43 protein-coding genes and 2 pseudogenes are annotated in these 52,556 nt (G+C 72.0%); 24 read left to right on the forward strand and 21 right to left on the reverse strand.

What is annotated here, in order from left to right:
• Positions 1 to 146: 146 nt before the first annotated feature.
• Positions 147 to 412 (forward strand): annotated as a pseudogene (locus QMK28_RS19855) (transposase); the annotation flags it as partial.
• Here the strand turns inward: QMK28_RS19855 and QMK28_RS19860 are convergent.
• Both QMK28_RS19860 and QMK28_RS19865 read right to left on the reverse strand, forming a co-directional pair.
• Positions 387 to 821 (reverse strand): copper chaperone, encoded by a 435-nt coding sequence (locus tag QMK28_RS19860; RefSeq protein WP_326439811.1) that lies wholly within the window; start codon positions 819 to 821, stop codon positions 387 to 389. The pseudogene QMK28_RS19855 and the gene QMK28_RS19860 sit on opposite strands and share 26 nt — an antisense overlap.
• A gap of 110 nt (positions 822 to 931) precedes the next feature.
• Positions 932 to 1,345, reverse strand: a complete 414-nt coding sequence (locus QMK28_RS19865) for a heavy metal-responsive transcriptional regulator (RefSeq protein WP_326439813.1) — start codon at positions 1,343 to 1,345, stop codon at positions 932 to 934.
• An 82-nt stretch (positions 1,346 to 1,427) separates the two neighbouring features.
• On the opposite strand from QMK28_RS19865, the gene QMK28_RS19870 reads away from it, so the two are divergent.
• The gene (locus QMK28_RS19870) at positions 1,428 to 3,752 is read left to right on the forward strand and encodes a heavy metal translocating P-type ATPase (RefSeq protein ID WP_326439815.1); all 2,325 of its coding nucleotides are present in this window, start codon (positions 1,428 to 1,430) and stop codon (positions 3,750 to 3,752) included.
• A gap of 60 nt (positions 3,753 to 3,812) precedes the next feature.
• Here QMK28_RS19870 and QMK28_RS19875 read toward each other — a convergent pair whose 3' ends face one another.
• Together QMK28_RS19875 and QMK28_RS19880 are read right to left on the reverse strand one after the other, a co-directional pair.
• Positions 3,813 to 4,091, reverse strand: a complete 279-nt coding sequence (locus QMK28_RS19875; protein ID WP_326439817.1) for a heavy metal-associated domain-containing protein — start codon at positions 4,089 to 4,091, stop codon at positions 3,813 to 3,815.
• Positions 4,092 to 4,105: 14 nt separating this feature from the next.
• Complete coding sequence (locus tag QMK28_RS19880; protein ID WP_326439819.1) at positions 4,106 to 5,272, reverse strand: urease accessory protein UreH domain-containing protein; 1,167 nt, start codon at positions 5,270 to 5,272, stop codon at positions 4,106 to 4,108.
• A 739-nt stretch (positions 5,273 to 6,011) separates the two neighbouring features.
• On the opposite strand from QMK28_RS19880, the gene QMK28_RS19885 reads away from it, so the two are divergent.
• The 3 genes from QMK28_RS19885 to QMK28_RS19895 all read left to right on the forward strand — a co-directional run bounded on the left by QMK28_RS19885 (position 6,012) and on the right by QMK28_RS19895 (position 8,194).
• Positions 6,012 to 6,236, forward strand: coding sequence for a hypothetical protein (locus QMK28_RS19885; RefSeq protein ID WP_326439821.1), 225 nt, complete (start codon positions 6,012 to 6,014; stop codon positions 6,234 to 6,236).
• Entirely contained in the window at positions 6,233 to 6,460 is a 228-nt protein-coding gene (locus QMK28_RS19890) for a hypothetical protein (protein WP_326439823.1), read from the forward strand. Before QMK28_RS19885 ends, QMK28_RS19890 begins: the two co-directional genes overlap by 4 nt.
• Positions 6,461 to 6,949: 489 nt before the next feature.
• Entirely contained in the window at positions 6,950 to 8,194 is a 1,245-nt protein-coding gene (locus tag QMK28_RS19895) for an MFS transporter (protein WP_326439825.1), read from the forward strand.
• Positions 8,195 to 8,480: 286 nt separating this feature from the next.
• Here the strand turns inward: QMK28_RS19895 and QMK28_RS34340 are convergent, their stop codons facing one another.
• From QMK28_RS34340 to QMK28_RS19930, 8 genes and pseudogenes are all read right to left on the reverse strand, one after another.
• A complete protein-coding gene (locus QMK28_RS34340; protein WP_443050773.1) occupies positions 8,481 to 8,669 on the reverse strand; it encodes a hypothetical protein in 189 nt (62 codons plus the stop codon).
• A 51-nt stretch (positions 8,670 to 8,720) separates the two neighbouring features.
• On the reverse strand, positions 8,721 to 9,680 hold the full coding sequence (locus tag QMK28_RS19900; protein WP_443050774.1) for an MFS transporter: 960 nt from the start codon (positions 9,678 to 9,680) through the stop codon (positions 8,721 to 8,723).
• A gap of 63 nt (positions 9,681 to 9,743) precedes the next feature.
• On the reverse strand, positions 9,744 to 10,364 hold the full coding sequence (locus QMK28_RS19905) for a M56 family metallopeptidase (protein ID WP_326439826.1): 621 nt from the start codon (positions 10,362 to 10,364) through the stop codon (positions 9,744 to 9,746).
• A 215-nt stretch (positions 10,365 to 10,579) separates the two neighbouring features.
• Positions 10,580 to 10,738: a hypothetical protein gene (locus tag QMK28_RS19910; protein ID WP_326439828.1), complete on the reverse strand. Its 159-nt coding sequence runs from the start codon at positions 10,736 to 10,738 to the stop codon at positions 10,580 to 10,582.
• Between the two features lie 477 nt (positions 10,739 to 11,215).
• Positions 11,216 to 11,392, reverse strand: coding sequence for a hypothetical protein (locus QMK28_RS19915; protein WP_326439830.1), 177 nt, complete (start codon positions 11,390 to 11,392; stop codon positions 11,216 to 11,218).
• 89 nt (positions 11,393 to 11,481) lie between these two features.
• Positions 11,482 to 13,047, reverse strand: a pseudogene (locus QMK28_RS19920) (penicillin acylase family protein); the annotation flags it as partial.
• A 118-nt stretch (positions 13,048 to 13,165) separates the two neighbouring features.
• Entirely contained in the window at positions 13,166 to 14,359 is a 1,194-nt protein-coding gene (locus QMK28_RS19925) for a tetratricopeptide repeat protein (protein WP_326439832.1), read from the reverse strand.
• A 361-nt stretch (positions 14,360 to 14,720) separates the two neighbouring features.
• Complete coding sequence (locus QMK28_RS19930; protein WP_326439834.1) at positions 14,721 to 16,373, reverse strand: acyl-CoA synthetase; 1,653 nt, start codon at positions 16,371 to 16,373, stop codon at positions 14,721 to 14,723.
• A gap of 257 nt (positions 16,374 to 16,630) precedes the next feature.
• On the opposite strand from QMK28_RS19930, the gene QMK28_RS19935 reads away from it, so the two are divergent.
• The 5 genes from QMK28_RS19935 (at position 16,631) to QMK28_RS19955 (ending at position 21,334) form a co-directional block, all read left to right on the forward strand.
• Complete coding sequence (locus QMK28_RS19935) at positions 16,631 to 17,434, forward strand: crotonase/enoyl-CoA hydratase family protein (protein WP_326439836.1); 804 nt, start codon at positions 16,631 to 16,633, stop codon at positions 17,432 to 17,434.
• A gap of 186 nt (positions 17,435 to 17,620) precedes the next feature.
• Positions 17,621 to 18,649 (forward strand): Zn-ribbon domain-containing OB-fold protein, encoded by a 1,029-nt coding sequence (locus tag QMK28_RS19940; RefSeq protein WP_326439838.1) that lies wholly within the window; start codon positions 17,621 to 17,623, stop codon positions 18,647 to 18,649.
• On the forward strand, positions 18,649 to 19,770 hold the full coding sequence (locus QMK28_RS19945) for a thiolase domain-containing protein (RefSeq protein ID WP_326439839.1): 1,122 nt from the start codon (positions 18,649 to 18,651) through the stop codon (positions 19,768 to 19,770). Before QMK28_RS19940 ends, QMK28_RS19945 begins: the two co-directional genes overlap by 1 nt.
• Complete coding sequence (locus QMK28_RS19950; protein WP_326439841.1) at positions 19,763 to 20,929, forward strand: thiolase domain-containing protein; 1,167 nt, start codon at positions 19,763 to 19,765, stop codon at positions 20,927 to 20,929. The genes QMK28_RS19945 and QMK28_RS19950 overlap by 8 nt, the downstream gene beginning before the upstream one ends.
• Positions 20,930 to 21,094: 165 nt before the next feature.
• Positions 21,095 to 21,334 (forward strand): DUF397 domain-containing protein, encoded by a 240-nt coding sequence (locus tag QMK28_RS19955; RefSeq protein WP_326439843.1) that lies wholly within the window; start codon positions 21,095 to 21,097, stop codon positions 21,332 to 21,334.
• 121 nt (positions 21,335 to 21,455) lie between these two features.
• Here QMK28_RS19955 and QMK28_RS19960 read toward each other — a convergent pair whose 3' ends face one another.
• A complete protein-coding gene (locus tag QMK28_RS19960) occupies positions 21,456 to 21,635 on the reverse strand; it encodes a pyridoxine 5'-phosphate oxidase C-terminal domain-containing protein (RefSeq protein WP_326439845.1) in 180 nt (59 codons plus the stop codon).
• A 194-nt stretch (positions 21,636 to 21,829) separates the two neighbouring features.
• Between QMK28_RS19960 and QMK28_RS19965 the strand changes: the two genes are divergently transcribed.
• Positions 21,830 to 22,468, forward strand: coding sequence for a CGNR zinc finger domain-containing protein (locus QMK28_RS19965; RefSeq protein ID WP_326439847.1), 639 nt, complete (start codon positions 21,830 to 21,832; stop codon positions 22,466 to 22,468).
• Positions 22,469 to 22,628: 160 nt separating this feature from the next.
• Here the strand turns inward: QMK28_RS19965 and QMK28_RS19970 are convergent, their stop codons facing one another.
• Complete coding sequence (locus QMK28_RS19970; protein ID WP_326439849.1) at positions 22,629 to 23,720, reverse strand: isoafricanol synthase; 1,092 nt, start codon at positions 23,718 to 23,720, stop codon at positions 22,629 to 22,631.
• Between the two features lie 337 nt (positions 23,721 to 24,057).
• Between QMK28_RS19970 and QMK28_RS19975 the strand changes: the two genes are divergently transcribed.
• The 3 genes from QMK28_RS19975 to QMK28_RS19985 all read left to right on the forward strand — a co-directional run bounded on the left by QMK28_RS19975 (position 24,058) and on the right by QMK28_RS19985 (position 30,201).
• A complete protein-coding gene (locus tag QMK28_RS19975) occupies positions 24,058 to 26,961 on the forward strand; it encodes a helix-turn-helix transcriptional regulator (protein ID WP_326439885.1) in 2,904 nt (967 codons plus the stop codon).
• A gap of 140 nt (positions 26,962 to 27,101) precedes the next feature.
• Positions 27,102 to 27,602: a hypothetical protein gene (locus tag QMK28_RS19980; RefSeq protein ID WP_326439851.1), complete on the forward strand. Its 501-nt coding sequence runs from the start codon at positions 27,102 to 27,104 to the stop codon at positions 27,600 to 27,602.
• A gap of 172 nt (positions 27,603 to 27,774) precedes the next feature.
• Entirely contained in the window at positions 27,775 to 30,201 is a 2,427-nt protein-coding gene (locus QMK28_RS19985; protein WP_443050775.1) for a glycoside hydrolase family 95 protein, read from the forward strand.
• Positions 30,202 to 30,326: 125 nt separating this feature from the next.
• Here the strand turns inward: QMK28_RS19985 and QMK28_RS19990 are convergent, their stop codons facing one another.
• A complete protein-coding gene (locus QMK28_RS19990) occupies positions 30,327 to 32,309 on the reverse strand; it encodes an N-acetylmuramoyl-L-alanine amidase (protein ID WP_443050776.1) in 1,983 nt (660 codons plus the stop codon).
• 420 nt (positions 32,310 to 32,729) lie between these two features.
• The gene (locus QMK28_RS19995; RefSeq protein WP_326439856.1) at positions 32,730 to 33,908 is read right to left on the reverse strand and encodes an aminoglycoside phosphotransferase family protein; all 1,179 of its coding nucleotides are present in this window, start codon (positions 33,906 to 33,908) and stop codon (positions 32,730 to 32,732) included.
• Between the two features lie 234 nt (positions 33,909 to 34,142).
• On the opposite strand from QMK28_RS19995, the gene QMK28_RS20000 reads away from it, so the two are divergent.
• Positions 34,143 to 35,654: a DNA-binding protein NsdB gene (locus QMK28_RS20000; protein WP_326439858.1), complete on the forward strand. Its 1,512-nt coding sequence runs from the start codon at positions 34,143 to 34,145 to the stop codon at positions 35,652 to 35,654.
• Between the two features lie 117 nt (positions 35,655 to 35,771).
• Here QMK28_RS20000 and QMK28_RS20005 read toward each other — a convergent pair whose 3' ends face one another.
• Entirely contained in the window at positions 35,772 to 37,259 is a 1,488-nt protein-coding gene (locus QMK28_RS20005; protein ID WP_326439860.1) for a PP2C family protein-serine/threonine phosphatase, read from the reverse strand.
• A gap of 353 nt (positions 37,260 to 37,612) precedes the next feature.
• On the opposite strand from QMK28_RS20005, the gene QMK28_RS20010 reads away from it, so the two are divergent.
• The gene (locus tag QMK28_RS20010; RefSeq protein WP_326439863.1) at positions 37,613 to 39,046 is read left to right on the forward strand and encodes a HEAT repeat domain-containing protein; all 1,434 of its coding nucleotides are present in this window, start codon (positions 37,613 to 37,615) and stop codon (positions 39,044 to 39,046) included.
• A gap of 177 nt (positions 39,047 to 39,223) precedes the next feature.
• Positions 39,224 to 42,850 carry a hydantoinase B/oxoprolinase family protein gene (locus QMK28_RS20015; RefSeq protein ID WP_326439865.1) on the forward strand — a complete coding sequence of 1,209 codons (3,627 nt, stop codon included), beginning with the start codon at positions 39,224 to 39,226 and terminating at the stop codon, positions 42,848 to 42,850.
• 98 nt (positions 42,851 to 42,948) lie between these two features.
• On the opposite strand, the gene QMK28_RS20020 is transcribed toward QMK28_RS20015, so the two are convergent.
• On the reverse strand, positions 42,949 to 43,431 hold the full coding sequence (locus QMK28_RS20020) for a MarR family winged helix-turn-helix transcriptional regulator (RefSeq protein WP_326439867.1): 483 nt from the start codon (positions 43,429 to 43,431) through the stop codon (positions 42,949 to 42,951).
• A gap of 372 nt (positions 43,432 to 43,803) precedes the next feature.
• On the opposite strand from QMK28_RS20020, the gene QMK28_RS20025 reads away from it, so the two are divergent.
• Positions 43,804 to 44,031 (forward strand): DUF397 domain-containing protein, encoded by a 228-nt coding sequence (locus tag QMK28_RS20025; protein WP_326439869.1) that lies wholly within the window; start codon positions 43,804 to 43,806, stop codon positions 44,029 to 44,031.
• Between the two features lie 9 nt (positions 44,032 to 44,040).
• Here QMK28_RS20025 and QMK28_RS20030 read toward each other — a convergent pair whose 3' ends face one another.
• From QMK28_RS20030 to QMK28_RS20040, 3 genes are read right to left on the reverse strand one after another with little or no spacing between them, the layout of a single operon-like run.
• Positions 44,041 to 44,970 (reverse strand): biotin-dependent carboxyltransferase family protein, encoded by a 930-nt coding sequence (locus QMK28_RS20030; protein ID WP_326439871.1) that lies wholly within the window; start codon positions 44,968 to 44,970, stop codon positions 44,041 to 44,043.
• On the reverse strand, positions 44,967 to 45,611 hold the full coding sequence (locus tag QMK28_RS20035) for a 5-oxoprolinase subunit B family protein (protein ID WP_326439889.1): 645 nt from the start codon (positions 45,609 to 45,611) through the stop codon (positions 44,967 to 44,969). Before QMK28_RS20035 ends, QMK28_RS20030 begins: the two co-directional genes overlap by 4 nt.
• A gap of 23 nt (positions 45,612 to 45,634) precedes the next feature.
• On the reverse strand, positions 45,635 to 46,399 hold the full coding sequence (locus tag QMK28_RS20040; RefSeq protein WP_326439873.1) for a LamB/YcsF family protein: 765 nt from the start codon (positions 46,397 to 46,399) through the stop codon (positions 45,635 to 45,637).
• A gap of 363 nt (positions 46,400 to 46,762) precedes the next feature.
• Here QMK28_RS20040 and QMK28_RS20045 point away from each other — a divergent pair, with 363 nt between their 5' ends.
• The 6 genes from QMK28_RS20045 to QMK28_RS20070 form a co-directional block, all read left to right on the forward strand.
• Entirely contained in the window at positions 46,763 to 47,476 is a 714-nt protein-coding gene (locus QMK28_RS20045; RefSeq protein WP_326439875.1) for a GntR family transcriptional regulator, read from the forward strand.
• Between the two features lie 114 nt (positions 47,477 to 47,590).
• Positions 47,591 to 48,307: a DUF969 domain-containing protein gene (locus tag QMK28_RS20050; protein ID WP_326439877.1), complete on the forward strand. Its 717-nt coding sequence runs from the start codon at positions 47,591 to 47,593 to the stop codon at positions 48,305 to 48,307.
• Positions 48,304 to 49,272 carry a DUF979 domain-containing protein gene (locus QMK28_RS20055; RefSeq protein ID WP_326439879.1) on the forward strand — a complete coding sequence of 323 codons (969 nt, stop codon included), beginning with the start codon at positions 48,304 to 48,306 and terminating at the stop codon, positions 49,270 to 49,272. The genes QMK28_RS20050 and QMK28_RS20055 overlap by 4 nt, the downstream gene beginning before the upstream one ends.
• A 110-nt stretch (positions 49,273 to 49,382) precedes the next feature.
• Positions 49,383 to 50,054: a pyroglutamyl-peptidase I gene (gene pcp, locus QMK28_RS20060; RefSeq protein ID WP_326439881.1), complete on the forward strand. Its 672-nt coding sequence runs from the start codon at positions 49,383 to 49,385 to the stop codon at positions 50,052 to 50,054.
• A gap of 56 nt (positions 50,055 to 50,110) precedes the next feature.
• Positions 50,111 to 51,649: a hypothetical protein gene (locus QMK28_RS20065; RefSeq protein ID WP_326439883.1), complete on the forward strand. Its 1,539-nt coding sequence runs from the start codon at positions 50,111 to 50,113 to the stop codon at positions 51,647 to 51,649.
• Between the two features lie 230 nt (positions 51,650 to 51,879).
• Positions 51,880 to 52,556, forward strand: a 677-nt coding sequence (locus QMK28_RS20070) for a hypothetical protein (RefSeq protein ID WP_326439891.1), incomplete at its 3' end; no start/stop codon positions are given.

Below are 52,556 nucleotides of genomic sequence, written 5' to 3' on the forward strand. Positions count from 1 at the left end.
AAACTCCTCAAACGGCAGACCTACGGACGAGCGGGCTTCGCCCTCCTCCGCCAGCGCATCCTGCTCAACTGACCCACGGACCAGCAGCTTCGCCCCGATCACCGGCTACGAAAATCTTGTCAGACCCGTTCGCTGTACAGACCCGGTACTCCCGCGACGGCCGCCCCGGACTCTCGCCCGCACAGCTGGCCACCGTCTGCCGTGCTGCAGTACGTGATGAACCTGTCCGACCGGCAGGCCGCCGAGGCGGTGCGCTGCCGCATCGACTTCAAGTACGCCCTCGTGCCTGGAACTGGAAGACCCCGGCTTCCATTACAGCGTCCTGTCCGACTTTCGCGACCGGCTCGCCGAGGGCGACCGCGCCGACCGGCTGCTGGGCCTCGCGCTCACGCGGGTCCGGCGGGCCGGCCTGCCCGCAGGTTGCCGTCCACCAGCTGACCGGTTACTGACAGTGCTCCGTACGCGAACAGTCCGAACGCGGTCCAGGCGAGCAGGTAACCGCCGGCGAATTGGGCCGTCCGGGCGACACGCACCGCGCCGGCCGACTGGCGGCCTATCGCTCGGGCCCAGGTGATGGCCACCGGCACCACCGACGGAAACATCATCGCCACCATCATGATCACCCATAGCGGCAGGAAGACCGGCAGCGCCAGGCCCATCGTTCCGGGCTCCATCGCCATGTCGCGGGACTGGGCGATGGTGAGGACCCATGCCAAGGCGGCCAGTAGAACCATCAGGATCCACGCGATAGCCAGATCGCGCCTTGGCAGGAGAACTACGGGCTCTTTCGGCGCCGCGGGGACGGAGCGGAAATGCGGCATGGCGCTCTCCAGGGGCTTGCTCTGCCCTGATCATGACTCTTCGAGCAGATCACCAGAACCGCGGGGTACAAAAACGCGCGGACCGGTCTCGGCGACCCATGTCAGTGTCGTCAGGCCGTGTCGGTGGGGGTGGCCTCGATGATGTGGCAGATGACGCCGGGTTCGCCGCGGTCGGCGGCCTGGTCGGCGCGGTCGCGGGCGCTCTTCAGTGTTTCCCGGAGGGTCTGGAGGTCCTCGATGCGGCGGTCGATCTCCGCGAGGTGTTCGTCGAGGAGGCTGGTGACCAGGTCGCAGGGCTGCGCGCCCTGGCGCTGGAGGTCCAGAATGCGCTTGATTTCCTTCAGACTCAGGCCGAGGGCTTGGGCCTGGCGGATGAAGTGCAGTTCGGGCAGCGCCTTCTCGGGATAGCTGCGGTATCCCGCCGCGGTGCGCTCCGCCGGGTCGATGAGGCCGTTCGCCTCGTAGAGGCGTACGGCTTTGGGGCTCAGTCCGGCTTGTTTGGCCACTCGGCCGACGGTCAGCATGGGCTCGGTCTCCTGTGGTTGCGGGGATGCTGTCAGTGTGCGCTTGACCTTGCCCTAGGGGCAAGGTTTTAGCGTCAGGGTCATGACCACCACTGACATACCTGGAGCCGCCGCGGCGCCGGTGCGGGCCGAGCCGACGCGCACGGTTGATCTGTCGATCACGGGCATGACCTGTGCCTCGTGTGCGGCACGGATCGAGCGGAAGCTGAACAAGCTGCCGGGGGTGAGCGCGTCGGTGAACTTCGCCACCGCGGGCGCTCACGTCGGCCACGGTGACGACGTGACGGCGCGGGACCTGATCGACGTGATCAAGGACATGGGGTACGGGGCCGCCCCGCCCGCTCCGCCTGCCGCGGCCGGTGCGGAAAGCCAGGCAACCGACGCTGAGGGGTCCACCGGCGCGGAGGAGCGGCACGTACGGGCCCTGCGGGACCGGCTGATCGCTTCTGCGGTGCTGACGGTGCCGGTCGTGGTGATGTCGATGGTTCCGGCGACGCAGTTCCGGTTCTGGCAGTGGCTGGCGTTCGCGCTGGCCTCGCCGGTGGCGCTGTGGGGCGCCTGGCCCTTCCACCGGGCCGCCGCACTGAATCTGCGGCACCGGGCCGTCACCATGGACACGCTCGTTTCGCTGGGTGTGCTGGCGGCCTGGGTGTGGAGTGTGTACGCGCTCTTCGTCGGCGGAGCCGGTGAGCCGGGGATGCGCATGGCGGTCTCGCTGCTGCCCCGCTCGGCCGCAGGCGGGCACGGCGGTCCGGCCGAGGTGTATCTGGAGGTGGCCGCGGCGCTGACCGCGTTCATCCTGGCCGGGCGGTTCTTCGAGGCTCGCGCCCGCAGGCGCGCGGGCGACGCGATCCGGGCGCTGATCGACCTGGGCGCCAAGGACGTCGCCGTCCTGCGCGACGGGCGTGAGGTGCGGGTGCCGATCGAGCAGCTGGAGGTGGGCGAGGAGTTCGTCGTACGGCCCGGCGAGAAGATTGCCACCGATGGTGTGGTGGCCGAGGGCGCTTCGGCGGTGGACGAGTCGCTGCTGACCGGCGAATCGCTGCCGGTGGAGGTCGGCCCGGGTGACGCGGTCACCGGCGCGACCGTCAACGCCGGCGGCCGGCTCGTCGTACGGGCCTCGCGGGTGGGTACGGACACCAAGCTGGCGCAGATCGCCCGCCTGGTGGAGGAGGCGCAGACCGGAAAGGCGGCCGTGCAGCGCCTCGCCGACCGGATATCGGCGATCTTCGTGCCGATCGTGATCCTAATAGCAGCCGGAACGCTGGCCGGCTGGCTGCTGCTCGGCCACCCGGTGGCACTCGCGCTGACCGCGGCGGTGGCCGTGCTGATCATCGCCTGCCCGTGCGCGCTCGGACTGGCCACGCCGACCGCGCTGATGGTCGGCACCGGACGCGGGGCCCAGCTCGGGCTGTTGGTCCGGGGACCTGAGGTGCTGGAGTCCACCCGGCGCATCGACACGATCGTGCTGGACAAGACCGGCACCGTCACAGAGGGCCGGATGCGGCTCACCGAGATCGTTACCGCCGACGGTGAGGACCGTACGGAGATCCTGCGCTTGGCCGGTGCGGTCGAGCACGCCAGCGAGCACCCGATCGCCAAGGCGATCGCGGACGCCACCACCGAGGAGACCGGCGACCTCGCCCCCGTCACCGGGTTCGCCAATCACGCAGGGCGGGGCGTCACCGGCACCATCGAGGGCCGTCAGGTCATCGCGGGCCGGGCGAGCTGGCTCGGCGCCGAGTGGGCTCTGGAGGTGCCGCCCGCGCTGGTCCGGGCCCAGCAGCAGGCCGAAGCGGCCGGGCGTACCGTCGTGTTCGCCGCTTGGGACGGCAAGGTACGGGCCGCCCTGGTGGTCGCCGATACCGTCAAGCCGACCAGCGCCGAAGCCGTCGCCCAGTTCAAGGCATTGGGCCTGACGCCGGTGCTGCTCACCGGGGACAACGAGGCCGCGGCCCGGCACGTCGCCGCCGAAGTCGGAATCGACACGGTCATCGCCGAGGTCCACCCCGAGGACAAGGTCGCCGAGATCAAGCGCCTCCAGGGGCAGGGCAAGGTAGTCGCGATGGTGGGCGACGGCGTCAACGACGCGGCCGCCCTGGCCCAGGCGGACCTGGGGCTGGCCATGGGTACGGGCACCGACGCGGCGATCGCAGCCGCCGACCTCACCCTGGTCAAGGGAGACCTGCGCGGCGCCGCCGACGCGATCCGCCTCGCCCGCAAGACCCTCGCCACCATCAAGGGCAACCTGTTCTGGGCCTTCGCCTACAACATCGCCGCCCTGCCGCTGGCCGCGCTCGGCCTCCTCAACCCGATCATCGCCGGGGCCGCCATGGCCTCCTCGTCGGTGTTCGTCGTCACCAACAGCCTGCGGCTGCGCCGCTTCCAGCCCGCCGACCGCGCCTGAGCCGGAACACAGACCGCCCCGGCGACTTCGGTCGCCGGGGCGGTCCTGCGTGCATGGGCGTCAGGCGGCGGGCCGAGCCTTGTACTCCCCGGCCTCCTCGACCGCAGCGACGAGCGCGGCGGTTTCCACGGCGGCGCCCTCTTCCAGGCGGACGACGGTCCGCCCGGCACGGGTATCGGTGCTCGACGAGCGAACGCCGGGGAGTTCCTCCAGCTCGTCGTCGATCAGCAGGCCGCAGCTGGTGCAGTGCATGCCCTCGACGAGGAGGACCACCTCTGTACCGGCTCCTGCTCCGGCCGAGGCGTCGGACTTCGTCTTCTTACGGCTGAACAGGCTCACTTCGAGGGGTCTTTCTACTGGAAGTCGATGCTGCCGGTCTGCATGCCCATGGCGCAGGTGAAGCGCAGGGTGCCCGCCTTGCGGATACCCAGGTCCACTGTGGTGTCGCCGTTGCGCTTGACGATCTCCTGGACGCCGAGTTCCGGGATGGTGAAGGCGCGGGCACAGCCGCCGGAGTCCTTCCCATGCAGCACCAGCTTGGTGGGCACGCCCGCCTTGGCGGCGAACTGCTTGGTCTCGTAGAAGTCGGTCACCGTCAGCGTGAGGATCTGCTGCCCGGAGGTGTCGATACGGACCGGAGCCTCGGCCCCGGCCGTCTTCCCGCTCCCCGTGCCTTCCTCAGGACTGTTCTGGTCTCCGCCCTCGACGATGAACGGGCCACTCGCCGCAGGCCGCTTGGCCGGGGAGTCGAAGGAGACCCAGCCGCCGGCCTGCAGCCCGGACATGACCGTCCAGGCGGCGACCGCCAGTACCACCACACCCGTGAGGGCGGCGAGCTTGCCCGAGAGCGCCTTGCTGCTCCGCCGGAAGGCATAGCCGAGCACCGCGAACAGCGGTGCGGTGCCGAGGACGAATCCGAACATGACGGCGGCTCCCGCCAACGGCGACCCCGCGGTGATGGCGAGCAGCTCCAGGGACAGCGTCACACCGCACGGCACGAGAACCGTGGCGAAGCCGATCAGAGCCGGAGCGGCGGCCGACTCGGTCTTCGCGCTGCGCCGCAGCAGCCGGCCGAACGAGGCGGGAGGCCGCGGCGTCAGCCGTCCCACCGCCTTGACCCCGAACAGGTCAAGGGCGAACACAACCATCAGCAGCCCAGCGGCCACCACCATCGATGCCTGGACACGCGGGCTGGGCTGCAACGCCGAGCCGAAGACTCCCAGCAGCGCTCCGAGGATCGTGTGCGAGAGCAGTTTCCCGGAGAGGAAGGCACCCACCGGAGCCAGCTGCCCGGCCAACGACTCGGGCGCCGCAGGCGCCGCGACCCGCTCAGCGGTGGCCGTACGGCCTGCGGACTTCGGCCGCTTCGCGGGCGAAGCGGATACGCCAGGGACCCGGGCGGGGGTGCGGCGGGTGACCGCGCCGGCGAGTAGACCCCCTTGTACGGTGGCGCAGGAAGCGCCACCGGCGAGCAAACCGGTGCTGAGACCGGTGATGAGCAATGCGATGGACGACGGCATGCGTCGTAACTCCTGTTCTGCGACAACGGCACGCGCAGAGGGAACCCACAGGGAAATCGGGCGTGCCGAGGCGGACATGGGGACAGCGCGGCGTCCCGCGAGGCAGAGCCTCACGAGAGGGGAGCTGTCACGTCCGTGACACACACAACCGATGCAGATCAGGAGGGGGAAGTACGCGTGGCGGCGCGTTCGGCTGCGACACCAGGGCAGCCGCCGAGCAAGTGACCGTGTCCGGCGCAGCGTCGAGCACCGCCGCCGTCGGACCGTCGTTGACGACGGTCCCCTTCGGCGCCTCGCACACCTGCCGAGAGGTCGGACACTCCGGTCCGCTGTCGCTGGACTGGCTCGCCATCACCACACGCCCCGCAGGGGCATCCGAACCGACCGTCGCGGATACAACACCCATCGGGCCGGCCATCGCCATCGGCATCGCCATGGCGGAACGCCCCAACCCGGTCACGCAGAACATCAGCGCGCACGCCAGCAGCGCCCCGGACCAGGTCCGGAGCGCCGGGGGCAGGCGTCGCTTCATGCGCGCCATCGTAGGCCACTGCTTGCAGCCGCCCGGCCGCGACCACGGGGACGAACCATTACTTCCACCGATCCGGGCGACGAGACGACCTGTCGCACTTGACCTTGCCCCTGGGGGAAGGTTTTAGCGTCGTAGTGTCAGGCATGTGGAGGTCTGCTCTCCTCCGTGGACCTGCCGACGCCGCCAGAACGGATCGGAGGATGTGAGATGGACAAGCTGCTGTACCTGCTGCCGCTGCTCGCCTGCCCCATCGGCATGGGGCTGATGATGTGGTTCATGATGCGTTCCAAGCATTCGGACACCACACAGCCGCCACAGATCGCCCCCACCACCGAACAGGAGCAGGAGCTCATCCGGCTCCGCAAGGAGGTGGAGGCCCTGCGCGCAGAGATCACCCCGCAGAACCCGTCCGACAGGAACCGCACGCCGTGACCGCCATCTGGTACCCGCTGGCCGCGACTCTCCTCGCCGTCGCCTTCATGTACGTGTGCTGCATCCGCCCGATGCGGCGCAAGTCCGGCTGCTGTACGACTCCGCCCCCACGCACCCGGCAGAGCGTCGACGAGGAGATCAGACACACCCGTGAGGAACTGCGCGTGCTGCGTGAGCAGGCCGCCACGCGGGAGGCCCGCGCTCCCCGGGCCTCCGGCCGGTGACTGGGGACGAGGCCATGGAGCTGACCGTGCTGGCTGTGCCCGACTGCCCGAACGTTGCCCTACTGCTCCAGCGCCTGGAGCAGGCACTACCCGAGGCACGAGCGCCTGTCCGGGTCCACGTGATTACGACCGACGCGGAGGCGGCCCACTTCGGAATGCACGGCTCACCGACGCTGCTCGTGAACGGAATGGACCCCTTCGTCGCAGCGGGCGTCAGCACGAGTGTCTCCTGCAGGATCTACGGCGGCGCTGATGGACGCAGAGACGGCGCCCCGAGTGTCGAGCAGCTGCGGCAAGTCCTTCAACGAGGCTGAGCATTTGTTACGGGTCTACCCGGCTGCTGCCGTTGGCGCGCACCTGCGATGCCGTGGAGCTCGCCTCCTGCGATCTGCCAGGTGATGGTGTCAGATGGATCGCAGTTTCGAGTCGGCATGCCTCATGCGATCGTCCACTGTGATCCGCGGCGGGACGTTGTGCAGACTGCCAAGCATGACCGACACCGCACCACCTGCCGATACCGCTGCCGACCACGCCTGGCTCACCCCCGGGGTCAAGGGCATCGGCGCGGCCAGCTTCCTGGCCGATGTCGGTCACGAGATCCCGACCGCCCTGCTTCCTTCGCTGCTGACCTCCACCCGGGGGGTGCCGGCCGCCGCACTCGGCGCGATCGAGGGCATCTCGGACGCGCTCGCGGGAGCGGCCCGCTTCGGCGGCGGCGTCCTGGCGGACGACCCGGCCCGTCGCCGGAAGGTCGCCGTCGGCGGCTATGCCACCACCGCCGTCCTCGGCGCCGCCACCGCCGGGGCCACCGCGGTCTGGCAGGTCGGCCTGCTCCGCGCCGCCGCCTGGACCGCCCGAGGGCTCCGGGTCCCCGCCCGCAACGCGCTGCTCGCGGACATCGTCCCGGCGAAGGCGTATGGCCGCGCGTACGGCTTCGAGCGGATGATGGACAACCTCGGCGCGATCTTCGGGCCGTTGCTCGCGCTCGGACTCGTCGCCTGGCTCGGCGTTCAGTGGGCCATCGGGCTCTCCGTCATCCCCGGCCTGCTGGCCGCGGCGGCGATCGTTTACGCGATCCGCAAGACCCCGAAGCCCACGAGCCGGGACAAGGTCCCGCTCAAGATCCGGGTCAGGCCCGTCCTCACCGGCGACCTCGGCCGGCTGCTGAGCGCGGTCGCGGCCTTCGAGGTCGGCAATGTCGCCGCCACGCTCCTGATCCTGCGCGCTTCGGACCTGCTGGCGCCCGGGCACGGCACGAAGACCGCGACCACGATCGCGCTCGGCCTCTACACCGCGTACAACGCCGCCGCCACGATCGCCTCCGTCCCCGCCGGACGGCTGTCCGACCGACTCGGCACGCGCGGCCCGGTGATCGTCATGGCCGCCGGAGTCGGGGCATTCGCCCTCTCCTACGGCCTGTTCACCATCGACGCCGCCGCCATCGCCTTCCTGGCGGTCCCCTTCATCCTGGCTGGCATCGGCATCGGCGCTGTCGAGACCGCCCAGCACTCAGCCGTCGCGGCCCTGGCCCCGAAGGACCTCCGCGGCTCCGCCTTCGGCATGCTCGCCACCGTCCAGTCCCTCGGCAACCTCGCCGCCAGCACCATCGCGGGCGTCCTGTGGACCGCGGTCTCCCCGACGGCCGCCTTCACGTGCCTCACCGCCTGGATGGTGATCGCCCTGGCGGGCCTGCTCTTCTCCGCCAGCCGCGCGCGCGGGGCCACGGCCGCCTGACAGGCGAGCGCCGGCTCAACTCCCGCTTTGGGGTCGCGAATTCACACCACAGCCCGCCGTGTCTGGCCCAGGTCGCATGGAATGCGTCTCGTGATTCGAGAGGGTGATCTGCCCACGTGGTGCATGTGGTGCGCCCAAAGGGCTTCCGGCCAGGGCGTTCGCGCGAGTTGGGGCATACGTCCGACAGGCGTCGGGACAAGCCGGTTCTCGACGCTGACGGATTGGTCCCGCGCGGCGCTCTCTGTGGTGGCCGTGACCGGACGTCGTGGGCGCAAACGATGACTCTTCAGGTGGCGGATCCCGTCTGTGCAGGGGGTTTGCGGCGGTGTGCGGCGAGGGCGAGGGCTGGGCCGATGGCCAGGAGGACGGCGAGCGCCGCGTACCCGTAGGTGAGGGTGGTCAAGGTGGCGATGGCGGCGACGAGCAGCGGGCCGCCCGCATCGCCGAGTTCGCGCCCGAGTTCGGCGGCTCCCATGGTCTGGCCGAGGCGTTCTTGCGGGGTGGAGGAGGCCAGGACGGCGAAGCCCTAGGGAGTGATCAGGCCGGTGCCGACGCCGATGAGCGCGGCAGCGGTCAGGACGCCCGCCAGCCCGGGCAGCATGGCGCAGGCCAGGCCGGCGGCGGTGGTCAGCAGGCCGATGGTGATGCCGGTGCGTGCGGTGATGCGGCCGGTGTCCAGGGCACGCCCGGCCTTGGGCTGGACGATGGCCGCGTACAGGGCCAGTACCGAGACGGCTGCGCCGGTGGCCACGGTGCCGAGTCCGGCTGCCCGGCCGGAGACGGGCAGGAAGCCGACGCCGACGGAGAGGGCCGCGGTGGCACCCGCGAGGGCGGCGGTCGGATGCAGGAAGGCCGGTGCGGTCAGCTGTCGGGCGAGGTCCGCGAGGGTCTGGCGGGTGCGGGGCAGCGGTGCGACGTGCGGTACGGCGAGGGCTGCCCAGGTCGCGACGGTGGCGGCGAGTACGGCCATGACGGTGAACAGCAGCCGCAGGCCGCCCGCCCAGACCAGGACGCCTCCGAGCAGCGGGCCCAGGGTGTAGCCGATGGACTTGTAGAAGCCATAGCTGCCGAATGCCCGCCCGTGCTTGGCGGCCGGGTTGAGGCGGGCGACCAGAGCGGAGGCCGAGGGGGAGAAGGCGGAGGCGCCGACGCCCTGGCCGAGGCGGGCCGCCCACAACCAGCCCGGGCTGTCGGTGAGGGCGTACACGGCGGACGCCGCGGCGAAGGCGACGAGTCCGCCGATGAGCACGGGGCGGGCGCCGATGCGGTCTGCGAGGGTGCCGAATACCGGCTTGAGCAGCACCTCGGCTCCGTCGTAGAGCGCGAGCAGCCCGCCCAGCACCATCAGCGAGGTGACCGCGTCGGCGGAGAATCCGCCGAGGTTGGCGGCGATGCCGTGGGCGCCGAAGGCGGTGGTGAAGGCGGCGGCGTACAGCGGCCACATCTGCCGCGCCAGCGCGGGACGGGCGGCCGCGTTTGCGGTCATCGGCTCTCCTGCGAGTTCTCGGGCGGTGCGCGGAAGACCTGCTCCGCGCGCGGGCGGTATGGATCAGCCGCGTGATGCTGCGTGTTTGGCCATCTCAAGGAGGGCCTCCAGGTCGTGGGCGGCTTCGGCGGCGCACAGTCCGGTTGCCAGCAGCAGTCCGGCGGTCAGGGCGAGGGGGAGAACGCGGCTGTGCGGGGGAGGGGCCATGAGGGCCGCGACTCGCCTGGGTACGGGGCCCGGCCCGGCCTGGCCGAGGCCGAGGATGCCCAGGGCGGCGCGGGGAATCCGGGAGCGGGCACGGGTGTGCCTGGCGGCAAGGGCCGCCTTGCCCACGGTACGGGCGACCCGTCGCCGGTCGCCGGTGGTGGCCGCGCTCTCGTCGGCCCATCGCTCGATGGTGACGGTGACGGTGGCGGCGAGGGGCCGGAGCAGCGGGTCGGCCGCGGAGGCGAGCTGGGCGAAGACCACGAACAGGTAGTGGTGGTGCCTCAGGTGGGCGCATTCGTGAGCGAGCAGGGCTTCGTGCTCGGTGGGGTCGAGGGCGTCGAGCATCCCGGTGGAGACCACGATGCGGCCCGGACGCCCGGGGACGGCGTAGGCCTCGGCGGCCGGGTCCTCGACCACGACCAGTTGGTCCCGGCCCGGCATGCACGCGGCTTCGGCAGCGGCCGCAGAACACCCCACTGGGTCTTCCCTGTTCTGGCCCCGCAGTCGCCTCTCCAAGCACTCCCGGGGGTCCAGGCAACCGGCTCCCTGTGAATCCTGCGGCCGACCTCTCGGGCAGGGCATCAGCATGCGCGCCCCGCACGGGCTGACATCCGCGTCCACTCGGGTCGGCCGCGGTGCTCCATCTGCCACGCGGATCTCGGGGCTGTGGTGTTCCAGCCACACCGTACGGATTACCGGGAAGCTGGAGGCCTCACCCAGGTCGTCACCTCGTACGTACGGCCGCGAGCCTGGTCGTCCAGAGACTTGACCACCAGCACGGTGTCGAGGTCTTCGAGCTCGGGGTCCGCCAGCGGCAGGATCAGCTTGTAGCCGGCCCGGATCTCCTCCACCCACGCCCCGGTCCGCCCACGGAATCGGATCTTCTCCTGCTGCGCCTCTACGACGTAGAACTGGTCCGTGCGTTCCTCGCTGGCTCGCCCTGTCCCCCGGATCCGGTCACGGCGGAACGGGGGCGGCCGGCGGTACGGACGGCGACGGCATGTGGCCCCCGGCGGTACCGCCGGGGGAGGAGCACCCGGACGACCTTCTCACCGACCAGGGAGCCGCGGCCGTGTTGGGAACGCGGGCTTCCACCGTCCGGGACTACGGCACGGGCGGACACCTGCCCGTCGTCCATCGGCACGGCCGCACCTGGTACTGCCGGGCCGACCTCGAAGCCCGGCTCAGCGCGGGCGATCAGCGCCACCAACCCCTCCTCACGGTACGTGGTCGCCATCGGCCCCGGCGACCTGCAAGCGCGTCCGGGTACGACGACGTTCTCCACTCTCATCGAGCCCGCACGCCGGGGGGGCCGCCGGGGAGGCAGACTACTGGCGCGGCGTGATCGCGAAGGCGCCACCGAAGCCGGTCTGCGACGACACCATCACCCAGTAGAGCCTTGGGCCGTGCGGAGGCATGGGCGGGGCAGACGAGGAGGTGTCCAGCCGTTCGACCGAGTCGGAGACGGATGCGGGGGACCTCCCGAGCCGTGGCGTGCCTGCCACCCAGGGGAGGTTTGTGGAGGACCGGCAAGTCCCTGGTGGGGCGGGGTCTCTCTCGGCAGGTCAGCTAACTATGCCTTGATCATGGTCTTGGAATTCTCCGCGTACGGGGCGTCCTTGAGCGTCGGCATCGCCGACGGGCCGAAAACGCCCGGCTGGACGGCGTCGGCGTCCTGCCCGAGGCGGCAGTCGCCGCGCGAGCCGTCCAGCACCGCGAGCCCGGAGGCGGGGAAGGTGGCCCGGCCGAGCGGGGTCGAGCAGCGCTCGGCGAGCGCGTCGGTGACCCGGGGCAGCACCTGCGACTGGGTGAAGAGGCTGTGCCCGCCGGAGTCGGCGGCGACGGTGTTGACCCACGGCATGCCCTGGGTGCGGCGCAGCGCGTCGCGGATGCCGTCCACGCTCCGGGCCTTGCTGAGCCCCAGGCCGGTGTCGGAGGCGCGCATATTGCGCGCGTTGGGGTCGTTCAGGGCGTACGCGCTCTTGTCGGTCCACGGGAGGGCGAGCTCGCCCAGGGAGCTGACGACGGGCCCGTAGCGGGTCCACCACTGGCTGCGGGTGACCTCCGTGGTGCGCCCGTCCGCGCCGCGCACGGGCACCGTGACGGTGCGCTTGGTCATCCGCTCCGCCTTGCCGTCCACGAGGTACGCGGTCGGGTCGGACGGCGCCGGCGTCAGCTGGAAGAGGTTGAGGGTGACGCCGGTGGCGACGGTGTGGCTCCAGGCGATACGGGAGGTGTGCCCGATGGAGACGCCGGTGGTGCCGAGCAGCGATCCGCCCATGACGTCGAGTTCGCCGGGGACCGTCTGCTGGGACTGCCAGAAGCGCCGGCCGCCCTGCCAGGGGTAGTGCGGATTGCCGAGCAGCAGCCCGCGGCCGTTGGCGGCGGTGCTGCCGCGGAAGGCGACCGCGTTCGAGCCCATGTCCCGGCCGTCCTGGGCGAACAGCGCGCGGGCGGCGTCGGCGGGGTCCGCGCTCTTCGCGACGGCGGTGCCCTTCGCGGGTGCGGCGGCCTTCGTGGCAGCGCCCGGCGGCCGGGCCGTCGTGATGCCGTCCACGCCCCGGCCCTGCCCGCCGAGCACCGAGATCGCGAAGCCGCGCCGGGCCACGTCGAGGGCCGACACCGGCTTGACCCAGTCCTTGCCCCGGCAGGCCGGGTCGCGGACTGGGTTCTTCCGCAGCCAGGCGTTGTAGCCCGCCGCCCAGCCGCGCATCAGGTCCTTCGCCTGCCGGCTGGGGCCCTGGGGAGCGGGGCGGTCCAGCAGCTTCTCCACGGTCCGCGCGTCGCGGACGCCGCGGAAGAAGAGGTCGCTGGCGAGGTTGGTGCTCGCGGAGGAGAGCGAGCCGTCCGGTGCGGCGTCCGCGCCGAAGTGGCGGGAGCGCTCGCCGCGTACGGTCGCGAACCCGTCGGCGAGCGTGCACACTTCGTCGGCCGCCTGCGCCCAGCCCTCGCCGAAGCCGAGGTTGGGGTAGTCCTTCGCGACGATGTGCGGAATTCCGTACTCCGTATAGCGGATGACGGCGGAGAGACCGCCGCCGGACGGGTGCGGTGACGGCGGGTCCTGCCCCGCGCCGGACGCGCTCGGCGGCAGTCCGGCGGCGGCGGTCAGCAGGGCGACGCCGGTGATGAGCAGGCGGCGCAGCGGAGGACGCAAGAGCAACGTGACTCCCAACAGGGTTGGAGACCAGTGGTGTTGCGTGCACGGAACACGTGGCATTGAACGATTGGACAATCGAGCACGGTTCACCGGTCACTCACGCAGCTCATGTGATGCTCTGTCAACACCTCTGACCGGGTGCCGCGCCGGCCACACCGATCAGTGCCGGCTCGCGCGCCCCGTCGCCGCCGGCCGCCCCGCTCCGTTCGCCGTCATTGCCCGCCCCGCCCGCTCCGTAGGCCCCGCCCGCGCTGACTGTCCCGTCCGCCCCGTCCAACGCGCCGGCCCCGTCGGCCTCGCTCGGTCCGGTCAGCTCGACGCGGAACTTCTCGACCATGTCCCGCGCGTGGTGCAGCCCGAGCCGGTGGAATATCCGGTGCAGCTCGTCCAGCTCCGTGATGACCTGCTCGCGCGGATGTCCCAGCCGCGCCTGCGACTTCACCAGGCCGAGCCGGGACAGGGTCGCGCCGCGCGGCTCGTGCATGGCGCTGAACTCGCGCAGCGCTCCCGCGTAGACCTCCCGGGCCTCCTCGTAGCGCCCGGCGCGGAAGAGCACGTTGCCGCGCATCTTGTGGTTGTAGGCGAGCGCGCTCGCCAGGTCCATCCGGCGGCAGATGCCCTCGGCCTCGGTGAGCAGTTCCAGCGCGGTCCGCGGGTCCCGCTGGACGGAGAGTACGTCGGCGATGCCGCGCAGCGCCCACGCCAGGCCGCGCGCGTCCTCGGCGTGGGCGGCTATCTCGGCGGCCTCCTCGAACATCGCGAGCGCTTTGTCGTACCTGCCGGTGTTGCGGTGCATCTGGGCGATGCCTTCGAGCGCCCACACCATGTGCCGGGCCTCGCCGTGTGCGCGCCCCTCCGCGAGCAGCTGTTCGTGCAACTCGGCGACGGCCGCGTAGTCGCCCTGGATACGGCCGGTCTCGGCGAGCCCGGCGAGGCAGTAGCCGCGCGCGACCCGGTCGCCGCTGCTGCCCGCCAGTTCGGCGGCGGCGGTGAGCCAGCGGCGGGCAAGCGGCAGGCCGCCGCACTGGCGGGCCAGCGTCCCGCCGCTCCACAGCGCCCACGCCATCGCCGCCGGATCGGCGCTCCGCCGCGCCGCGCGATAGCTCTCGCGCCAGGCGCTCTCCGCCTCGGCCACCCGCCCCAGCCGCCGGTTCGCCTCGGCGACGGCGAGCGCGGCGCGGGCGTACTCCAGATCCGAGGACGCGTTCCGCTGTTCCTCACCGGCTTGCGTCAGCACGTCCTCGTACGACGAGTTCACGGAGAGCGAGGAGCCCAGGTTGCCCTGGTACTCGGGAGCGAATGCCTTGCCGTACATAGGTGCTCGACTTCCTGATCGGTGGGGCCACTGATCAAGAAGTTACGGGTGGGAAGGGGGGTAGCGAATCCCTCTCTACGCTGGTCATAGGTCCGACTGAAGTAGCTGATGGGAGGTCACCGCGTCATCACCGGGACGCCCCCGCGTCATCACCGAGGCGTACGGGAGGGGGCGGCGATCCCCTAAGGGGACGATCGCCTTCCGGGCCGCCGGGCCCGCGCTTCGCCGCGCTCCGGTCGATGTCCCGGGTCCGCGCTCCGGGTCCGCCGGGGCCAGGGTTCCGGTCCCGCCGGGGTCCGCGCTCCGGGTCCGGCGAGGTCCGCGCCTCCGGTCCGCCCGGTCCGCCCGCTCCTCCGGGGGCCTACGCTCCGGCCCCGCCGGCCCGCTCGCCCGGCTGCCCGCCGCCGGCCACCGTCTTCGCCCAGCGGTAGTCCGCCTTGCCGCTGGGGGAGCGCTGGATCCGGTCCGCCAGGACCAGGCTGCGCGGGATCTTGTAGCCGGCGAGGCGGGCCCGGCAGTGCTGCTGGACCGCGTCGAGGGTCAACGGGTCCGCGCCCCGCCGGGGCTGCACGACGGCCGCGACACGGTTGCCCCACTTCGCGTCCGGGACGCCCGCGACCAGCGCGTCGTAGATGTCGGGGTGCGCCTTGAGCGCCTGCTCGACCTCCTCCGGATAGACCTTCTCGCCCCCGGTGTTGATGCACTGCGAGCCGCGCCCGAGGACGGTCAGCACGCCCTGTTCGTCGACCGTCGCCATGTCGCCCAGCAGCACCCACCGCTCGCCGCGCGCCTGGAAGAAGGTCTCGGCGGTCTTCTTTGGGTCGTTGTAGTAGCCGAGCGGCACATGTCCGCGCTGTGCGATCCGCCCCGGCACGCCGACCGCCACCGGCTCGTGGGTCGCCGGATCCACCACGGCCGTACGGTCGTTGACCCGCAACCGGAACCCCTTCGCCGGCCCGGAGTCGTCGGTGGCCGTGCCGTTGAAGCCGGACTCCGAGGAGCCGAAGTTGTTCAGCAGCGTCACATGCGGCAGCAGCGCCCGGAACTGGGCGCTCACCGTCTCCGACAGCACCGCCCCGGAGCTGCTCACGCTGAACAGCGCCGAGCAGTCGGTGCCACGCAGCGGCCCGGCGAGGGCGTCCACCAGCGGGCGCAGCATCGCGTCGCCGACCAGTGAGATGCTGCTGACCTTCTCCCGCGCGACCGTGCGCAGCACCTCCTCGGGCGCGAACTTCCGGTGGATGACCACCTTCTGGCCGAAGTTGAAGCCGATGAAGGCGGTGAGCGTCGAGGTGCCGTGCATCAGCGGCGGGGTGGGGAAGAAGACGATGCCCTCGCCGCCGGCCGCGACCCGCTCGGCCAGTTCCTCGGGGCGCTTGACCGGCTCGCCGGTGGGGGCGCCGCCGCCGAGGCCGGAGAAGAAGAGGTCCTCGTGCCGCCACATCACGCCCTTGGGCATGCCGGTGGTGCCGCCGGTGTAGATGATGAGCTGGTCGTCGGCGGAGCGCGGCCCGAAGCCGCGCTCCGCCGAGCCGGCCGCCTCGGCGTCGGTGAAGGCGATGGGAGTGACACCGGGTTCCGGCGCGCCTTCGGGGGCGTCGCCGACGCGTATGAGGTGGCGGAGTGTGCCGGTGTGCGGCAGGGCGGCCGCGACCCGGGCGGTGAACTCCGCCTCGAAGACGAGCGCGACCAGGTCCGCGTCCCGGTAGAGGTAGATCAACTCCTCTTCCACGTAGCGGTAGTTGACGTTCACCGGTACGGCCCGGATCTTGAGGCAGGCCCAGACGGTCTGCAGGTACTCGACGCCGTTGTACAGGTGCAGTCCGACGTGGTCGCCCTGCCGTACGCCGCTGTCCAGGAGGTGGTGGGCGAGCCGGTTGGCGGCCCGGTCGAGCTGCCGGTACGTCAGCCGCCGCTCGGCGCCGCTGCCGGGGTGGTCGATGTGGACGAGCGCCTCGCGGTCCGGGACCACATCGACCACCGACTCGAACAGGTCGGCAAGGTTGTACTCCACGTGTCCTCCTGACCCGGATACCACTGACTCGGCCCGCTCGGTTCGTGCGACTCGCTCGGCCGTCATTAGAGCGCTCCGCCGCACAGGTGGGAAGGGGCGCCGCAGAAAGAATCTGACTGACAGTCAGATATCTATTGAACTCCCTCCGCACCTACTGCAACCTGTTCTACGTCTTGAGGCGGGACGTCGGGCCCGCCGGGGCGCCCGGAACGACGCGGCCCGGCCACGACCCCCGCGCGACTTCCGGAGGGATACCCATGGGCGGCACCGAACACCTCACCGTGCAGCGCGAAGGCGCGACACTCGTGCTCACCCTGAACCGGCCGGAGGCGAAGAACGCCCTCTCGCTCCCGATGCTGGTCGGGCTGTACGACGGCTGGCTCGCGGCCGACGCGGACGACGCGATCAGGTCCGTCGTGCTCACCGGCGCGGGCGGCGCCTTCTGCGCCGGCATGGACCTCAAGGCCCTGGCGGCCGGCGGTGGCATGGCCGGGGAGCAGTACCGGGACCGGATGAAGGCCGACCCCGATCTGCACTGGAAGGCGATGCTGCGCCACCACCGCCCGCGCAAGCCGGTCATCGCGGCCGTCGAGGGCCACTGCGTCGCGGGCGGCACCGAGATCCTCCAGGGCACCGACATCCGGGTCGCCGCCGAGAGCGCGACCTTCGGGCTGTTCGAGGTCAGGCGCGGGCTGTTCCCCATCGGCGGCTCGACCGTACGGCTCGCCCGCCAGGTGCCGCGTACGCATGCGCTGGAGATGCTGCTGACCGGGCGCCCGTACACCGCTCGGGAAGCCGAGCGGATCGGGCTGATCGGCCACGTCGTGCCGGACGGCGGCGCACTGAAGAAGGCGCTGGAGATCGCCGAGCTGATCAACGCCAACGGCCCGCTCGCGGTCGAAGCCGTCAAGGCGTGCGTCTACGAAACGGCGGAACTCCCCGAGGCGGAGGGGCTCGCGCTCGAACTGGAGCGCGGCTGGCCGATCTTCGACACCGCCGACGCCAAGGAGGGCTCGACGGCCTTCGCCGAGAAGCGCCCGGCGGTCTTCCGCCGCCGGTGAACGACCGCCGCGCCCCCGCTCGCGGACCCGAGGTTCCCGATCGAGGAGCCGCCGTCCCCGAAGCCCGCCGTCCTTGAAGCCGCCGTCCTTGAAGCCGCTGCCCCCGAAGCCGCCGTCCCTGAGAGCCCGCCGCATCCGAGCAGCCGCAGAAGGATGCGAGAAGTCGCAGAAGGAGAGCTGCCGCCCATGACAGACGTCCTGAAGGCCCCCCTGGTCGTCGAGTTCCCGTTCACCCGCTCGCTCGGTCCCGTGCAGTCCGCCTTCCTCACCGGACTGCGCGAGCGCGCCGGGCGGGGCGTGCGGACGCGCGACGGCCGGGTGCTCGTCCCTCCCGTCGAGTACGACCCGGTGACCGCGGACGAGATCCGCGACCTGGTCGAGGTCGGCGCCGAGGGCACCGTCACCACCTGGTCCTGGAACCCGAGCCCGCGCCCGAACCAGCCGCTGAGCACCCCCTTCGCCTGGGTCCTCGTACGGCTCGACGGCGCGGACACCGCGCTGCTGCACGCCCTGGACGCGCCGGGCGCGCACGCCGTGCGCACCGGCATGCGGGTACGGGTCCGCTGGGCGGGCGAGCGGAGCGGCGCGATCACCGACATCGCGTGCTTCGAGCCGTCCGAGGAGGCGGCGCGAGGCGGCGCGAAGGGCGACGCGCCAGCCGGCGCGCGCGCTGAGGCGACCGGCGCGGGCGGCGCCGTCCGCGCCGGCGCCGCGGGCCGCACGGCCACCCCGCACAGCGGCGTCTTCGCCGACCCCGTCACCGGCATCGTCACTCCCGCCCGCCTCGACTACACCTACTCGCCCGGCCGCGCCCAGTCCCGCTACATCGCGGCGCTCGCCGACCGCAAGACGATCGGCGAGCGCTGCCCCGCCTGCCGCAAGGTGTACGTCCCGCCCCGCGGCGCGTGCCCCACCTGCGGCATCGCCACCGACGAGCAGGTCGAGGTGGGGCCGAGCGGCACCGTCACCACCTACTGCATCGTCAACATCAAGGCCAGGAACCTCGACATCGAGGTGCCGTACGTCTACGCCCACATCGCCCTGGACGGCGCGGATCTCGCGCTGCACGGCCGGATCGGCGGCATCCCCTACGACCAGGTGCGGATGGGGCTGCGGGTGGAGCCCGTATGGACCGAGGGCAGCCGGCACCCCGACCACTACCGGCCCAACGGCGAGCCCGACGCCGACTACGACGTGTACAAGGAGCTGCTGTGATGCGGGACACCAGGGACACCAGGGACACCAGGGACGCCGACACCGGGCACGGCGACATCAGGGAGATAGCCGTCGTCGCCTTCGGCCAGAGCGACCACACCCGGGACAGCGACGAGGTCTCCGAAGTCGAACTGGTCATGCCCGTGCTGCACGACACGCTCGGCCAGGTCGGGCTGAAGGCGGGCGGGATCGACTTCACCTGCTCAGGCTCCAGCGACTACCTCGCCGGGCGCGCCTTCTCCTTCACCATGACGCTCGACGGCGTCGGGGCCTGGCCGCCGATCTCCGAATCCCATGTCGAGATGGACGGAGCCTGGGCGCTCTACGAGGCGTGGGTCAAGCTGCTCACCGGCGAGGCCGAGACCGCGCTCGTCTACGCGTACGGCAAGTCCTCTCCCGGCGACGTCCGGGACGTGCTGACCCGCCAGCTCGACCCCTACTACGTAGCGCCGCTGTGGCCCGACCCGGTCTCGCTGGCCGCGCTCCAGGCGCAGGCGCTCATCGACGCGGGGGACACCGACGAACGCGCCCTGGCCGGGGTCGCGGCCCGCAGCCGTACGGCCGCCGCCGGCAACCCGCACGCCCAACTGCGCTCGTCCGCCGCCCCCGACCGGCTCCTCGCCGAGGAGTACACGGTGCGGCCGCTGCGCCGCCACGACTGCCCGCCGGTCGGCGACGGCGCAGCCGCCGTCGTGCTCGCCGCCGGGGACACCGCGCGCCGGCTCTGCGCCCGCCCCGCCTGGATCCGCGGCATGGACCACCGCATCGAGGCGCACAGCCTCGGCGTACGGGACCTCACCGCTTCGCCCTCGACCCGGCTCGCCGCCGAGCGGGCCGGCCTCTTCGAGCGGCCCGTCGACACCGCCGAGCTGCACGCCCCCTTCACCTCGCAGGAGGTCGTGCTGCGCAAGGCGCTGCGGCTCGGCGACGAGGTGAGCGTCAATCCGTCGGGCGGCGCGCTCGCGGCCAACCCGATGATGGCCGCCGGTCTGATCCGGATCGGCGAGGCGGCGGCCCGCATCCAGCGCGGCGAGTCCGACCGCGCCCTCGCGCACGCCACCTCCGGCCCCTGCCTCCAGCAGAACCTCGTCGCCGTCCTCGAAGGAGACACCGATGCCTAAGGAGCCCGTGGCCGTCGTCGGGATCGGCCAGACCAAGCACGTCTCCGCCCGGCACGACGTCTCGATCGCCGGCCTGGTCCGCGAAGCGGCCGTACGGGCCCTGGCGGACGCCGAGTTGACCTGGGCGGACATCGACGCCGTCGTCATCGGCAAGGCCCCGGACTTCTTCGAGGGCGTCATGATGCCGGAGCTCTACCTCGCCGACGCGTTGGGAGCCGTCGGCAAGCCGATGCTGCGGGTGCACACCGCGGGCTCGGTCGGCGGCTCGACCGCGCTCGTCGCCTCGAACCTGGTCGCCGCCCGCGTCCACCGCACGGTGCTGACCCTCGCCTTCGAAAAACAGTCCGAGTCCAACGCCATGTGGGGCCTCTCGCTGCCGGTACCCTTCCAGCAGCCGCTGCTCGCGGGCGCGGGCGGCTTCTTCGCACCGCATGTACGGGCCTATATGCGGCGGACCGGCGCGCCCGACTCGGTGGGGTCGCTGGTCGCCTACAAGGACCGCCGCAACGCCCTGAAGAACCCCTACGCGCACCTCCATGAGCCCGACATCACCCTGGAGAAGGTGCAGTCCTCGCCCATGCTGTGGGACCCGATCCGCTACTCCGAGACCTGCCCGTCCTCGGACGGCGCGTGCGCGATGATCCTCACCGACAGCGCGGGCGCGGCACGCGCCCCGCACCCGGCCGCCTGGGTGCAGGGCGGCGCGATGCGCAGCGAGCCGACCATGTTCGCGGGCAAGGACTTCGTCTCGCCGCAGGCGGGCAAGGACTGCGCCGCCGACGTCTACCGGCAGGCCGGAATCACCGATCCGCGCCGGGAGATCGACGCGGTCGAGATGTACGTGCCGTTCAGCTGGTACGAGCCGATGTGGCTGGAGAATCTCGGCTTCGCGGCCGAGGGCGAAGGCTGGAAACTCACCGAGTCCGGCGTGACCGAACTCGACGGAGACCTCCCCGTCAACCCTTCCGGCGGCGTGCTGTCCACCAACCCCATCGGCGCTTCCGGCATGCTCCGGTTCGCGGAAGCGGCGCTTCAGGTGCGCGGCAGGGCGGGGGCGCACCAAGTGGACGGCGCGCGCCGGGCGATGGGTCACGCGTACGGCGGCGGCGCCCAGTTCTTCTCCATGTGGGTGGTCGGCGCGGAGCCTCCCGCGAACTGATCCACCGGCGTCCGGGCCCGGCGTGAAGCAGGTCGAGAAGTTGAGCGTCCTACCACGTGGAGCGGGTACCCGCCGGACAGATCGCGAGAATCGTCTCGCGGCCTGTCCGGCACCGGTCGCGATCGCTAGGCTGACCCCGGACGACGAACCGGGAGGAGCGCTGACGTGGCCGACAGCATCACGCACCAGCCATTGGCTGGCACCCAGAAGCCCAAGCTCGATCTCAGCAACGCCGATTGGCAGTCGAGCAGTCAGGGAGCGGGGGACGTCCAGATCGCCTTCATCGAGGGCTACATCGCGATGCGCGACGGACGCATCCCGGAGGGCCCGTCACTGATCTTCACGCCCGGCGAATGGCGCGCCTTCGTACTCGGCGCGCGGGACGGGGAGTTCGACCTCACCTGAGCGCCATGGAACCTGAGCGGTACGGACCGGCGCGGACAGCGGCCCGGCTGTGAGAGTGAGCCGCCCGAGGATTTCGGGCGGCTCGCTCTCATGCCCGTGCGGGTCAGCAGGTCCGGTCCGTTCAGGGCCACAGCAGCTCCTTCTTCCAGGAGGCGTCGGCGCGGCGGTAGCCGAGGCGGGTGTGCTCGCGCTCCTTGTCGCCCTGCCAGAACTCGACCTGCTCGGGGCGCAGCGTGTACAGCGTCCACTGGGGCGGTACGAGGCCGGGTTCGCGCTCCAGCCGGGCCAGCGACTCCCGCACCGCCGCGTCCCGGGAGGCGAGGCCGTCCAGCGGGCGGCTCTGCCTCCCGAGCAGCGCCTCGGCGCGCGCGCCGGCTGTGCGGGCCGGCTGTGCGGGCCAAAAAATCGGCGGCGGCGCACTCCGCGCTCTCGCGCATCGCCGGGCCCCGCACGCGCACCTGCCGGGCCAGCGGCTGCCAGTAGAAGGTCAGTTCCATGCAGGCATCAGGGCTCCCGCCCACTCCGTCCGGCACACCGGCTGACGCACTGGCCGTCGAGCTGGCCGTCACCATTCGCCACGACGGACATGGCGGCGTCGCCGACGACTTGAGCGATCCGGCTGGGCTGACGGACTTGGTGCGCCGCCGGGCCGACGCGTTCGACGGCGTCCTGGACGCGGCCCGGTTCAGCGCGGACGAGGCGGTGCTCGGCGAGGTGCGCGAGTTGCGGGCCGCCGTCCGCGCGCTTTTCGCGCGCGCCGTGCGGCCGGGGCCGGTGAGTTCAGCCGACGCGGACCGGCTGCTGCCCGTGGCCGAGGCGGTCGGCCGGCTCAATGCGGCAGCGGCCCTGGTGCCGACGGCGGCCCGGCTGGAGTGGCCCGAAGGGGGCGCGCCGGTGGTCCGTACGGAGACCGCCGCCCTCGCCCCGGACCGGGACCGGCCGGCCGCCGCGCTGGCCCGCGCCGCGATCGGCTTCCTCGCAGGCCCTGACCGCGAGCGGCTGCGCGCCTGCCCCGCTCCGCGCTGCGTGCGCTATTTCGTCAAGGAGCACCCGCGCCAGGAGTGGTGCAAGCCCTCCTGCGGCAACCGCGCCCGGGTAGCCCGGCACCAGCGGCGGCACCGGACCGCGCCATAGCGAGTACGCGGTAGGCGCGGGCCCGGCACGCGACGTGATCCGCCGAGCCGACGCGCGCCCGCATCAGCTGCGAGGTGGTCGCGGCCTCCACCACGACCGGCTGTCCGCGCCGCACGAGCGGGTCGTCGAAGCGGTCGCCCCGCTCGACTCGCCGACCCGCTCAACTCGCCGGCGCGGAGCTCTGATTGAACAGGCCCGCCCACGGCCGCTGCCGGCCCTCGCTGACCGCCGCGATGCCCCGGGCGTCGTAGCGGGCGGTCTCCAGCGACCAGGCGAGGTTGCCCCGCATCACATGCCGCATGCCGTCCACATAGTGCTCGACATGATCGCGGAGGGTCGCCGGGACGCCGGAGTCGGCGAGTGAGCCCGGAAGCTCCTCGGCGAGCCGCTGGAAGCGTCCGATGCGGTCGTTGGTCGCCCGGACGACGCGGCGGACGGCCTGGCCGACCGTGCAGTCCTCGCTCCGGTGCAGGATGATCACGCTGTTGTTGACGTCCCCCGCCGCGAGTTCCTTGTCCAGCGAGACGATGTCATTGACGAAGATCACCACATCGGCGGTGATCTCCCGCATCTCGGCGAGCGGCGAGCCGGTGTGCAACTCTCGCGGGATGGTGTAGCGGCCCGCGCGCTCGGTGAGGTCGAGGCAGGGCTGCACGCCGATCGAGTCCCGCCGGCCGCGCAGGAACTGCTCCAGGGAGAGCGGCCCGCGCCGGGTCCGGTTGAGTGACTCCCAGTGGTACGCGTCCAGGTATTCGCGCCAGTGGTCCCGGAAGCGGTGCTGCCACGCGAGCGGCGTGCCGTCAGCGATGCGCCGCCACAGATCGCGGTACCCCACGAGCAGCGGGCCGGGCGATTCGCCGGCCCGCGGCGGCACTTCGGGGACGTCGTACATCGTCCGCACGATCGCGTCCACCAGGACGGCCACGGCCTCCGGCCGCAGCCCCAGGTCCCCGTCGAACTGGTCGTCGAACAGGAAGAACCAGCCGTTGAGGTCGGTCGCCAGTTCGAGGTCGGCGCCGCGGGCCTCCGGATAGAAGTACGCCATCAGCCGCTCCAGCCGCAGCACGTCGTACTCGGCCGTCGCGGACTCGCCGCGCAGCATGCCCAACTCGTGCAGCCAGCGCAGCGTGTGGCGACGGGCCGCCTCGGTGTCGGGGCTGATCCCCAGGGGGGCGCGAATGTCGATCCGCGCGGTGCGCTCAGCGAGATTCGACCCCGGCCGCGGGCTGCCGAAACCTGTCGGTTCTGTCATGATCCGCCCCCTTCGTGCTGCGCTGTTCTGCTGCGTTGTGATGATCCGATACTGGCGGAATCAGGCCCTCAGGAAGCCTTCAGTGAACGGGAACAACGTTGAGGGGTCAAGGATTTGACGCGGAGTGCGCCGGGGCACGGAGGTGTACCGGCAGCGCGTAGCGCCGGTGCGCGCGCTCCCTTGCCGACTGCCGCTCCGAGCAGGGCGTACGACCGGGCGCGCGCAGGGCGCGCGCACTCCCGGTCCAGTGCTACGGATCTTGCCGTACGGCTCCGGCGGACCGGCTGTCCGGCGTACGCTCGGCGTTACCTGCCGAAGGGGAGCGGACGTGGCAGATATGAACGGCCAACACCGTCGAGCGCGACAGCCCTTGCTCGAAAGGGAATCCGAACTCGTCGCGCTGGACCATGTGCTGACGGAACTGTGTGGAAGTGCCGAAGATCCGGTCAAGGCGCGTGCGGGCGGTCTCATCGCCTTCGCGGGTCCCGCCGGCCTCGGCAAGACGGCGCTGATAGCGGAAGTACGCCGCAGGGCCGCCGCCCGCGGCTGCACCGTCCTGATGGCGCGCGGCGGTGAGCACGAGCAGGGCGTGGCCTTCCACGTCGTGCGCCAGCTCGTCCAGCCGATATTCGCCGCCGCCGACGAAGCGGAACACCGCAGGGTGCTGGGCAGCTGGTACGACATCGTGGCCCCGGCCGTCGGCCTGGTCGCCACGGCGGGCGGTGCGAGTCCCGACCCGCAGGGCGTACGGGACGGCTTGGACTGGGTCGTCACCCGCTTCGCCGTGCAGCAGGCGCCCGTCGTGCTGATCCTCGACGACGCGCACTGGGCGGACTCGGAATCGCTGGCCTGGCTCAGCGCGTTCGTCTCGCGCGCCGAGAAACTCCCGATGCTGGCCGTCGTCGCCTACCGGCCGGACGAACTGCCCCTGCACGCCACAGCGTTCCGCAGGCTCGCCGAACGGCAGGGCTCGCGCCCCTTCGACCTGGCGGCGCTCACTCCGCGAGCGGTCGGCCGGATCGTCCGGGAGCTGCTGGGCGAGGCGGCGGACGACGCCTTCTGCCGCGAGTGCTGGGCCGTCACCGGCGGCAACCCCTTCGAGGTGGTCGAACTCGTCGCCAAGATCGGCGAGCGCGGCCTCAAACCGCAGCAGGCCAATGTGCCCGAGCTGCGCGACCTGGCGTCCGCCGTCAAGGGCAACGGCCTGATCGAGCGCCTGGAGCGGCTCGGCAGCGCCACCGTCCGGCTGGCCTACGCGGCGGCCGTGCTCGGCAGCCAGGTCTCCCCCTCGCTCGCCGCCGGCCTCGCCGGACTCGGCAGGCAGGAAGCGTCGGACGCCGCCGACCGGCTGCGCGAGGCCCGCATCCTCGGCGAGGGCAGCAGCACCGACCACACCTGGGAGTTCTTTCACCCCCTGGTCGCCACCGCCGTCTACCGCGCGATCCCCGGCGCGCTGCGGGTCGCCATGCACGGCCAGGCCGCCATGAGCGTCACCGACGCCGGCCTGGGCGCCACGGCCGCGGCCCGGCACCTGCTGGAGATGCACCCCGACAGTGACTCCTGGGCCGTGACGCAGCTGCGCGCGGCGGCCGAGGAATACCTGCGCGCCGGAGCCCCGGACGCGGCGCGCCGCTGCCTGGAGCGCGCCCTGCGGGAGCCCCCGGCCATCCAGGACCGGGCCGGCGTGCTCTTCGAACTCGGCCGCTCCTCACTGCTGAGCGAGCCCGCGACCACCGTCAACCATCTGCGCACCGCCCTGGAGGAACCCGAGCTGGAACCGGAGCTGCGCGAGGCCATCACCTACCGGCTCGCCCAGGCGCTGGGCCACACCGACTGGATGGAAGAGGCCGCGCGGGTCGTCGCCCAGGAGGCCGGGCGGGCCACCGTCTCCCGCACCCGGCTGCGCATGCAGGCCGAGCAGTTCATGTGGAACGCCTTCCGCGCCGACGAGGAGGACTCGCCGGCCCGCTCCCGGCTGCTGACCCGGCTCGCGGACCACCTCAAGGGCCGCGGCACGGCCGAGCGCTACATCCTCGGGCTGCGCGCCTGGGACGCCATGGTGCGCGGCGAGAGCGCGAGCACCGCGCTGCACTACGCGGAGGAGGCGCTCGGCGACGGAATGCCGTGGACCGAGGAGAACGGCGCCTTCGAGGTGCCGGTCCTGGTCGCGCTCACCTTCATGTACTGCGACCGGCCCGGCAGAGCCGAGGAGCTCTTCATCAAGGGCATCGCCGAGTGCGAACGCAAGGGCTGGCGCGGCGCGCACCTCTCGTTCGGCTACACCCTGCTCGGGTACATCCGCTACCGGCGCGGCCGGCTCGCCGAGGCCGAGCAACTGGTGCACAGCGGATTGCAGATCGCCGACCGGGTGGGGCAGCGGGTGCCCGCACAGTGGTTCGCGATCGGCATCCTCATCGAGATCCTGCTCGCCCGCGGCCGCACCCAGGAGGCGCGGGAGCTCGCCGACACCTACGCGTACGGGGAGGTCGTCCCCAACGCCGTCGTCTACCCCGACTCCGAGACCGTCTACAGCGAACTGCTGCTCGCCCAAGGGCTGCGCCAGGACGCCGAACGGCACCTGACCGCGGTCGGCCGGCGGCTGGATCCGCGCGGCATGCGCAATCCGGCATGGTGCCCCTGGCAGCTGCGGCTCGCGCAGGCCCTCGCGCTCTCGGACCCGGCGCGGGCCATGGAGAACGCCCAGGAGGCGGTCCAGCGCGTCCGGCACTTCGGCACCCCCTCCGCGATCGGCACGGCGCTGCACACTGCGGCCGCCGTGACACCCGGAGCGGCCGGCATGAAGCTGCTGTCCGAGGCTGTCCAGCAGCTCGAACGCTCGCCCTCCGCCTACACACTGGCCACCGCGCTGGTCGACCACGGCGCGGCCCTGCGCTCGGTCGGCCTCCCGCAGGACGCGGCCGACCGGCTCTACCGCGGTCTGGAGGGCGCGGTGCACTGCGGGGCGGACACCCTGGCGGCGCGCGCCCGCGACGAACTCTCGGCGGCCGGGCTGCGCCCGCTCCAGCTGCGCATCACCGACAACGACGCGCTCACCGGACAGGAGCGAGTGGTGGCCGAGCTGGCCGGCCGGGGCTGCTCCAACCCGCTGATAGCGGAGAAACTGGCCATCCCCGAGCGGGATGTGGGCCGGTTGCTGTCCGTCGTCTACCGCAAGGCCGGTACCGACCACGCGGGATTGCCCAGGCTCTTCGGAGCCATTCCGGACGGGGGCGGTCACTAGGCCCGGTGCGGTGAACCGGCCCCAGCCCGCCGGCCGAGGCCGATCGCCGGTCAGGACCCGGCTCCGGGAGTCCCCGACAGCCGGAGCACCCCGTGGCTCCCGCACGTCGCGGGGGGCTGCCGGGCACGTACCATGTCCGCATGTCGTTCCTCCGCCGCCGCAGCGCCGCCATGCCCACCGGGCCGGATTTCGACGTCCTCGCGATGGACCCGGGGGACTGGCCCGGCAACCTCGGCGCCGGGCTGCTGCCCGCTCCTGACGGCAGCTGCCAGGGCGTCTTCCTCCGGTACGACCTGTTCGGCGGACGCGGTCCCGCGATGGTCATCGGAAACCTGCCGCTGGGCTCGCCGGTCCGGGATCTCGCCGAGGGGCAGGTGCCCTTCGAGGTCGCCCAGCTGCTCGTGGCCCTCGGCAACGAGGAGGAGGTCGTGGTGGTGAGCACCGAGGACACCCCGGTGATGCACGAGGACAACCTGCTGATCGTGCGCCGCCTCAAGTGTTCCGAGGGCCGGATCTCCTGCGCCCAGTTCGACCGCAACGACGGCGTCCTCGTCACCATCGCCAGCTGGGACCGTCCGATCACCGACGACCTCTACCAGCTGTTGAAGCCGCTCCCCGCGGAGCTGTTCCAGCAGGGCTGAGCCCTCGCCCGCACCCCACCTCTCGGCCCTTTCTGTTTTGTCATGCCCCTTGTCGATCTGGTCATCGGACCTCTAGCCTCGGTCTCGCCCATCCGGGAGAGCGTGCTTCGAGCCGTCCGAGGAGCTGGTGATGCATCAGGGGATTCGTCGTAGAACCGCGGTGAAGACCGCGATGAGTGGGGTCGCAGCGCTCGCGGTGGGAGGCCGGGCGGCTGCCGCCGCGGCTGCGGAAGGTGCGGGGCCGACGGGCGCGGCTTCAGCGGAGGGCGATGCGGCTACGGCCGACACATCCGATGAATTGACGCTCTGGTACAGCAAGCCCGCCGCCGACTGGGAGCGTGAGGCGCTGCCCATCGGCAACGGCGCACTCGGCGCGATGGTCTTCGGAACCGTCGCCTCCGAACAGCTCCAGTTCAACGAGAAGACCCTGTGGACCGGCGGCCCCGGCTCGCCGGGCTACGACTTCGGCAACTGGCGGCGGCCCCGCCCCGGCGCCGTCGAGGGCGTACGGCGGCAGCTCGACGAGCAGGGCACGGCGAGCCCCGAAGCGGTGGCCTCGCGGCTCGGCCAGCCCAAGACCGGCTTCGGCGCGTACCAGACCTTCGGCGATCTTCGGCTGGACATCCCCGGCGCGCCCACCGCCCCCGAGGGCTACCGCCGGGAACTGGACCTCCGCGACGCCGTCGCCCGCGTCAGCTACACGACGCGGGGCGTCACCCACCGCCGCGAGTTCTTCGCCTCGCACCCCGGCAACGTCATCGCCGGCCGGCTCACCGCCGACCGTCCCGGCCAGGTCGGCTGCACCGTGCGCACCACCTCGCCGCACGAGGGCCGCCAGGTCTCGGCGGCCGGCGGCCGGATCGCCGTACGGGGCAAGCTCAAGGACAACGGACTCGGCTACGAAGCGCAGATCCGGGTCTTCAACCACGGCGGTACGCGCACCGAGGACACGGCGGCCGGCAGTGTCACCGTCACCGGGGCCGACGACGTCTGGTTCGTCCTGTCGGCCGGCACCGACTACTCCGAGACCTACCCCCACTACCGCGGCGACGACCCGCACCGGCGCGTCACCCAAGCGGTGGACGCCGCGCCGGTGATCGGCTACGGCGCGCTGCTCGACCGCCATCTCCGCGACCACCACAGGCTGTTCGACCGGGTCGCACTCGACATCGGCCAGGCCATGCCCGCCGGAGTGAGCACCGACAAGCTGCTCGCCGGATACACCGGGGGCGCGAGCGCGGCCGACCGCGCGCTGGAAGCCCTCTACTTCGCGTACGGCCGCTACCTGCTGATCGCCTCCTCCCGGCGCGGCTCGCTGCCCGCCAACCTGCAGGGCGTCTGGAACAACAGCACCACCCCGCCCTGGTCCGCCGATTACCACACCAACATCAACATGCAGATGAACTACTGGCCCGCCGAGGCCGCCAACCTCGCCGAGACCGCCGAGCCGCTGGACCGCTTCGTCACCGCGCTGCGCGCCCCCGGCCGGATCACCGCCAAGGAGATGTTCGGGTCCGCCGGCTGGGTGGTCAACAACGAGACCAATCCGTACGGCTTCACCGGCGTCCACGACTGGGCCACCGCCTTCTGGTTCCCGGAAGCCGCCGCCTGGCTCACCCGGCACCTCTATGAGCACTACCGCTTCAGCCTCGACGCCGGCTATCTGCGCCGCACCGCCTACCCGGCGATGAAGGAGGCGGCCGAGTTCTGGCTCGACAACCTGCACACCGACCCTCGGGACGGCAAGCTCGTCGTCTCGCCCAGCTACTCGCCCGAGCACGGCGACTTCACCGCCGGCGCGGCCATGTCCCAGCAGATCGTCCATGACCTGTTCAGCAACACCCTGGAGGCGGCGGGCACGGTCGGCGAGGGCGCGGAATTCCGCACCCGGCTGGAGAAGGCGCTGAAGGGACTCGACCCCGGGCTGCGCATCGGGTCGTGGGGCCAGCTCCAAGAGTGGAAGACCGACCTGGACAGCCGGACCGACGACCACCGGCACGTCTCGCACCTCTTCGCCCTGCACCCCGGCCGGCAGATCCAGCCCGGCAGCGAGGAGGCCGCCGCGTCCAAGGTCTCGCTCACCGCGCGCGGCGACGGCGGCACCGGCTGGAGCAAGGCGTGGAAGGTCAACTTCTGGGCGCGGCTGGGCGAGGGCACACACGCCCACAAGATGCTCGCCGAGCAGCTCAAGAGTTCGACCCTGCCCAACCTCTGGGACACCCACCCGCCGTTCCAGATCGACGGCAACTTCGGCGGCTGCGCGGGCGTCGTCGAGATGCTGGTCCAGAGCCACCACGGCGTCGTGGACCTGCTGCCCGCACTGCCCGCGAGCTGGCCGACCGGCTCGGTACGGGGACTGCGGGCGCGCGGCGACGCCACCGTCGACCTGGACTGGCAGGACGGAGCGGCCCGGCGGATCGCGGTGACGGCCGGCTGCGACGGTGAACTGGGGTTGCGCTGCGGCTTGTTCGACGCCGGGTACACCGTGCGCGACACGCGGGGCGGGGGCGCGCGGCGGCCGTCCGTACGCGAGGAGGACGGCGTCCTGCTGCTCCGGGCCGACGGCGGGCACACCTACGAGTTCACGGCGCGCGGCTGACGGACCGGACTGACGGCGGCGTACGTACAGATGCGCCGCCCCGTCAGTCCATCCGACCGGCACCGCGAGCGTGGGGCCCCGCCCGGAATCCGACAGGGGCCCCACGCTGCGGCATCGGCCGGGGACTACCTCCCCGACGACCGCGCGATCACGTCGGCGGCCTTCACATAGGCGATCCGGTGTCCGAACTGGATCTCGTAGTAGCGCTCCTCGCCGCGCACCAACGCGTGCCCAGCGGTCTCGAACGTCGGCGCGTAGAAGTACTCGCCGCGCACCTTCCCGCCGACCGCGTACTTCTGGCCGGCCAGGAGCTTGTACGGGAGCGGGGAGACGGCCTGCACGGGTACGCCGGCCGGGTAGGCCTCCTTCTCCGGGTAGGCCCTCCCGTACACCGGGACGTCGGCCGCGCCGGGCTTCGGCGTGATGACGAGCCCCTTGGCGTCGACCGCGGTCGGCTGCCGGCGCGGGTTGTGGAACCACGCCTGCTGGCCGAGGTACCAGATCGCCGTCCAGTCGCCCTGCCGCCCGGCCACCGCGTACCGCTGGCCTGTGGAGGCGCGGGCGCCCGTGTCGTTGACGCCGGTCGTGGAGTCGGCGCCGTTCGGCCGCAGCCCGATGTCCTTGACCAGCGGCGCGTCGGCGGCGGGCGCGGTGTGCAGCCGTACCGCGCCGGAGCCGTGCGGGTCGCACAGCTGTCCGGCCTTCACGCAGCCGGTGTAGTCGGGCTTGTTGGCGGCGTAGTCCGGCCGGATGGTGACCAGCCCGCCGTGCGAGCCCGCGGTGCGGTGGAAGGGCTTGCCGATCAGCTTGAAGTAGTGCGACCAGTCCCAGTACGGACCCGGGTCGGTGTGCATCCCGCCGATGCTCGCCGCGGTCGGGCCGGGCACGTTGTCGTGGCCGATGATGTGCTGCCGGTCGAGCGGGATGTCGTACTTCTTGGCGAGGTACTTCACCAGCCGGGCGGACGTGCGGTACATCGCCTCGGTGTACCAGGCGTCCGGCGCGATGAGGAAGCCCTCGTGCTCCAGGCCGACGGACTTGGAGTTGATCGCCCAGTTGCCCGCGTGCCAGGCCACGTCCTTGGTCCGGACGTGCTGGGCGATGTGCCCGTCCGAGGAGCGCAGGGTGTAGTGCCAGGAGACGTACGTCGGGTCCTGGACCAGCTTGATCGTGGTGTCCCAGGAACCCTCGGTGTCGTGCACCACGATGTAGTCGACGGACTGGTCCCTGGGCCGGTCCGCCTTGTCGTGGTTGCCGTAGTCCCCGTCGCCGAACTCCTCGTAGGGCGCCGGGATCCACTCGCAGCCCACGGCCGAGGGGCACTCGACGCCGTTCCCCTCGGCGGGGGCGCGCAGCTGCAGCCGGCCCAGCTGCGCGGTGTCGGCCGCGACGCCGGGGCTGCCCGCGAGGGCGACCCGCTGGCCGTCGTCGGTGGTGCGGGCCTCGCCGGTGCGGATGACGTCGAAGACATCGTTCGCGAAGGCCGCGGCGGTCGCCGAGTCGTCCGCGCCGGAGTACCCGGCGACCGCGCCGTACCAGTCGGCGGGGTCGGAGCTGAGCGGCTTGCCCAGCTTGCGCTGCGCGGCCGCGAGCAGCGCGGCGCCGCCCGCCACATTCGCCCGGGAGCTTCGCCGCAGCTCACCGGCCGGCAGATCGGTCAGCTCGGCGGCGCGGTCCAGGGTGCGCAGCCGAGCGGGGAGTTCGGCGGTCTCGGGGACCTTGGTGCGGACCGTCCTGGGGCGCGAGGTGTCACCGCGGGCGTCCTCGGCGCCCTCGCTGTGGTGCGGGGCCTCGGCCAGCGCGGTCCGCGCGTCGGTGAGGTGCATCGGCCCGTAGCCGCCGGAGACGCTGGGCGCGCCGTGGTGCGCGTCCCACCGGGTCTCCAGATACGAGACGCCGAGCAGCACGCTGCGCGGAACCTGATAGCGCGCGGCCGCGTCGCTGAACGCCGCCTGCAACGCGCCGGACCGGGGTTGCTCCGCGGTCGCGGACGGGGCGGCTGAGACCAGTGGCAGCAGCAGCGCCGCAGAGGTCACGACGCCTGCGGCGCGCAACGGCCGCCGGGTGCGTGGGCGGTCGGTTCTCGGGTGGTGAGGGGCGGATCGCAATGCAGCCTCCTTGAGCTGGCCCGGGGCCGTGCGCGGTGACCGATGGTGCGCCGACAGCCGTGCGGGGCCGAACCCGCCTAGAGGTATCGGTTCGCCGACGATCCGTCAATCATGCCCAGGGGGCGGGTTCAACACGCTGATCCCGGGGTGCGCGGGAATTCCGGGGGCGCGCGTGGAGCGCAGCCCGGCTGCCCGGAGGTGAACGCCGCACAACGAAGGGAACGGTGCGCGGACGGCTGCGGCGCGCCCGGTTCCTGGACGGTTCCTGGGCGCGCCGCAGCGCACTGCCCCCCCCGGTCGGTGGAACGCCGAAGCCGCTCGGCGGTGGTGGCGCGGAGCGGCTTCGGCGTTTCAGCGGCTTCTCTCGGTGGCTCCGGTGGCTCTCCTCAGTGGGCTCAGGGCTGCTCAGGGCTTTCTCTCTCAGCGGGTGCCGACGGCGGCGCGGACCGCTCGCCGCGCCATCTGGCAGTCGTCGTGCAACCGGCGCAGCAGCAGCCGCTGCTCCTCGCCCACCTCGCAGCCGGAGCTCGCCGCGCCCCCGCCGCCGGACGGCCGGCCCACTAGGCCGGGGACGCCGGGCGTGCCGTGCATGGCCCGTTGCAGCTTGGTCTCGTAGTTACGGATCTCGCGGGTGAGCACGATCATCAAGTTGATCAGGAAGGCGTCGCGGGACGCGGGTCCCTTGGCCTGCGCGTGCTTGCTGATCTCACGGCGCGCCGCGGGGGCGTCGCCGAGCACCGCCCACAGGGTCGCCAGGTCGTACCCCGGCAGATACCAGCCCGCGTGCTCCCAGTCGAGCAGCACCGGCCCGGTGGGCGAGAGCAGGATGTTGGAGAGCAGCGCGTCGCCGTGGCAGAACTGGCCCTGGCCGTACTTGCCGCCGGTGTGGGCGAGCCCGTGCAGCAGTTTCTGCAAGTCGCCCATGTCACGGTCGGTGAGCAGGCCCAGTTCGTGGAAGCGGGCGATCCGGGTCGGGTAGTCGATGGGCGCGTCGAACATGCCGGACGGCGGCCGCCAGCGATTGACCTGCCAGATCGCGGCCAGCACGGCCCGGATATCAGCCTGTGGCGGGGCCTCGACCGGGTGTCGTTGGAGGGCGGCGACGCGTCCGGGCATACGTTCGATGACCAGCGTGCAGTTCTCCGGATCCGCTGCGATCAGACGCGGCACCCGCACCGGCGGGCGGTGCCGGACGAACGCGCGGTATGCAGCTATCTCGTGCCGGAACTGTTCGGTCCATGCGGGGGAACGGTCCAGTAAACACTTGGCGACCGCGGTGCTGCGTCCCGTCGTGCCGATCAGCAGGACGGACCTGCTGCTGCGGCGCAGCACCTGGACGGGGTTGAACTCCGGGCAGATGCGCAGCACCGACGCGATGGCCGCGCGCAGCTGCGAGCCCTGTGGGCCGGACAAGTCGAGTCTCCCGCTGAGCGGTTGGGGGCCGAGCCCCTGCGGCCGCCGGGGCCGTCCGCCGACGGCGGCTGTGGAGTGGTTGGGGTCGAGATACGGCCCGCTGTTCGAACTGGTGCCGGTCTGCTGCGGGTGGTGCGGCCGGAGGGGCCGGAGCGGGGCGGACACGGAGGACGATGCTGCGTACATGGGTGATACAGATCCCTTCGTGCGCCGACAAGTTGCCGCGTCCCCCGGACCGGACGGCGGATCAACACCCTGGGGAGTGAGGTCCGGCCGCCGGGCCGGGTGGCGCGTTCCTAACACGACACCCGGGGACGGGTGGCACACCATCTGGCGAACCCTGGCGAACCCTGGCGAATAGTCGCGGCGCACGTGACAGCCGGTTACTGTCAACTCAGCCGAGCAACCTGGGGGCTTGACGTGAGCAAGGAACCAAACACCCGCCTCTCGGACCTGTTCGGCCTCGCCGGCTGGTCCAAGGGGGAGCTGGCGAGACTCGTGAACCGGCAGGCGGCAGCCATGGGCCACCCGCAGTTGGCAACCGATACATCCCGGGTCAGGCGGTGGATCGACACCGGCGAAACGCCGCGCGATCCCGTGCCCCAGGTGTTGGCGAATCTGTTCACCGAGCGACTCGGCCGTGTCGTGACCATCGAGGATCTCGGGTTCGACCGGCAAGGACGCGCGGGAAAACGGCAGGCTGTGGACGGTCTGCCCTGGGCGCCCGAACGGACGGCCGCGGTCCTCACCGAATTCACGGGAATGGACCTCATGCTCAACCGACGTGGCTTGGTTGGCGCGGGCGCCGCGCTAGCCGCAGGCTCAGCCCTCACGAGCGCCATGCAGGACTGGCTTCACACGGACCCGGCCCTGGCGGCCGACGCTCCCCGATTCGACGATCCGCTGACCGCCTCGGCGGATCCGGCCAGCTATGACCGCTACGAGGCGGCCCCCGTGGGGTCGCAGGAGATCGACGCCCTGGAGCGTTCGGTCGACGTGTTCCGCGCCTGGGACGCGGCCCGCGGCGGCGGGTTGCAGCGCAAGGCCGTGGTCGGCCAGCTCAACGAGGTGGGCGGCATGCTCGCCTACCACCACCCGCCGCATCTCCAGCGCAGGCTGTGGGGGGTGGCGGCGAACCTGGCGGTGCTCGCCGGGTGGATGTCCCACGACGTGGGCCTGGAGCCGACCGCCCAGAAGTACTTCGTGATCGCCGCGCACTCGGCGCGCGAGGGCGGCGACCGGCCGCGCGCCGGCGAGGCGCTGTCCCGCGCGGCCCGGCAGATGGTGCACCTGGGGCGTCCCGACGACGCCCTCGACCTCATGAAGCTGGCCAAGTCCGGTTCCGGCGAGGAGACCCTGCCGCGCACCCGCGCCATGCTCCAGACCATCGAGGCGTGGGCACAGGCGTCACTGGGGCGCGGGCAGGCCATGCGCCGCACCCTGGGCGAGGCGGAGGACCTCTTCACCTCGGACCGGACCGATGTGCCGCCCCCGAGCTGGATGCAGATGTTCAACGAGGCGGATCTGCACGGCATGCAGGCCCTCGCGTTCCGCACGCTCGCCGAGCACGACCCCTCGGCGGCGCGGACCGCCCAGCGGCACGCGAAAGAGGCGCTGCGGCTGCGGGAGGATGGCCGTCAGCGGTCGCAGATCTTCGACTACCTCTCGCTCGCCTCGGCCTGCTTCATCGCCAACGACCCGGAGCAGGCCGACACCTACGCGCGACTGGCGCTGGTGTCGATAGGGGATACCTCCTCACATCGAACCTGGGACCGGCTGCGCGAGATGTACCGGCTCACCGGCCAGTTCTCCGACCACGCCACGATCCAGGACCTCCGCGAGGAGATCCAGCTCGCGCTGCCGAGGAAGGCCGCGAAGCCCGTGGTGAAGTCGGCGAAGGGCGTGCGCAGAGGGCTCAACAGGGACGTGTGAGCGGTCCGTCGCTTCTGGCTTCCGCCGCTGAGGATGCTGAGGATGGGGAAAAGCTTGGGGGTATGTGAGAGCTGATACGCGTCCAAGACGTCCAAGCGCTGACGTCTCAAACGTCTGCTAAGAGCTGATCCGAGCCACCAGCACGCAGGCATCGTCCTCGCGGTTCGTCTCACCGAACTCTTCGATGACGGCCCGCAGACACTCCTGCGCGCTCCGTGCCGCGGCGAATCCGGGAGCCAGCGAGAGCAGGCGCAGCGCGCCCGCGTTCGTGTCCAGATCGGTGCTGCGCGGGGACAGACCGTCGGTGTGCAGCACCAGGATGTCACCCGGTGCGAGCCGTTCCTCGGCCTGGCCGTAGAGGGCGCCGGACATCGCTCCGAGCAGTACGCCGTCCGGCGGCAGCAGGGCGCGCCCCTTGCCGCCGCGGAACAGCAACGGGGCGGGGTGTCCGGCCTGCGCCCAGGTCAGGGTGCGGCTGCCGGGCTCGTAGCGGCAGCAGACGGCGCTGCCCAGGGTGGGCTGCGCGGAGGTGTCGAGGAGCTGGTTGAGCCGGGCCATCAGCGGGCCCGGCTCCAGGCCGGCCAGCGCCATGCCGCGCAGCGCACCGAGCAGCATCGCCATGCCCGAAGTGGCGGTGACACCGTGCCCGGTCAGATCGCCGACGCTCAACAGGGTCTGTCCGTCGGGGAGTTGCATCGCGTCGTACCAGTCGCCGCCGATCAGGGCGCTGGTTCCGGAGGGGAGGTAGTGGGCGCCGAGGTCCAGGGCCACCGGACCGCCGTGCGGGAACCGCAGGGAGCCGCGCCACGGCGGCAGCACGGCCTCCTGCAGTTCGACCGCAAGCCGGTGCTCGGTCTGCGCGATGTGCCGTTGGCGCTGCAGCGAGTCACGGGTCTCGCGCACCGCCCGCTGGCTACGGCGCAGCTCGCTGACGTCCCGCAGCACCGCCCACATGGAGGCGGTGCCGCCGTCGGCGTCGAGCACTGGCTCGCCCACCATGTGCATCGTGCGAACGCGCTGGTCAGGGCGCACGATGCGGAATTCGCCGTCGATCGCCTTACCTTCCACCAGACAGTCGGTGACCATCGTGGTCAACAGCTGCTGGTCCTCCGCGGGGAGGCAGGAAGGCAGCTCGTCGAGCGACAGCGGGCCGTCCTCGGGGGAGCGGCCGAAGATCCGGAAGAGTTCGTCGGACCAGCTGACCTCGTCGGTGAGCAGGTTCCATTCGGCGCTGCCGACCCGGCTGAGCAGGGATCCGGGGAGCGGTTCGGGGGGCGCCACGGGCAACTGCGGCGACGATCCCGCCGTCCCGTCGGCGAACGCGTCCCCGTCGGTGAACCCGTTGCCCGCGCCGCTCTTCTCGCCGTCCGTGGGCAGTCCCTCCCGTAGCTGGCCGAGGTGTTCCCCCAGGTCATCGAGGTGGTGCACCGCGAGATCGCAGAGCGCGCGCTGCCAGCGGAGCTGCGGGTCGTCGTCCGTCAGCGCCTCGCGCCGGACGGCGGCGATGCCGCCGCGCAGATGCAGCGTTTGCGTGATGAGGGCTTCGACCGCTCCGCGCTCGGGCGGTTGGGCGGCCGGACGATCCGCGAAGCGGGGGGGCGGCATGTCGTACTCCGATACAGGGGCGGCGCGGCCAGCTCTGACGGAATCGACCGATCAACGGAATCCGCAGACAACGGATCCGCAGAAGGGCCGGTTACGACTCTTGCACAGGCTGCGACGGCCCGTAAGTCATTTGGCAATACCCTCATCGGGGGTGCATAGGGCATATGCCTCAGGCCTTGCTGGGGCATATCGGGCAGGACTCGGCGGAACTGCTCCTTCCAGGTAGGCTGCGGCGCTCGGGAGCCCCGCAATCCTCGCCTCCCATCAGGCGTAGAACGCATACTCACCGGCAAGAATGCCGGTCAGCGGAAATCCCGTTGCCAGCGAAACTCCTCGCACCGGATGCTGACTCCATGCATGACAGTCCAGTCGATTCAGACATAGCGCCCAGCGGAACCCTGCTCGGCCTCTTGCAGAGGGGCCGCGGAGACGGGACTTTGCATGCCCTCGCGGCACCGCGTGCGGAAGCGCTCGCCGCGCTCCACCACTGCGTGCTGCGCGACCCCAGGAACGACTGGCAGGCCGAGAACCGCTCCCTCTACTACGCGCGGCTGTGCCTGCAGCTCGACGGCGGGCTCGACGAGATCGAAGCGCACCTCGTCCACGTCGACGACCAGCTGGACACCGGCGAGGAACGCACCGGCCTCGCCCTCGCCGTCCTCGGCCACCTCGCCTCCTACGGCCGCGACGACGCCCTGCACCTGCTGCGACGCTACGCCGCCGGCGGCAGCAACTGGGAGTGGGCGCTCGACGAGCTGGCGCTGCGCGACGACGACACCGCGCTGCGCGCGCTGGCCCCCGTGACGCTCGCCCGCTTCCCCCCGACCCCCGAAGGCGACGCCGAGCTGGCCCGGACCGTACGGGCCTCGTTCGAGCCCCGGCCCTGGCGGCTGTGGGCCGAGGATCCGCTGTACGGCGTGCGGGTGCGCGCCGCACAGGAACAGGGCTGCTTCGACCGCTGGCAACGGCAACTGCGCTCCGGCGCGCCGCGCCCCGGCTGGAGCGTCGGCGACGTACTGCGCTGGGCCCAGCAGCAGCACGAGCTGGACCCCGGCGGCCGCCGGCACGACGCTGCGGCCCGCTGTCTGGCGGCGGTGGCCGGCCCCGAGGACCGGCCCGAGCTCCTGGCCGCCGCCGCTTCCGGCCCCGACGCGCCCCGCGCCGCGGCCCTCCGGCACCTCGCGGACACCGGCGCCCCCGAGGTGCTGGACCTGATCGAGGCAGCCGTCGCGGACCCGCTGGCCGACCTCGTCGCACACGCCGCACTCAGCGCCTTCGAGCGCATGCGCAGCATCGCCGCGCTGGACCGGGCCCGCCTCTGGGCCCACCGCACCGACGCCCTGGGCACCGCCGCCGCGGGCATGCTCGCCTGCAGAGGCGGCCCGCGGGACTCCGAGCTCGTCCTGAACGCGCTCGCCGGGACCGTACGCACCGCGGGATCCGACGCGAACGCGCTCTGGACCCTGGTCGACGGGGCGGGCCGGCTGGCCATCGAATCCGCCGCACCCGTACTGCGGCACATCTACCGCGAGACCTCCTCCTCCCAGCTCCGCGGCCGCGCCGCCCGCGCGCTGGCCGCCACCGACCCGTCCTTCGGGGCCGGATTCGCGGTCGAGTGCCTGTGGGACTGCGAGGAGAGCACCCGCGAACTCGCCGCCCGGCACGCCGCGACCGGGGACGACCGGGTCGTGGAGCAATTGCGCCGGCTCGCGGCCGACCCCGCCGAGGAGAGCGAAGTACAGACTGCGTCCCGCAGCCGCATCGCCCCGGACGAGCCCGCGCGCTAGCCGCCGTGACCGGCAGGTTTCCTGTGTCACCCCCGCCATATGTGTCCTTCGGACGGGTGCCCTTCGGACGGGCTAAAAATTCAGCCCGTCCGGCGCTTGAGGACACCCCCCCCACCGGGCGGACCGGACCATCGCGCGGTCACCGCGCAACCACCCACCCTGCGTCACAATGGCGGGATGACAGAACGTTGGGAGTTCTGGATCGACCGCGGCGGCACCTTCACCGACGTGGTGGGCAAACGCCCGGACGGCCGGCTCGTGACCCGCAAACTGCTCTCGCACGACCCGGAGCACTACGCCGACGCGGCCGTGGAGGGCATCCGGCGGACGCTGGGCCTCAAGCCGGAGGAGCCCGTCCCGGGCGAGCGGATCGCCGTCGTCAAGATGGGCACCACCGTCGCGACCAACGCCCTCCTGGAACGCGAGGGCGCGCCCACCGTCCTCGTCATCACCGAGGGCTTCCGGGACGCGCTCCGCATCGCGTACCAGAACCGGCCACGCCTGTTCGATCGCCGCATCCTGCTGCCCGAGGCGCTCTACGACCGGGTGATCGAGGTCCCCGAGCGCGTCGACGCACACGGCGGTGTGCTGCGCGAGCCCGACCTCGACGCGACGGCCGAGGCGCTGCGCGCCGCCCACCGCGACGGCCTGCGCAGCGCCGCCGTCGTCTTCCTGCACGGCTACCGGCACACCGCCCACGAACGGATGGTCGCCGAGCTGGCCCGCGACCTGGGCTTCACCCAGGTCAGCCGCTCGCACGAGGTCAGCCCGCTGATGAAGCTGGTGCCGCGCGGCGACACCACGGTCGTGGACGCGTATCTCTCACCGATCCTGCGCCGGTACGTGGACGACATCGCCAAGGAGCTGCGGGGCGTCCGGCTGATGTTCATGCAGTCCAACGGCGGGCTGCGGGAGGCCGCGCACTTCCGGGGCAAGGACGCCGTGCTGTCCGGACCCGCCGGCGGCGTGGTCGGCATGGCGCGCTCGGCCGCCGAGGCGGGGCACCGGCGCGTCATCGGCTTCGACATGGGCGGCACCTCGACCGACGTGTCGCACTACGCGGGGGAGTTCGAGCGGGTCTTCGGCACCGAGGTGGCCGGGGTGCGGATGCGCGCCCCGATGATGAACATCCACACCGTCGCGGCGGGCGGCGGCTCCGTGCTGCACTTCGACGGGCGGCGCTATCGGGTCGGCCCCGACTCGGCCGGCGCCGACCCGGGCCCCGCTTGCTACCGGCGCGGCGGCCCGCTCACCGTCACCGACGCGAACGTGATGCTCGGCCGGATTCAGCCGGACCACTTCCCCGCCGTCTTCGGCCCCGGCGCCGATCAGCCGCTGGACGCCGAGACGGTCCGTACCCGCTTCGCGGAACTGGCCGGGCGCACCGCGGACGCCGCCGGGGACCGCCGCAGCCCCGAGGAGGTCGCGGCCGGATTCCTCGACCTCGCCGTGCTGGGCATGGCCAACGCCGTCAAGAAGATCTCCGTGCAGCGCGGCCACGACGTCACCCGCTACGCGCTGACCAGCTTCGGCGGCGCGGGCGGCCAGCACGCCTGCGCGGTCGCCGACGCCCTCGGCATCGACACGGTCATCGTCCCGCCGCTCGCCGGAGTCCTCTCCGCGTACGGCATCGGGGTCGCCGACGCCACCGCGATGCGCGAGCGGTCCGTCGAGGTCGAGCTGAGCGAGCGCAATCTGCCGCGGGTGCGCGAAGTGTGCGCCGAGCTGGCCGAGCGGACCCGCGAGGAACTGCTGGCGGACGGCGTGCCGGAGGCCGGCCTGCGCACCGAGCCCCGTGTCCATCTGCGGTACGCGGGCACCGACGCGAGCATCCCCGTCCCGCTGGACACCGCCGGCGCGATGGCCGCGGAGTTCGTACGGATCCACCGCGCCCGGTACGCGTTCAGTATGGACAAGCCGCTGGTCGCCGAGACGGTGTCGGTCGAGGCCGTCGGCGAGGCGAGCCGCTCCGGCGGGTACGAGGTGGAGCCGGCGGAGCGGGACGGCGGCTCGCACCCGGCCGGCACCGTGCGCATGTTCGCGCAGGGGCGCCCGCGCGACACCCGGCTGTACCGACGCTCCGCGCTCAGCCCGGGGGACACCCTCACCGGCCCCGCGATCGTCGTAGAGGAGGACGCGACCACCGTCGTGGACCCCGGCTGGCAGGCCGCCGCGGGCGAGCGCGGGCATCTGCTGCTCACCCGGGTGCGGCCACGGCCCCGTACGGTCGCGGTCGGCACCGAGGTGGACCCCGTGATGCTGGAGGTGTTCAACAGCCTCTTCATGGCCATCGCGGAGCAGATGGGCCTGCGGCTGGAGAACACCGCGCACTCCGTCAACATCAAGGAACGGCTCGACTTCTCCTGCGCGCTGTTCGATTCCGAGGGCAACCTCATCGCCAACGCACCGCACATCCCGGTGCACCTGGGGTCGATGGGGGAGTCCATCAAGGAAGTGCTGCGGCGCAACGGCGACGCGATGAGACCCGGCGACGTGTACGCCATCAACGACCCGTACCACGGCGGAACACACCTGCCGGACGTCACCGTCGTCACCCCGGTCTTCGACCCGCAGCCGGCGGCGGCCGACGCCGAGGCGCGCCCTGAGCTGCTGTTCCTGGTCGCCTCGCGCGGGCATCACGCCGAGATCGGCGGCATCACCCCCGGCTCGATGCCCGCCTTCAGCCGCACGATCCAGGAAGAGGGCGTCCTCTTCGACAACTGGCTGCTGGTACGCGACGGCACGCTGCGCGAGCGCGAGACCCGCGAGCTGCTCGGCGCGGGCCCGTACCCCTCGCGTGCCCCCGACGCCAACCTCGCCGATCTGCGCGCCCAGATCGCCGCCAACGAGAAGGGCATCAGCGAACTGCGGAACATGATCGAGCAGTTCGGGATGGAGGTGGTGCGGGCCTATATGGGCCATGTGCAGGACAACGCCGAGGAGTCGGTGCGCCGGATCGTCGCGGGGCTGAGCGACGGCTCGTACAGCTACGAGACCGACAGCGGCGCGCGGATCGAGGTCGCGCTGCGCGTCGACCGCGCCGCCCGCAGCGCCGTGCTGGACTTCGCCGGAACGTCACCGCAGCAGCCGGGCAACGCCAACGCGCCCAGCTCGGTGGTGATGGCGGCGGTCCTGTACGTCTTCCGGACGCTGGTGAGCGAGGACATCCCGCTCAACAGCGGCTGCCTGAAGCCCCTGGAGGTCCGCATCCCGGCGGGCTCCATGCTGGCCCCCGTCTTCCCCGCGGCCACCGTCGCGGGCAATGTCGAGACCTCACAGGCCGTCACCGGCGCGCTCTACGCGGCGCTCGGCGTCCAGGCGGAGGGCTCGGGCACGATGAACAACGTCACCTTCGGCAACGACCGGGTGCAGTACTACGAGACCGTCGCGAGCGGTTCGGGCGCGGGCGAGGGCTTCGACGGCGCGGACGCCGTGCAGACCCATATGACCAACTCCCGGCTCACGGACCCCGAGGTGCTGGAGTGGCGCTACCCGGTGCGGGTCGAGGACTTCGCCGTACGCGAGGGCAGCGGCGGGCGCGGCCGGTGGCACGGCGGCTGCGGGGTGATCCGGCGCATCCGCTTCCTGGAGCCGATGACGGTGGCGCTGCTGACCGGGCACCGGCGAGTGCCGCCGTACGGGATGGCCGGCGGCGAGCCGGGCGCGACGGGGGTGAACGCGGTCGAGCGGGCCGACGGCTCGACGGAGTCGCTGCGGGGGTGCGATGCGGTGGATGTCGGGGCGGGGGATGTACTCGTGATCCGTACGCCGGGGGGCGGCGGGTACGGGGTGCCGGTCGCTTGAGCAGCGCGCAGTGGCCGACGGTCCGGGCGATCCGCGTGAATCGTCCGGCCGGCTGAAATGCCGTCACCAACCCGTGACCAGCACCTTCGCGACAGACCCTAGCGGAGGGTGGCCGGGCCGCCGAGGTTGTGGATCATCCTGCGCAGGACCTTGAGCGCGGTGACGTACTCCTCGTCGGTGATGCCGTCGTGGATCTCCGCCCGCAGGTCGGTGACGAGCTGCTTGATACGGGCCTTGGCGGCCCGCCCGGCGTCCGTGAGGTGCAGGCGCCGGCCGGCGTCGGCGCTGAGCCAGCCGCGGTGGAGCAGTTGGTCGACGGCGCGGGAGATCTCGTACGGGCCGTCCGCGACGCTCGCGAGCTGGGTGGCCACTTCCTCGCGGGTCGGGCCGTCGCCGCCGATGTCCACTCGGCAGAGCGTCCACCACTGCGGCTGCGTGACGTCCATACGCGCCATAGCGTCGCGTATGCGCTTGATGACCATCTCGTTGGCGACGCCGCTCCAGTAACCGATGGGCTGTGTGGCGAGCATGTCGTCGGTCGCGTCCGGGTCGGCGGTCGCGGGGATGGTGCTCCGGGCCATGTGTCGTCACCCTTGCGGTAGTTCGCGGTTGGTGTGGACGACGCTAGGACCTCAACCTGAGTTGAGGTCAAGACGAATGGGCTTCTGCGATGCGGCTTTCGTCCAGGATCCCCCAGGGCCAGGGAACCAGTCAGCCGGAGTGGATAGGCAAGGGGTTGACGGTGTCGACCTTCACAACAGGCCCCGCAACGGCGACCGCCGCCCGTACGTACGCGGCAAGCCTTGCGAGTACGAGGATCGCGAGCATGTGCGAATGTGCACGCTTCGGTTCGGCATCCTCACCGAGTTGGCACTCTCTCGCGCTGAATCCGCTGAAGTGATCGCTGAGGCTGTGAAGAGTCATCACTGAGCAGAAAGGGACGAGCCGTTCACATGGCGAAGTCGAACCCGTTGGCACATGTCCAGTGGCGTAAGAGCAGTTTCTCCGGAGGCGGTGGTGACACCGGTGGCGACTGTGTGGAAGCCGCGGCCCTCCCTGACGGGCGGATAGCCGTGCGCAACAGCAAGCACCCCGAAGCGGGTGCGGTGTTCTTTACGCGTTCTGAGATGGGTGCTTGGCTCAAGGGAGTGAAGGCCGGGGAGTTCGACGACCTCGTTTGAGCTGGCACTTTACTCAGTTTGCACAGCACGATGGGACCGGTAATCCAGCCGCGAGGCGCTCGGGCGGCCGGGGCCGGGGCGCCGCGGGACGAACCGCACCGGCGTGCCGGGGACGGCCTGGGCGGCCGCCGCGAGGAAGGGCTCCGGTACGACGCCGACGACCGGATAGCCGCCCGTCGTCGGATGGTCGTTGAGGAACAGCACCGGCAGACCGTCCGGCGGTACCTGCAACGCGCCGAGCACCATGCCCTCGCTGGGGAGTTCGCCGTCCACGGCGCGCTCCAGCGAGGCCCCCTCGGTGCGCAGCCCGATGCGGTTGCTGGAGACGGAGACCCGGTACTCGCCGCTGAACAGCGTGCGCAGGCCGCGTGCGGTGAACCAGTCGTCGCGCGGGCCGAGTACGACGGGCAGCGCCAACTCCCGTACCGGCCCCGGGTGGGGCGCCGCGTCCGCGCCGGGCGGCGGCGGGGCCGGAACGCCGAGCGGCAGTACAGCGTGCTCGGTCAGCGGGGCGGGGCCCAGGCCCGAGAGCATGTCGGTGGAACGACTGCCGAGCACCGGCTCGACGTCGATCCCGCCGCCGAACGCCAGGTAGCTGCGCACCCCGTGGGTGGCCGCGCCGACCCGTAGCACCGCGCCCGCCGGTACCCGTACGGCCGCGCCCCACGCCACCGGCCGGTCGTCCACGGAGACGGGGCAGGGAGCGCCGGTGACCGCGACGGTGACCGCCCGGCGCATCCGCAGGGCGCAGCCGGTGAGGGTGGTCTCCAGGGTCGCGGCCCCGGCCTGATTGCCCACCAGCCGGTTGGCCAGCAGGTGCGCGGGCAGGTCGAGCGCGCCCGCTCGGGGCACCCCGAGATGGGCGTGTCCGGTCCGGCCCAGGTCCTGGACGGTGGTGAGCGCTCCGGCCCGTACGACCGCGAAGGCACTGTCGGTCATGCTGCCCCCTCGTGCGGTTCCTGCCGCGAGTCCTGCGGGACGAAGCGGACGAGTGTGCCGGGGGCGAACAGCGCCGCCGGCTCGCGCGCGGGGTCCCAGAGCACCGCGTCGCAGGTGCCGATCAGCTGCCAGCCGCCGGGGGAGGCGCGCGGGTACACCCCGGTGTACGGGCCCGCCAGGGCGAGCGAGCCGACCGGAACCCTGGTCCTGGGGGTGGCCCTGCGCGGTACGTGGTAGCGCTCGGGCAGCCCGGTCAGATAGCCGAAGCCGGGGGCGAACCCGCAGAAGGCGACCCGGAATTCGACGCCGGAGTGGATCCGTACGACCTCCTGCGGGGTGACGCCCCACAGTTCGGCGACGGCGGCGAGGTCCGGGCCGTCGTAGCGCACCGGGACCTCGATGCTGTCCTGCCGGGTGCGGGAGAGCGGCGGGATCCGCCAGCCCGTCAACTCCGCGGCGAGGCGCTGCGGTTCGTCGAGGCCGTTCAGCAGCACGGTGCCGGCGGCGGGCACGATCTCGCGGATCGGCGGCAGCGTGCCCGCCGCGGCCCGGCGCAGCAGTTCGGCGTGCAGCGCCTCGGCTGCCTCGCCGCTGTCCAGCTCGATGAGCAGCCCCCGGTCGCCGACCGGCAGCGCCCTCATCCGGGGAGTCCCGGTTGCCGCGGTCATGCGAAGGCCGCCACGCGGACGCCCGCGGCGTCCAGTTCGGCCCGTACCCGCTGGGCGAGCACGGCCGCGCCGGGGGTGTCGCCGTGCAGGCACAGCGAGCGGGCGTCGATGTCCACCCGCTGTCCGTCGATCGAGGTGAGCGTGCGGTCCCTCGCGATGCCGAGGGCGCGTTTGAGCACGGTGTCGGCGTCGCTGATGACGGCGTCCGGCTCGCGGCGGGAGACGAGCGTGCCGGCCGCGGTGTACGCGCGGTCGGCGAAGGACTCGGCCACGACGGGCAGTCCGGCTCGCGCCGCCGCCGCGTGCAGCTGTGATCCGGGGAGCCCGAGCACGGGCAGCGCCTCGCCCGCGAGCCCGATGCCCTCGACCACGGCTACCGCCTGTTCCTCGTCGTGGACGCAGCGGTTGTAGAGCGCGCCGTGCGGCTTGACGTAGCCGACCCGGGCGCCGGCGGCGCGGGCGAAGATTTCCAACGCGCCGATCTGGTAGGCGATCTCGGCGGCCAGCTCGTCCGGCGGCACATCCATCGCGCGCCGCCCGAAGCCCGCGAGGTCCCGGTAGGAGACCTGGGCGCCGATCACCACCGAGCGCTCCGCGGCCAGGTCGCAGATCCGCCGCATCGTGACGGGGTCCCCGGCGTGGAAGCCGCAGGCGACATTGGCGCTGGTGACGACGGACAGCAGGGCGTCGTCGTCGGTGAGCCGCCAGCGGCCGAAGCCCTCCCCGAGGTCGGCGTTGAGGTCGATCACCGGGTCGGTCATGTGGATCCGTTCGATGGGGGCTGGGCCGGGGTGCGCCGGGCGGTGCGCGTGGGCGGTGCGGGCCGGGCGAACCGGTGCGGTCGGTGTGTTCGGTGCGAGTCGTGGGTCCGCCGCGTCGGACGGGGCCGGAGCGGACGGGGGCGGAGCGGACGGGGGCGGGACGGGGCCGGGCAACTGCAGGCCGGCCGACCCGTTTCCGTAGAGACTCTCCCCCTGAGGGCAGCCGGGTCGACCGGCCATACTTCAAACGTAAGGGATCGTTGAACGATCCGACAAGATGTGTGTTGTTCCGTTCCGGTATCTCGGATTGACTCCTGACTGCCGCCACGCGGGGCGGCGGCGGGCGAACGGAGGGGGGACGGCATGGTCGACGGGGTGGAGCGGCGGCTCGCGGAGGCGTCCGGGCTGGAGACGGACCGGCCGTTGCTGGGGCGCACCAGCACTGCGGAACGGGTGGCGGACATCCTGCGGGACCGCATCGCCGAGGGGTACTTCCCACCGGGCAGCAGGCTCTCCGAGGAGAGCATCGGCGGCGCGCTCGGCGTCTCGCGCAACACGCTCAGGGAGGCGTTCCGCCTGCTGACGCACGAACGGCTGCTGGTGCACGAACTCAACCGGGGCGTGTTCGTGCGCATGGTGACGGTCGAGGACCTGATCGACATCTACCGGGTGCGCGGGCTGGTCGAGTGCGCGACGGTGCGCGGGCTGGGCGAGCCGCCCTACCGGGTGGACGCCATCGAGGCGGCGGTCGCCGCGGGCGAGACGGCCGCGCGGGAGCGCTCCTGGCAGGATCTGGCCACCGCCAACATCCGCTTCCACCAGGCGATCGTGAGCCTGGCCGGCAGCCCGCGCACCGACGAGCTGATGCGCGGCGTGCTGGCCGAGCTGCGGCTGGTCTTCCATGTGATGGCCGACCCGCGCCGGTTCCACGCGCCCTACCTGACCCGCAACCGGCAGATTCTGGAATCCCTGAAGGCCGGTGATCCGGGCGAGGCGGAGCGGCTGCTGGCCGCCTATCTGGAGGATTCCAGGCTTCAGCTGTCCGCCGCGTACGCGCAGAAGATGTCCAGCGACTGACCGATTGAGGGTCAAGCGGGGGGCAATGCCTTGTCGGATTGTTGAACGATCGCTAGCCTCCTCGCAGTCTCCCTGCCTGCCCAGGGCGGGGACCCGAGCGCGGAAGGCGAACGAATGATCGTTCTCCTCGGCGTCGTCGTGGTGATCCTCGGATTCGCAACGAGGCGCAATCCCCTGCTCGTCGTAGGGGCCGCGGGCATAGCCACCGGCCTGCTCGGCGGGCTTTCGCCCCAGGCGGTGCTGGCCGCCTTCGGGGACGGCTTCGCCAACAGCCGGTCCGTGACGATCTTCGCCGTGACCCTGCCCGTCATCGGCCTGCTGGAGCGCTACGGCCTCAAGGAGCAGGCCGGACGGCTCATCTCGCGCTTCGGCAAACTCACCACCGGCCGCTTCCTGGCCCTCTACCTCGGCCTGCGGCAGATCTCCGCCGCGGTCGGCCTGACCAACGTCCTGGGGCACGCCCAGACCGTGCGCCCGCTCGCCGTGCCGATGGCCGAGGGCGCCGCCGAGCGCAAGTACGGGCCGCTGCCCGACAAGGCGAAGGAGAAGATCCGGTCCTTCTCCGCCAGCGCGGACAACGTCGGGCTGTTCTTCGGCGAGGACGTGTTCCTCGCGGTCGGCTCGATCCTGCTGATCACGGGCTTCGTCAACACCACGTACGGCACCCACCTGGAGCCGCTGCACCTGGCCCTGTGGGCTATCCCGACCGCCGTCTGCGCCTTCGGCGTGCACGGCTGGCGGCTGCTGCGGCTGGACCGGCAGCTCGAACACGAACTGCTCGTCGCGAACATCGAGCCGCCCGCCGTGACCGCTCAGGAGGCCGCCAAGTGATCAAGGCAGAGTGGTTCTACTGGCTGGTCGGCGCGATCTTCCTGGTGATGGCCGCCCAGATGGTCACCGACCGCAGCAACCCCAAGCGCTTCGGCACCGCCTCCTTCTGGGGGCTGCTCGGCCTGGGCTTCGTCTACAGCACCTGGGTCGTCGACAAGAGCGCGCCCGCCGAGCCGCTGGGCGTCCTGGTGCTCGCCATGGCCTGCCTCGCGGGCTTCGGGTTCACCGGGCGCGGCGCGATCCGCACCACGAGCTCGCAGGAGCGGACCCGCAGCGCGGAGCGGCTCGGCAACAAGCTCTTCGTCCCCGCGCTGACCATCCCGGTCGTCGCCCTGGTCTGCGCCGTCGGCGTCAAGAAGCTCTCCTTCGGCGGCACGCCCGTCCTGCAGGAGGGCAGTGAGACCATCCTGGGCCTGGGCATCGGCGCGGTCGCCGCGCTCGTCGTCGGCATGGTGATGCTGCGCGAGAAGAAGATCACCACGCCGCTGCACGCCGGCCGCTCGATGCTGGAGGCGATGGGCTGGGCGATGCTGCTTCCGCAGATGCTCGCCACGCTCGGCAGCATCTTCTCCGTCTCGGGAGTCGGCGAACAGGTCGGCAAGCTCACCACCTCGGTGCTGCCGGACGATTCGGTCTACATCGCCGTCATCGTCTACTGCCTCGGCATGTTCCTGTTCACCGCGATCATGGGCAACGCCTTCGCGGCCTTCCCGGTGATGACCGCCGCCGTCGGCTGGCCGGTCCTCATCCAGCAGGCCGACGGGGACCCCGCGGCCGTCCTCGCGATCGGCATGCTCGCCGGATTCTGCGGAACCCTCGTCACGCCGATGGCCGCCAACTTCAACATCGTCCCGGCGGCGCTGCTGGAGTTGAAGGACCAGTACGGGCCGATCAAGGCCCAACTCCCGACAGCCGTGGTGCTGCTCGGCTGCAACATCGTCATCATGTCCCTCGTCGCTTTCTGACGCTTACTGGCGTCCTGTGGCGCAATAAGGCGTGTTGAGGTGTTTTCGATGATTCCCCAGCGTATTCCGACCCGCGGGCGACCCGAGATCGCCCGCCGAAGGAGCACCGCATGACCCGCGTACTGCTGACCGGATTCGAACCCTTCGGCGGCGAGAGCGCCAACCCGTCCTGGCTCGCGGTGCGGGCCGCCGCCGAGACGGCGTCCGCCTTCGCGCAGCCGGGCGGCCCGCTGGCCGGAGTCGAGTTCAGCACCGCCGAACTGCCCTGCGTCTTCGGCGAGGTCGTCGTGGCGCTCCGCTCGGCGGTGGAGGCCGCGGACCCCGACCTCGTGCTGTGCGTCGGGCAGGCCGGAGGGCGTCCCGACATCACGGTCGAGCGTGTCGCGCTCAACCTCGACGACGCCCGCATTCCCGACAATTCGGGCGCGCAGCCCATCGATCGGCCCATCGAGGCCGACGGTCCCGCCGCCTATCTCGCCGCACTGCCCGTCAAGGCGTGCGTCGCGGCGGTGCGGGAGGCCGGACTGCCCGCCTCCGTTTCGCAGACCGCCGGCACCTTCGTCTGCAACCACGTCTTTTACGGACTCATGCACCTGATCGCGACCGAGCGCCCGGCCCTGCGCGGCGGCTTCGTGCACGTTCCCTACCTGCCGGAACAGGTGGTCGACCGCTGCGAGCCCTCGCTGCCGGTGGCCTCGGTCGCGGCCGGACTGCGGGCCGTTGTGGCCGCGGCGGTGACCACCGCGGAGGACATCCGGATGGTGGGCGGCGCGACGCACTGACTCGCCGGTCCGTGCCGTTTCGTCCGTTGTCGGTGCGAGCGCCTAATCTGGGCCTCGTGACTTCTCCTGCCCCGGCGGCTGTTCCGCCCCAGCTCAACGGGCCCGCACGACCGGCGCCGGGCCCGGCCGCCGACGAGGGCCTGGCCCGGCGGCTGCGCGCGCTCGCCTGCACCGCCCCGCTGCACGACCTCGACGTGCGCAAGGCCAACCTCGCGGGCGAGTACAGCGGATACGCCATGGCGGAGGTCGCCCTCGCGGCCATCGACCTGGTCACGCTCAACATGGACTTCGACACCGGCGCGGACCACGAGCAGATAGTGGCCAGGCTGCTGCCCCGGGTCGCCGCCCAGGCCCCGTCCCGGCCCACCGCCGAACACGGCCGCGTCGCGCGCTGGGTGCTGGAGAACCTGATCAACGTCGGCAGCGTGGACCGCGGATTCCGCGCCGTCTACGGCACCTTCGGCCCGGACGGCGCGTACATCCGGCGCGACTACGACTTCAAGCTCATCGAAGAGGTGCCGGGCCCCGGTGGCGGCGTCTATCTGCGGACGACCGACGAAGCCGTCAACGTCCTGGTCGGCGCCCTCGACACGGACGTCACCAGCGCGCAGATCGCCGCCGAGGTCAAGCTCGAAGTGCTGATCAACCGCGGCAAGCTCGCCGACGCCCAGCTCGCCGCCGAGCACGCCCGCTACCGCACCGTGCAGTACGCCGAGACGCTCCGCCGCACCCTCGACGCGACCCGGCGCAACGTCCGCGCCGTCGACTGGCTGCGCACCGTCCCCGACATGATCGCCGAAGCCCTCGACCACGTTGCCGACCGCTACCGGCACGAGAACGCGATCCTCACCAACATCCGCAAGGTGCGCGACGAAGCAGAAGCCGGCGACGAGAAGACCGGCGAGCACAAGCGCCGCGCCGCCGAACTCGTCGACATAGTCAAAGACTGCATCCGCCGGCACACCCAGCTCCAGTCCCGGCTGCTGGAGGCCGGGCCGCTCTTCCGGGCCGAACAGGACCGGCAAGCCTTCGCCACGCCCACCTCCCGGTCCGGCCTCGACCTCTACGGCCAGCTCCTCGCGCCGCTGCTGCCGCTGCCGGTGGAACAGGCCGTCCGGGTCACCGACGCCTACTTCGCCCGCGGCGCGGGGCTGCGTACACCGCTCGCCGTCCGGCTCGGCGACCTCGCGGACATACTGCTCACGCCCACCGCCGAACGTGAACACCTCGGCGCCGAGATGCCCGAGCCCGACCTCATCGCCACCCCCGACGACAGCCGGTTCAGCGAGGAGCAGTTGGAGTCGGCGATGGCGCTGCTCGACCTGCCGCCCGACGCCCCGCGCAGGCTCTCCGGCCTGCTCGCCGACGCGCGCCGGCAGGACTCCGAACTGCCCTACCTCGTCGCCCTGCTCGCCGTGCACGCCGCCAGCCCGCCGGTCGGCACGGCCTACCGGCAGGGCGAGCCGAGGCTGCTGTTCGCCGTCGACGACGGCACCGAGCTGACCGACCCCGAGTTCGGCGGCACCGACCTGATAGTGGGCACGGCGCTCCTCGACACCGTGGGCATGGCCGCCGGCCGCTTGGAGGCGGTGTGACGCCCGTGACGCCCGCGAAGAATCAGACCGACACGGCACTTCCCCCGTGCCACCCCCAGCAAGGAGCCCCAGCTGTGACCGAGTACCGCGCCGACGAAGGCGCGCAGTCGGCCCACCAGGCCCACCCGACGCAGCAGGCCCACCCGACGCACGAAGCCGTCCCGGCCGAGCACAGCGAGACGGCCCCGAGTCCGGGCTTCGACGACGCGGAACACACCGGCCGCGGCGCGATGCCCTTCGGCGCGCCCGCCCCGGTCACCCCCGCCCCGGTCACCCCCGCGGCCGCGGCCGACGCCGCCCGGCTGGTCTCCGTCGGACTCCAGCCCAAGCTGCTGCCCGCCCGCGACGCCGAGTACACCGAGCTGCTCCGCCGCTACCGCGAGGAGCCAGCCTTCGCCCGGCTGGCCGACGCCGTCGCCACCGGCCTCGGCCTGGTCGTGCTGGAGGTCTCGGCGCGGGCCGGCATGGCCGTCGCCGCGGGCGAGGACTCGGTCTTCGCGGTCCGGATGGGTGACTACGCCCGTCGCGCCGCCGCCTCGGACTCCGCCGACCGCTTCCTGCACGGCCTCGCGCACCTCGCGGTCGCCGCCATGGCCTTCCCCCGCCCCGAAGACCTCGCCGACGACGGCTACATCGGCCGGATCAGCGTCAACGGCGTCGACACCTTCGTACGCCAGACCTGCCGGCGGCTGGAGGAACGCGCCGAGGAGCAGGGCGAGAACAGCGACCCGACCACCGCCGCGCCCGGCCTCGAATCCGCCTGGCGGGTCTACTCCCGGCGCAGCGCCACCGGCGCGACCAAGGACGCCCGGCGGCTGGCCGGCTCGACCACCGGCATCATCGGCAAGGCCGTCGCCTTCCTGGTGGACTCCGGCTTCCTGCAACGCACCGGCGAAGACGCCGGGGG

This window comes from Streptomyces sp. H27-D2 (genome assembly GCF_035828615.1).
Lineage (GTDB): Bacteria > Actinomycetota > Actinomycetes > Streptomycetales > Streptomycetaceae > Streptomyces.

Coding starts and splice junctions, on each gene's coding strand:
- QMK28_RS19860 (WP_326439811.1), bottom strand. CDS start 821: ATGCCGCATTTCCGCTCCGTCCCCGCGGCGCCGAAAGAGCCCGTAGTT.
- QMK28_RS19865 (WP_326439813.1), bottom strand. CDS start 1,345: ATGCTGACCGTCGGCCGAGTGGCCAAACAAGCCGGACTGAGCCCCAAA.
- QMK28_RS19870 (WP_326439815.1), top strand. CDS start 1,428: ATGACCACCACTGACATACCTGGAGCCGCCGCGGCGCCGGTGCGGGCC.
- QMK28_RS19880 (WP_326439819.1), bottom strand. CDS start 5,272: ATGCCGTCGTCCATCGCATTGCTCATCACCGGTCTCAGCACCGGTTTG.
- QMK28_RS19885 (WP_326439821.1), top strand. CDS start 6,012: ATGGACAAGCTGCTGTACCTGCTGCCGCTGCTCGCCTGCCCCATCGGC.
- QMK28_RS19895 (WP_326439825.1), top strand. CDS start 6,950: ATGACCGACACCGCACCACCTGCCGATACCGCTGCCGACCACGCCTGG.
- QMK28_RS34340 (WP_443050773.1), bottom strand. CDS start 8,669: ATGGGAGCCGCCGAACTCGGGCGCGAACTCGGCGATGCGGGCGGCCCG.
- QMK28_RS19900 (WP_443050774.1), bottom strand. CDS start 9,680: ATGACCGCAAACGCGGCCGCCCGTCCCGCGCTGGCGCGGCAGATGTGG.
- QMK28_RS19925 (WP_326439832.1), bottom strand. CDS start 14,359: ATGTACGGCAAGGCATTCGCTCCCGAGTACCAGGGCAACCTGGGCTCC.
- QMK28_RS19935 (WP_326439836.1), top strand. CDS start 16,631: ATGGGCGGCACCGAACACCTCACCGTGCAGCGCGAAGGCGCGACACTC.
- QMK28_RS19940 (WP_326439838.1), top strand. CDS start 17,621: ATGACAGACGTCCTGAAGGCCCCCCTGGTCGTCGAGTTCCCGTTCACC.
- QMK28_RS19945 (WP_326439839.1), top strand. CDS start 18,649: ATGCGGGACACCAGGGACACCAGGGACACCAGGGACGCCGACACCGGG.
- QMK28_RS19950 (WP_326439841.1), top strand. CDS start 19,763: ATGCCTAAGGAGCCCGTGGCCGTCGTCGGGATCGGCCAGACCAAGCAC.
- QMK28_RS19965 (WP_326439847.1), top strand. CDS start 21,830: ATGCAGGCATCAGGGCTCCCGCCCACTCCGTCCGGCACACCGGCTGAC.
- QMK28_RS19970 (WP_326439849.1), bottom strand. CDS start 23,720: ATGACAGAACCGACAGGTTTCGGCAGCCCGCGGCCGGGGTCGAATCTC.
- QMK28_RS19975 (WP_326439885.1), top strand. CDS start 24,058: ATGAACGGCCAACACCGTCGAGCGCGACAGCCCTTGCTCGAAAGGGAA.
- QMK28_RS19980 (WP_326439851.1), top strand. CDS start 27,102: ATGTCGTTCCTCCGCCGCCGCAGCGCCGCCATGCCCACCGGGCCGGAT.
- QMK28_RS19985 (WP_443050775.1), top strand. CDS start 27,775: ATGAGTGGGGTCGCAGCGCTCGCGGTGGGAGGCCGGGCGGCTGCCGCC.
- QMK28_RS19995 (WP_326439856.1), bottom strand. CDS start 33,908: ATGTACGCAGCATCGTCCTCCGTGTCCGCCCCGCTCCGGCCCCTCCGG.
- QMK28_RS20005 (WP_326439860.1), bottom strand. CDS start 37,259: ATGCCGCCCCCCCGCTTCGCGGATCGTCCGGCCGCCCAACCGCCCGAG.
- QMK28_RS20010 (WP_326439863.1), top strand. CDS start 37,613: ATGCATGACAGTCCAGTCGATTCAGACATAGCGCCCAGCGGAACCCTG.
- QMK28_RS20015 (WP_326439865.1), top strand. CDS start 39,224: ATGACAGAACGTTGGGAGTTCTGGATCGACCGCGGCGGCACCTTCACC.
- QMK28_RS20020 (WP_326439867.1), bottom strand. CDS start 43,431: ATGGCCCGGAGCACCATCCCCGCGACCGCCGACCCGGACGCGACCGAC.
- QMK28_RS20025 (WP_326439869.1), top strand. CDS start 43,804: ATGGCGAAGTCGAACCCGTTGGCACATGTCCAGTGGCGTAAGAGCAGT.
- QMK28_RS20030 (WP_326439871.1), bottom strand. CDS start 44,970: ATGACCGACAGTGCCTTCGCGGTCGTACGGGCCGGAGCGCTCACCACC.
- QMK28_RS20035 (WP_326439889.1), bottom strand. CDS start 45,611: ATGAGGGCGCTGCCGGTCGGCGACCGGGGGCTGCTCATCGAGCTGGAC.
- QMK28_RS20040 (WP_326439873.1), bottom strand. CDS start 46,399: ATGACCGACCCGGTGATCGACCTCAACGCCGACCTCGGGGAGGGCTTC.
- QMK28_RS20045 (WP_326439875.1), top strand. CDS start 46,763: ATGGTCGACGGGGTGGAGCGGCGGCTCGCGGAGGCGTCCGGGCTGGAG.
- QMK28_RS20050 (WP_326439877.1), top strand. CDS start 47,591: ATGATCGTTCTCCTCGGCGTCGTCGTGGTGATCCTCGGATTCGCAACG.
- pcp (WP_326439881.1), top strand. CDS start 49,383: ATGACCCGCGTACTGCTGACCGGATTCGAACCCTTCGGCGGCGAGAGC.